This is a genomic window from Neorhizobium sp. DAR64860/K0K1 (assembly GCF_050500205.1).
In the GTDB taxonomy this organism is placed as follows: domain Bacteria; phylum Pseudomonadota; class Alphaproteobacteria; order Rhizobiales; family Rhizobiaceae; genus Neorhizobium; species Neorhizobium soli.
In genome coordinates, this window is record NZ_CP191459.1 from 1,750,547 (window position 1) to 1,807,103 (window position 56,557).

At 59.3% G+C, this 56,557-nt stretch carries 55 protein-coding genes and 6 tRNA genes; 20 read left to right on the forward strand and 41 right to left on the reverse strand.

What is annotated here, in order from left to right; translation table 11 throughout:
* Positions 1–77 precede the first annotated feature (77 nt).
* Entirely contained in the window at positions 78–1,250 is a 1,173-nt protein-coding gene (locus ACQY1J_RS13085) for an efflux RND transporter periplasmic adaptor subunit (protein WP_175487270.1), read from the reverse strand.
* Positions 1,251–1,322: 72 nt separating this feature from the next.
* Positions 1,323–2,117: an alpha/beta hydrolase gene (locus tag ACQY1J_RS13090; RefSeq protein WP_430251942.1), complete on the reverse strand. Its 795-nt coding sequence runs from the start codon at positions 2,115–2,117 to the stop codon at positions 1,323–1,325.
* Positions 2,118–2,280: 163 nt separating this feature from the next.
* On the opposite strand from ACQY1J_RS13090, the gene ACQY1J_RS13095 reads away from it, so the two are divergent.
* The gene (locus ACQY1J_RS13095; protein ID WP_192086618.1) at positions 2,281–3,219 is read left to right on the forward strand and encodes a LysR family transcriptional regulator; all 939 of its coding nucleotides are present in this window, start codon (positions 2,281–2,283) and stop codon (positions 3,217–3,219) included.
* Between the two features lie 8 nt (positions 3,220–3,227).
* Here the strand turns inward: ACQY1J_RS13095 and ACQY1J_RS13100 are convergent, their stop codons facing one another.
* Positions 3,228–3,989, reverse strand: coding sequence for a BA14K family protein (locus tag ACQY1J_RS13100; protein WP_430251855.1), 762 nt, complete (start codon positions 3,987–3,989; stop codon positions 3,228–3,230).
* A gap of 188 nt (positions 3,990–4,177) precedes the next feature.
* Between ACQY1J_RS13100 and ACQY1J_RS13105 the strand changes: the two genes are divergently transcribed.
* Positions 4,178–4,462, forward strand: coding sequence for a hypothetical protein (locus ACQY1J_RS13105; RefSeq protein WP_209900750.1), 285 nt, complete (start codon positions 4,178–4,180; stop codon positions 4,460–4,462).
* 37 nt (positions 4,463–4,499) lie between these two features.
* Here the strand turns inward: ACQY1J_RS13105 and ACQY1J_RS13110 are convergent.
* From ACQY1J_RS13110 to ACQY1J_RS13135, 6 genes are all read right to left on the reverse strand, one after another.
* Positions 4,500–4,575 (reverse strand) — tRNA-Lys (locus tag ACQY1J_RS13110).
* A gap of 183 nt (positions 4,576–4,758) precedes the next feature.
* Positions 4,759–5,673, reverse strand: a complete 915-nt coding sequence (locus tag ACQY1J_RS13115; RefSeq protein ID WP_062580433.1) for a PhzF family phenazine biosynthesis protein — start codon at positions 5,671–5,673, stop codon at positions 4,759–4,761.
* A 252-nt stretch (positions 5,674–5,925) separates the two neighbouring features.
* The gene (locus ACQY1J_RS13120) at positions 5,926–7,170 is read right to left on the reverse strand and encodes a PLP-dependent aminotransferase family protein (RefSeq protein WP_430250041.1); all 1,245 of its coding nucleotides are present in this window, start codon (positions 7,168–7,170) and stop codon (positions 5,926–5,928) included.
* Between the two features lie 170 nt (positions 7,171–7,340).
* Positions 7,341–8,615, reverse strand: a complete 1,275-nt coding sequence (gene eno / locus ACQY1J_RS13125; RefSeq protein ID WP_430250043.1) for a phosphopyruvate hydratase — start codon at positions 8,613–8,615, stop codon at positions 7,341–7,343.
* Between the two features lie 128 nt (positions 8,616–8,743).
* The gene (gene kdsA / locus ACQY1J_RS13130; protein WP_062457268.1) at positions 8,744–9,589 is read right to left on the reverse strand and encodes a 3-deoxy-8-phosphooctulonate synthase; all 846 of its coding nucleotides are present in this window, start codon (positions 9,587–9,589) and stop codon (positions 8,744–8,746) included.
* Positions 9,590–9,593: 4 nt separating this feature from the next.
* Positions 9,594–10,469, reverse strand: a complete 876-nt coding sequence (locus ACQY1J_RS13135; RefSeq protein WP_430250045.1) for a VOC family protein — start codon at positions 10,467–10,469, stop codon at positions 9,594–9,596.
* A gap of 192 nt (positions 10,470–10,661) precedes the next feature.
* On the opposite strand from ACQY1J_RS13135, the gene lexA reads away from it, so the two are divergent.
* Positions 10,662–11,381: a transcriptional repressor LexA gene (lexA, locus tag ACQY1J_RS13140; protein ID WP_184655098.1), complete on the forward strand. Its 720-nt coding sequence runs from the start codon at positions 10,662–10,664 to the stop codon at positions 11,379–11,381.
* On the opposite strand, the gene ACQY1J_RS13145 is transcribed toward lexA, so the two are convergent.
* Positions 11,362–13,911, reverse strand: coding sequence for a ComEC/Rec2 family competence protein (locus ACQY1J_RS13145; RefSeq protein ID WP_430250046.1), 2,550 nt, complete (start codon positions 13,909–13,911; stop codon positions 11,362–11,364). The genes lexA and ACQY1J_RS13145 overlap by 20 nt on opposite strands.
* Positions 13,912–14,204: 293 nt before the next feature.
* Here ACQY1J_RS13145 and gltA point away from each other — a divergent pair, with 293 nt between their 5' ends.
* Positions 14,205–15,494 (forward strand): citrate synthase, encoded by a 1,290-nt coding sequence (gltA, locus tag ACQY1J_RS13150; protein WP_062457278.1) that lies wholly within the window; start codon positions 14,205–14,207, stop codon positions 15,492–15,494.
* A 35-nt stretch (positions 15,495–15,529) separates the two neighbouring features.
* Here the strand turns inward: gltA and lpxB are convergent, their stop codons facing one another.
* The 15 genes from lpxB to ACQY1J_RS13225 form a co-directional block, all read right to left on the reverse strand.
* Complete coding sequence (lpxB, locus tag ACQY1J_RS13155; protein ID WP_092662191.1) at positions 15,530–16,708, reverse strand: lipid-A-disaccharide synthase; 1,179 nt, start codon at positions 16,706–16,708, stop codon at positions 15,530–15,532.
* Positions 16,708–17,595 carry an LpxI family protein gene (locus tag ACQY1J_RS13160; RefSeq protein ID WP_062580426.1) on the reverse strand — a complete coding sequence of 296 codons (888 nt, stop codon included), beginning with the start codon at positions 17,593–17,595 and terminating at the stop codon, positions 16,708–16,710. Before ACQY1J_RS13160 ends, lpxB begins: the two co-directional genes overlap by 1 nt.
* Positions 17,595–18,410 carry an acyl-ACP--UDP-N-acetylglucosamine O-acyltransferase gene (lpxA, locus tag ACQY1J_RS13165; protein WP_430250048.1) on the reverse strand — a complete coding sequence of 272 codons (816 nt, stop codon included), beginning with the start codon at positions 18,408–18,410 and terminating at the stop codon, positions 17,595–17,597. Before lpxA ends, ACQY1J_RS13160 begins: the two co-directional genes overlap by 1 nt.
* Positions 18,407–18,871 (reverse strand): 3-hydroxyacyl-ACP dehydratase FabZ, encoded by a 465-nt coding sequence (gene fabZ, locus ACQY1J_RS13170; protein ID WP_062457291.1) that lies wholly within the window; start codon positions 18,869–18,871, stop codon positions 18,407–18,409. Before fabZ ends, lpxA begins: the two co-directional genes overlap by 4 nt.
* Entirely contained in the window at positions 18,861–19,928 is a 1,068-nt protein-coding gene (lpxD, locus tag ACQY1J_RS13175) for a UDP-3-O-(3-hydroxymyristoyl)glucosamine N-acyltransferase (RefSeq protein WP_430250050.1), read from the reverse strand. Before lpxD ends, fabZ begins: the two co-directional genes overlap by 11 nt.
* Positions 19,929–19,979: 51 nt before the next feature.
* Positions 19,980–22,343 carry an outer membrane protein assembly factor BamA gene (gene bamA / locus ACQY1J_RS13180; RefSeq protein WP_430250052.1) on the reverse strand — a complete coding sequence of 788 codons (2,364 nt, stop codon included), beginning with the start codon at positions 22,341–22,343 and terminating at the stop codon, positions 19,980–19,982.
* A 196-nt stretch (positions 22,344–22,539) separates the two neighbouring features.
* Complete coding sequence (gene rseP, locus ACQY1J_RS13185; RefSeq protein ID WP_062457300.1) at positions 22,540–23,661, reverse strand: RIP metalloprotease RseP; 1,122 nt, start codon at positions 23,659–23,661, stop codon at positions 22,540–22,542.
* Between the two features lie 41 nt (positions 23,662–23,702).
* Positions 23,703–24,536 carry a phosphatidate cytidylyltransferase gene (locus tag ACQY1J_RS13190; RefSeq protein WP_062457303.1) on the reverse strand — a complete coding sequence of 278 codons (834 nt, stop codon included), beginning with the start codon at positions 24,534–24,536 and terminating at the stop codon, positions 23,703–23,705.
* Entirely contained in the window at positions 24,536–25,279 is a 744-nt protein-coding gene (locus ACQY1J_RS13195; RefSeq protein ID WP_062457306.1) for an isoprenyl transferase, read from the reverse strand. Before ACQY1J_RS13195 ends, ACQY1J_RS13190 begins: the two co-directional genes overlap by 1 nt.
* Before the next feature lie 51 nt (positions 25,280–25,330).
* Positions 25,331–25,888: a ribosome recycling factor gene (frr, locus tag ACQY1J_RS13200; protein ID WP_062457309.1), complete on the reverse strand. Its 558-nt coding sequence runs from the start codon at positions 25,886–25,888 to the stop codon at positions 25,331–25,333.
* Positions 25,889–25,942: 54 nt separating this feature from the next.
* Positions 25,943–26,662 carry a UMP kinase gene (gene pyrH, locus ACQY1J_RS13205; RefSeq protein WP_430250054.1) on the reverse strand — a complete coding sequence of 240 codons (720 nt, stop codon included), beginning with the start codon at positions 26,660–26,662 and terminating at the stop codon, positions 25,943–25,945.
* A 132-nt stretch (positions 26,663–26,794) separates the two neighbouring features.
* Positions 26,795–27,721, reverse strand: coding sequence for a translation elongation factor Ts (gene tsf / locus ACQY1J_RS13210; protein WP_062580415.1), 927 nt, complete (start codon positions 27,719–27,721; stop codon positions 26,795–26,797).
* A gap of 246 nt (positions 27,722–27,967) precedes the next feature.
* Complete coding sequence (gene rpsB, locus ACQY1J_RS13215) at positions 27,968–28,753, reverse strand: 30S ribosomal protein S2 (protein ID WP_062457320.1); 786 nt, start codon at positions 28,751–28,753, stop codon at positions 27,968–27,970.
* A 204-nt stretch (positions 28,754–28,957) separates the two neighbouring features.
* Positions 28,958–29,671 carry a pentapeptide repeat-containing protein gene (locus tag ACQY1J_RS13220; RefSeq protein WP_092662179.1) on the reverse strand — a complete coding sequence of 238 codons (714 nt, stop codon included), beginning with the start codon at positions 29,669–29,671 and terminating at the stop codon, positions 28,958–28,960.
* An 87-nt stretch (positions 29,672–29,758) separates the two neighbouring features.
* Positions 29,759–30,613 carry a cell envelope integrity EipB family protein gene (locus ACQY1J_RS13225; protein WP_062580412.1) on the reverse strand — a complete coding sequence of 285 codons (855 nt, stop codon included), beginning with the start codon at positions 30,611–30,613 and terminating at the stop codon, positions 29,759–29,761.
* 110 nt (positions 30,614–30,723) lie between these two features.
* On the opposite strand from ACQY1J_RS13225, the gene ACQY1J_RS13230 reads away from it, so the two are divergent.
* Genes ACQY1J_RS13230 through ACQY1J_RS13245 form a run of 4 tightly spaced genes read left to right on the forward strand, consistent with a single transcriptional unit; the run spans position 30,724 to position 33,590 of the window.
* Positions 30,724–31,194, forward strand: coding sequence for a RidA family protein (locus ACQY1J_RS13230; RefSeq protein WP_209900731.1), 471 nt, complete (start codon positions 30,724–30,726; stop codon positions 31,192–31,194).
* Positions 31,191–31,919, forward strand: coding sequence for a glycerophosphodiester phosphodiesterase (locus ACQY1J_RS13235; protein WP_113110937.1), 729 nt, complete (start codon positions 31,191–31,193; stop codon positions 31,917–31,919). The genes ACQY1J_RS13230 and ACQY1J_RS13235 overlap by 4 nt, the downstream gene beginning before the upstream one ends.
* Before the next feature lie 9 nt (positions 31,920–31,928).
* The gene (locus ACQY1J_RS13240; RefSeq protein WP_430250056.1) at positions 31,929–33,134 is read left to right on the forward strand and encodes a GNAT family N-acetyltransferase; all 1,206 of its coding nucleotides are present in this window, start codon (positions 31,929–31,931) and stop codon (positions 33,132–33,134) included.
* Positions 33,135–33,158: 24 nt separating this feature from the next.
* Positions 33,159–33,590 (forward strand): HIT family protein, encoded by a 432-nt coding sequence (locus tag ACQY1J_RS13245; RefSeq protein WP_062580407.1) that lies wholly within the window; start codon positions 33,159–33,161, stop codon positions 33,588–33,590.
* Here ACQY1J_RS13245 and ACQY1J_RS13250 read toward each other — a convergent pair whose 3' ends face one another.
* From ACQY1J_RS13250 to ACQY1J_RS13280, 7 genes are all read right to left on the reverse strand, one after another.
* On the reverse strand, positions 33,591–33,932 hold the full coding sequence (locus tag ACQY1J_RS13250; RefSeq protein WP_062457341.1) for an AzlD domain-containing protein: 342 nt from the start codon (positions 33,930–33,932) through the stop codon (positions 33,591–33,593).
* Complete coding sequence (locus tag ACQY1J_RS13255; RefSeq protein ID WP_062580406.1) at positions 33,929–34,672, reverse strand: AzlC family ABC transporter permease; 744 nt, start codon at positions 34,670–34,672, stop codon at positions 33,929–33,931. Before ACQY1J_RS13255 ends, ACQY1J_RS13250 begins: the two co-directional genes overlap by 4 nt.
* Positions 34,673–34,764: 92 nt before the next feature.
* Positions 34,765–37,302 carry an ATP-dependent Clp protease ATP-binding subunit ClpA gene (gene clpA / locus ACQY1J_RS13260; protein ID WP_062580404.1) on the reverse strand — a complete coding sequence of 846 codons (2,538 nt, stop codon included), beginning with the start codon at positions 37,300–37,302 and terminating at the stop codon, positions 34,765–34,767.
* Positions 37,303–37,312: 10 nt separating this feature from the next.
* Positions 37,313–37,666, reverse strand: a complete 354-nt coding sequence (gene clpS / locus ACQY1J_RS13265) for an ATP-dependent Clp protease adapter ClpS (RefSeq protein ID WP_062457349.1) — start codon at positions 37,664–37,666, stop codon at positions 37,313–37,315.
* A 409-nt stretch (positions 37,667–38,075) separates the two neighbouring features.
* Entirely contained in the window at positions 38,076–38,279 is a 204-nt protein-coding gene (locus ACQY1J_RS13270; RefSeq protein WP_062457352.1) for a DUF3126 family protein, read from the reverse strand.
* Positions 38,280–38,412: 133 nt separating this feature from the next.
* Positions 38,413–39,255: a serine O-acetyltransferase gene (cysE, locus tag ACQY1J_RS13275; RefSeq protein ID WP_092662168.1), complete on the reverse strand. Its 843-nt coding sequence runs from the start codon at positions 39,253–39,255 to the stop codon at positions 38,413–38,415.
* A 133-nt stretch (positions 39,256–39,388) separates the two neighbouring features.
* Entirely contained in the window at positions 39,389–40,168 is a 780-nt protein-coding gene (locus ACQY1J_RS13280; RefSeq protein WP_430250058.1) for an alpha/beta fold hydrolase, read from the reverse strand.
* A gap of 162 nt (positions 40,169–40,330) precedes the next feature.
* On the opposite strand from ACQY1J_RS13280, the gene ACQY1J_RS13285 reads away from it, so the two are divergent.
* Both ACQY1J_RS13285 and ACQY1J_RS13290 read left to right on the forward strand, forming a co-directional pair.
* Positions 40,331–40,576 carry a zinc-finger domain-containing protein gene (locus tag ACQY1J_RS13285; RefSeq protein ID WP_062580399.1) on the forward strand — a complete coding sequence of 82 codons (246 nt, stop codon included), beginning with the start codon at positions 40,331–40,333 and terminating at the stop codon, positions 40,574–40,576.
* Positions 40,577–40,589: 13 nt separating this feature from the next.
* Positions 40,590–41,753, forward strand: a complete 1,164-nt coding sequence (locus tag ACQY1J_RS13290; protein ID WP_430250059.1) for an FAD-dependent monooxygenase — start codon at positions 40,590–40,592, stop codon at positions 41,751–41,753.
* Between the two features lie 8 nt (positions 41,754–41,761).
* Here the strand turns inward: ACQY1J_RS13290 and ACQY1J_RS13295 are convergent, their stop codons facing one another.
* A complete protein-coding gene (locus tag ACQY1J_RS13295) occupies positions 41,762–42,955 on the reverse strand; it encodes a cystathionine beta-lyase (protein WP_430250061.1) in 1,194 nt (397 codons plus the stop codon).
* Positions 42,956–43,305: 350 nt separating this feature from the next.
* Between ACQY1J_RS13295 and ACQY1J_RS13300 the strand changes: the two genes are divergently transcribed.
* The 4 genes from ACQY1J_RS13300 to ACQY1J_RS13315 all read left to right on the forward strand — a co-directional run bounded on the left by ACQY1J_RS13300 (position 43,306) and on the right by ACQY1J_RS13315 (position 47,590).
* Complete coding sequence (locus ACQY1J_RS13300; protein WP_062457371.1) at positions 43,306–44,328, forward strand: amino acid ABC transporter substrate-binding protein; 1,023 nt, start codon at positions 43,306–43,308, stop codon at positions 44,326–44,328.
* A 119-nt stretch (positions 44,329–44,447) separates the two neighbouring features.
* The gene (locus tag ACQY1J_RS13305; RefSeq protein WP_062457374.1) at positions 44,448–45,641 is read left to right on the forward strand and encodes an amino acid ABC transporter permease; all 1,194 of its coding nucleotides are present in this window, start codon (positions 44,448–44,450) and stop codon (positions 45,639–45,641) included.
* A gap of 3 nt (positions 45,642–45,644) precedes the next feature.
* Positions 45,645–46,802 carry an amino acid ABC transporter permease gene (locus tag ACQY1J_RS13310; protein ID WP_062580393.1) on the forward strand — a complete coding sequence of 386 codons (1,158 nt, stop codon included), beginning with the start codon at positions 45,645–45,647 and terminating at the stop codon, positions 46,800–46,802.
* 14 nt (positions 46,803–46,816) lie between these two features.
* Positions 46,817–47,590, forward strand: a complete 774-nt coding sequence (locus tag ACQY1J_RS13315; RefSeq protein WP_062457380.1) for an amino acid ABC transporter ATP-binding protein — start codon at positions 46,817–46,819, stop codon at positions 47,588–47,590.
* A 93-nt stretch (positions 47,591–47,683) separates the two neighbouring features.
* Here the strand turns inward: ACQY1J_RS13315 and ACQY1J_RS13320 are convergent, their stop codons facing one another.
* Entirely contained in the window at positions 47,684–48,352 is a 669-nt protein-coding gene (locus tag ACQY1J_RS13320; RefSeq protein ID WP_156461832.1) for a hypothetical protein, read from the reverse strand.
* Between the two features lie 607 nt (positions 48,353–48,959).
* On the opposite strand from ACQY1J_RS13320, the gene ACQY1J_RS13325 reads away from it, so the two are divergent.
* Positions 48,960–49,145, forward strand: coding sequence for a Flp family type IVb pilin (locus tag ACQY1J_RS13325; RefSeq protein WP_062457386.1), 186 nt, complete (start codon positions 48,960–48,962; stop codon positions 49,143–49,145).
* Positions 49,146–49,460: 315 nt separating this feature from the next.
* Here ACQY1J_RS13325 and ACQY1J_RS13330 read toward each other — a convergent pair.
* The 5 genes from ACQY1J_RS13330 to ACQY1J_RS13350 form a co-directional block, all read right to left on the reverse strand.
* Positions 49,461–49,537 (reverse strand) — tRNA-Arg (locus ACQY1J_RS13330).
* A gap of 35 nt (positions 49,538–49,572) precedes the next feature.
* Complete coding sequence (locus tag ACQY1J_RS13335) at positions 49,573–49,878, reverse strand: ETC complex I subunit (protein WP_062458113.1); 306 nt, start codon at positions 49,876–49,878, stop codon at positions 49,573–49,575.
* Positions 49,879–49,950: 72 nt separating this feature from the next.
* Positions 49,951–50,027: transfer RNA gene (locus ACQY1J_RS13340), tRNA-Pro, on the reverse strand.
* Between the two features lie 115 nt (positions 50,028–50,142).
* The gene (locus ACQY1J_RS13345) at positions 50,143–50,637 is read right to left on the reverse strand and encodes a DUF192 domain-containing protein (RefSeq protein WP_430250063.1); all 495 of its coding nucleotides are present in this window, start codon (positions 50,635–50,637) and stop codon (positions 50,143–50,145) included.
* Complete coding sequence (locus ACQY1J_RS13350; RefSeq protein WP_430250066.1) at positions 50,637–51,215, reverse strand: cold-shock protein; 579 nt, start codon at positions 51,213–51,215, stop codon at positions 50,637–50,639. Before ACQY1J_RS13350 ends, ACQY1J_RS13345 begins: the two co-directional genes overlap by 1 nt.
* 214 nt (positions 51,216–51,429) lie before the next feature.
* Between ACQY1J_RS13350 and ACQY1J_RS13355 the strand changes: the two genes are divergently transcribed.
* The 5 genes from ACQY1J_RS13355 to ACQY1J_RS13375 all read left to right on the forward strand — a co-directional run bounded on the left by ACQY1J_RS13355 (position 51,430) and on the right by ACQY1J_RS13375 (position 53,248).
* On the forward strand, positions 51,430–51,870 hold the full coding sequence (locus ACQY1J_RS13355) for a VOC family protein (RefSeq protein ID WP_430250067.1): 441 nt from the start codon (positions 51,430–51,432) through the stop codon (positions 51,868–51,870).
* A gap of 211 nt (positions 51,871–52,081) precedes the next feature.
* On the forward strand, positions 52,082–52,546 hold the full coding sequence (locus ACQY1J_RS13360) for a hypothetical protein (protein ID WP_062457431.1): 465 nt from the start codon (positions 52,082–52,084) through the stop codon (positions 52,544–52,546).
* A gap of 177 nt (positions 52,547–52,723) precedes the next feature.
* Positions 52,724–52,798 (forward strand) — tRNA-Glu (locus ACQY1J_RS13365).
* 149 nt (positions 52,799–52,947) lie between these two features.
* Positions 52,948–53,022, forward strand: a tRNA-Glu gene (locus ACQY1J_RS13370).
* A 151-nt stretch (positions 53,023–53,173) separates the two neighbouring features.
* Positions 53,174–53,248 (forward strand) — tRNA-Glu (locus ACQY1J_RS13375).
* 26 nt (positions 53,249–53,274) lie between these two features.
* Here ACQY1J_RS13375 and recJ read toward each other — a convergent pair.
* A complete protein-coding gene (recJ, locus tag ACQY1J_RS13380; RefSeq protein ID WP_430250068.1) occupies positions 53,275–55,080 on the reverse strand; it encodes a single-stranded-DNA-specific exonuclease RecJ in 1,806 nt (601 codons plus the stop codon).
* Between the two features lie 153 nt (positions 55,081–55,233).
* Positions 55,234–56,553 carry a homoserine dehydrogenase gene (locus tag ACQY1J_RS13385; RefSeq protein WP_430250069.1) on the reverse strand — a complete coding sequence of 440 codons (1,320 nt, stop codon included), beginning with the start codon at positions 56,551–56,553 and terminating at the stop codon, positions 55,234–55,236.
* Between the last annotated feature and the right edge of the window lie 4 nt (positions 56,554–56,557).

Sequence of the window (56,557 nt, forward strand, 5' to 3'; positions counted from 1 at the left end):
AGTGCTTACCGTGTCTCGCAATTGTAGTTGTGGTTGCGGCCCGCCCCTCCAGTTAGGGAGAAGCAGACCGCATCAAGTCACTTGGTGGCGACTTCGTCCTGCGGCGCCACGATCGCGCCCGGGCGGATGCGCTGTAGCCCGCTGACGACGACACGATCGCCGGCAGAAAGGCCCTTTTCGACGATCCGCTGACCATCAATCACCGATCCGAGCTGAACCTGCCGGTAGCCGACCTTGTCGCCGGCTTCGACAACCAGCACGAACTTCTTGTCCTGATCGGTGCCGATCGCCTTTTCGCTGACGAGAAGGCGATCTTCGGCCTTGGGTTCACCCATGCGGACCCGCACGAACTGACCGGGGATCAAGCGCCCGCCCGGATTGTCGAAGACAGCGCGGACGCGGATCGTGCCGCTTGCCGCGTTGACCTCGTTGTCGATCAGCTGCAGCTTGCCGCGGACAGGCGTCGTTGACGCGAGCGTGCTGGCCTCAACCGGAACGTCGCCAATCGCCGGCACGCCGTCCTTGACGTCGACCTGGGCCAGTGTGCGGGCCACCAGTTCTTCGGCTGCATCAAAGCTTGCGTAGATCGGGCTGCTCGACACGAGCGTCGTCAGCACCGCCGAGGCAGAGCCTGCCGCCACGAGATTGCCGACGGTGACTTCAATGCGACCTGCACGCCCGGAGATCGGGGCACGGATCTGGGTATAATCCAGATTGATCTGCGCCGATTTCAGCGTTGCCCTCGCTGCCTGTACATTGGCGATCGCTTCGGCGCGGGCGCTCTGACGCTGCGAAAGATCGCTCTGCGATATGGTGTTGCGCGAGGCGAGCGTCTTGCCCCGTTCCAGCTCGGTGTCGGCATAATCAAGCCTTGCCTGGGCGGATGCCATCTGTCCCTCCGCCTGAGCGACGGCTGCCTTGTAGGGCTCGGGATCGATCGAGACCAGAAGATCGCCTTCCTTTACGAGACCGCCTTCACGGAAATGCACGGACAGGATTGCGCCGGCCACCCTTGGGCGAACCTCGACGCGATCAACAGCTTCCAGACGGCCGGAAAACTCTTGCCAGGTGGTGACGTTCTTCGGCTGCACGGCGGCAACCGTGACCGGCACCGCCGGCTGAGCCGCCGCTTCCGCGGGGGCCGCATGGGCGCCTGTCGGCGTATCGATAGAGAGCGAAGCGCCTGCAATGAGCGCAGCAACACTTATTCCGGCGCCCCACGGGGCCCAGTTTTTGATCTTCAACATAATCATAATCTCCTTACGGTCCTGCCCCAGGGAGGAGGAGAAAACCGTTGTCAAACGCTAGAAATCGACGTCTGCTTATTCACTCAACGTTTCGACGAAGCCTTTGAACTCGGCGGATAGACCCGCCATCCAGTTCCCCTGCCCGCCCTTGTAAACACCCGTCCAGCCTGCGCCTTTCGGGAATATTTTCTGCCTGACCGAGACGCCCGAGGCTTCGAGCCGGTCCGCATAGTTGACAACCTCGTCATGCAGCGGATCGTCTTCTGACGTGACGACCAGAGCCGGCGCAAGACCGGATAGCCGCGAACAGAGACAGGGCGCAGCATAGGGATGCTGAAACCCGCAGGCTGCACGCAGGTAATGGCTCCAACCGTCGGACCATTTTTCGCGCATGCCGATCTCATCGGCTCGACGAAACGATTTCGAGGCCATCATCGGATCGATCATCGGCGACAGAAGGATCTGTCCCCGAAGCTCGCCCGGCAATTGATCTCGCGCCTTCAAAGCCACGCCCGCCGCGACGTTGCCGCCGGCCTCATCGCCCGCAACGAAAAGCGGGGAACGGGCGGACCCGAAGCGCTTGCGGTTGCTGCTGAGATAGGTCAGCGCCGCGAAGGCGCATTCCATTGCCTGCGGAAACAGGTTGCCCGAGGCGGCACCATAATCCGCCTCGACAACGATCAAACCCGCCTCCGAGAAGACTTTTCCGATCGGCACTTCACGGTCCCGCAGGCCACCTTGCTGGAATGCGGATCCGCGCAGATAGAGTATAATCGGCGCGACTTTGGCTGCCGGCTGGCCTTCGTAACGGTGTATGGAAACGGGCAGGCCTGCCCATTCGATATCCGCGTTCTTGTTCCAGTCCGTCATCCAGTCCTCCTCGCTATGGAGCCAAAAAGCCACATTGGCGAAAGGCATCTTGCCGAATAACTTGACCCTGATATTATTGTTCCTGACAGAACTCACAAGTCGCTGATATCGGCAACACTGTTCCGGATAGGCGAATAATACAACTTTTCGAACGGGATCAACGATGGACCAGCTTTCCTCTATGCGCGTCTTCGTGCGCGTCGTCGAAACGGGCAATTTCACGCGTGCTGCCGCGACCCTCAATATTCCCAAGACCACGGCCACCAACATGGTCCAGGGTCTAGAGGCGCATCTGCGCACGAAGCTCCTCAACCGCACGACACGTCGGGTCATGGTCACGACCGATGGAGCACTCTACTACGAGCGCGCCGTACAGATCCTGTCGGAACTTGAAGAACTCGACGGCACGATGTCGAAATCGCAGAACCAGCCCACGGGCCGACTGCGTGTCGAGATGGCAGGGGCGTTCGCCGACCTCGTCGTAATCCCCAATTTGTGCGAATTCTACCAGCGCTACCCGCAGATCCAGCTGGATATCGGGGTGGGCGACCGGCTGGTCGATTACATTGCTGAAAATGTCGACTGTGCTCTTCGAGGCGGCACGCCCAAGGACCAGTCGCTGATTGCGCGCAAAGTCGGCGAGCTTCGCATGCGCAATTACCTATCCCCGAACTATCTTGAGCGATTCGGTATGCCGACCCATCCGCGAGATCTGGAGACCGACCATTTCTCTGTCGGTTACCTCAACGCGACGGCCGGCCGGATCATGACCTTCGACTTTTGCAAAGAGGACGAGACGCTGGAGATCATGCCGCGTTACGTCGTCTCGGTGAATGATGCGCGCTCCTACGTCAACGCGGCGGTCGCGGGTCTCGGGATCGCACAGGCAGCGCGGTTCATGGTCCAGGAGCACGTGAAGAGGGGCGAACTCATCGAGATCTTCGCCGAATGGGAGTGCGAACCGCTGCCGCTCTACATCGTCTACCCGCAAACCCGGCACCTTTCCAACAAGGTCCGGGTCTTCGTGGATTGGCTCGCCAAACTGGTTCAAGGCTTGAAGGAAGACGAACAGCCGACGGTCACATTGCTGAAAACGGGCTGAGTTAGGTCTCAGCCGTAGGGGGACTGACACGTGCGGCGCATGCCGCCGTAGGACGTGTAGCTGTTGTCGTTGGCGCGGTATGAACGATATCGCGACAGGCACCACTCCTCGTGCGCCGGGTTCCCCATGGATGTTGCGTCGTATGAGGCGTTTTGCGGCGAAGACGAGCGGTCAGTTTCACGCACAAGACGGCCGTCTTGACCACGCCCGATCATCGTGCTCGTGGCGCTGACCTGCTGAACCAGCCCCTGCTCTTCGATGCCGGTGTCTTCGTTGCCAGAAACAATGTTGTCCTGACCATGCGACATGGCGACCGGTGACTGGCAAGCCCGACGCTGGCCACCCCTGTAAGGCTGGTAGGTGTTGTCCTCGAGCCTGTAGGAACGGTAGCGCGCGAAGCACCAGTCGGCATGCGCCTGGTTAACCGATGCATCGGACACAGGATCTACCGACGCCTGGTCTGCCTCATCCAAGGAAGCCGTCTGGACGCCGTCCACCGCATCCGTCGCCTGGTCCTGGGCAGCTACGGGCTGCCCCTGCGCATCCGACGCTGGCAGATCGATCTTTGCGGTCACAGCAGCAATCCGCTCGTAACGCTGATCGCCGCTGCTCACGACCACGGGTGTCGAGGTCCAGAGATCAGGATGGTCAACGTTGGAAAAGCGATGAGGCGCCGGCTCGGCAATGAGATAGGCCGTAGCCGCAACGCCACTCAAGAAGACCGTGACGGCCAAGACAAGCCCGCTCAGAAGTAGAAGGATCGCTTTCACGATGAGGATGCTCCGCAGATTTTCAACATGCGGACAAAATGCATGCGCGTGCAGAGGGTTCCGAACGAATTGCAACCTCGCCCGAGACAAATGCAGGGTGGTACAAAAAAGCCGACATTTGCTCGGCAGGAAGCCCCAGAGTTGCGCTATTCAGATTGTGATAGACTATCATACGGGAGGAGATTCCGATGAGAACCCTGATCGCTGCCTTTGCGGTCACGCTCGCCGCCTTGCCGGCTGAAGCACAGCAGTTTCGCAATACCGAAATTCAGCCGGATGGGACGGGCGGATATTACGGCACCTATGGAAACGAGAATTTTGAAGGAAGGCCACAAGGCGATGGCGTCTCGGGACATATGGGTGGACGCAGACCCGGTGTCATCGAGGAACGGCCCTCACCACGACCCGGAAGCGTCGGCGCGACGCAGCGAAACTGCGTCGTCGACGGCAATGGAAACGCCATTTGCCGGTGAAACCGGCATTTGAACATTTCGATGTAAAGGATTGATTTGGTGGGTGATGTAGGGCTCGAACCTACGACCCGCTGATTAAGAGTCAGCTGCTCTACCAACTGAGCTAATCACCCGTAACCGGTTTGGCGAAGCGTCGTTTCCGCCGGTGTGAGGGCCGTATAAAGAGGAAGTTTGGGCTTGTCCAGCACCTCCCGCGAAATTTGTTGGATCAGCGCCGTCTTTTTTGCGCCAGCGAACTGCCTTTGCGAGGATATCCGGACTTATGGTAATAAAATCAGCGGGTTGAAAAATATCGCCTAGATTTCGATAACGCCTTCGGCAAGTCGGATCGCTTGTCCGCCGATCCGGGCTTTTGCAATGGCCCCTTCCTGCACATCGATATGGAGATGGATAAAGGACGGCCGTCCCATCTCGACGCCTTGCTCGATGAGAAGAGGGTGATGCCCATCCGGCAGGCCGTCGAAATGATGGATCGCGCCGGACAATGCCGCTACCGCCCCACCCGTGGCCGGGTCTTCAGCGATGCCCATATCCGGCGAGAACATCCGGGCATGAAATTTCGCCTGATGATGGACGCCGCCGCGGCAATAGACATAGGCCGAAGCGAGCGCACCCTCGACGAAGGGAGCGACCTTCTCCCAAAGCGGCGCATCGAATTCCATGTCCTGGACAGTTGCAAGATTGTGCAGCGGGATCATCAGGAAGGGCACACCGGCGCTCCAGATCGACGCGACGTGGTTTTCGAACCCGATATCCGTCAGCTCGACGCCGAGCGCGTCCGCGATGCCCTGACGGTTCAAAGCTAGGTCGATCCGCTGCGACTTCTTCGGCAGATCGAACTCGGCGAACCCCACCTCCCCCTGGCGCAAACGCACGGCGCACCGAACCGGACCGACCGCCTCTTCAAGGACGCAGACCAGATCGAGATCGCTGTCGCGCCCGTTGGTGCGCTCGGCAAGGGCGATGGCCGTCCCGACCGTCGGATGTCCCGCGAACGGAAGCTCCCGGCCCGGTGTGAAGATTCGCAGCTTTGCCGAATGGGTGGTGTTTGTCGACGACTGGACGAACACCGTCTCCGAGAGGTTCATTTCCTTGGCAATGGCCTGCATCGCGCCATCGTCGAGACCATCTGCATCGAAGATGACCGCAAGCGGGTTGCCGGAAAGCTTAGCGTCGGTGAAAACGTCATAGATGCTGTAGGGACGCGCCAATGCAAACTCCTCCTCATATACCGGGCGCAAAACTGCCCGACGGCGTCCCGTGGCGCAACCCCTGATCAACGTCACCGCCTGGTGATTTGATTGGCGTCGTTTACGGTCGGACGTGCTGGGCGCCTCGGAGAAGGCCGCGTCGGCACGATAGGCGGCGCCCCAAGCCGAGCGTCACCTGCAGGTGAACAGGTCGCCAACAGTATGTGAGAAAGGCGAGCCATCGCTGGTTCGCCTTTCTCAGTACACCGATATTCAGATGATCGGGAGCGCTTCGTGCTCGCGGGTCTCGGCATTGCCGATCAGTCTTCCGAGCCGCTTGATACCCTCGTCGATCATCTCGTCGTTGGCGCAGGAGAAGCTGATGCGCAGCGTGTTGGCATTGCTGCCGTCGGCGTAGAACGCCTTGCCGGGCACGAAGGCGACCTTTTCGGTTGCCAGCGATTTCGCCAGAAGCTCCGCACCATCCGTGCCCTCAGGCAGCGTCAGCCATACGAACATGCCGCCTTCGGGCTTTGTCCATTTCGTTCCCTTCGGCATGTATTTCGCAAGTGCCGCCAGCATGGAATCGCGGCGGCCGCTATAGACCCGCTTGATCTTGGCAACCTGTTCATCGAAACCGCGCGAAGCGACATGCTCGACGGCGATCTGGTTGATCGTCGACGAATGCAGGTCGGCCGCCTGTTTCAACAACACTAGTTTGCGGATGACCGGCATCGCTCCGATGACGAAGCCGACGCGCAGGCCTGGTGCCAGCGTCTTGGAAAAGCTGCCGCTGTAGATCGTGCGGGTCTTTTCGATACCGCCGCTGCGGGCAATATCGAGCGCGAGGATCGGCGAAACCGGTTCGCCATCGAAGCGCAGGTTCTGGTATGCGGCATCTTCGAGAATCGCGATATCGAGTTCGTCTGCCAGTGCCAGAAGCTTTTCGCGGCCTGCGAGATCGATCGTCTCGCCGGTCGGATTGGAGAAGTCGGCGGACAGATAGGCAAACTTCACCGAGCCACCGGCTTTCGACGCCGTCTCGCGATAGGCTTCCGGCGTGCGGTTGCCGTTGACCGAGAGCTGATCGTAGGTCGGCTCATAGGCATTGAACGCGGAGAGCGCACCGAGATAGGTCGGCCACGTGACGAGCGCCGTATCGTTCGGCGACAGAAACAGTTTGCCGAGGTAATCGAGCGCCTGCTGGGAGCCTGACGTGATGAAGACGTTGTCGGCGGTACAGTCGATACCGATCTTGGCGACATCGGCCACGATCCAGTCGCGCAACGGCTTGTAGCCTTCGCTGACGGAATACTGCAGCGCGGAGTTCACCTGAGCGCCTGAGAAGATATCCGCATAGGCCTTCTGGAATTCCTCGGCCGGAAACAATGCCGGATCCGGAATGCCGCCGGCGAACGAAATGATATCCGGCTGCTCCAGAAGCTTCAGCAGTTCGCGAATTTCGGAGGCTTTCATGCGGCTGGAGCGTGTCGCGAAAATATGGTCCCAATCAAGCACGGGCGTTTCCTTTTATTTCAATATTCTTGGCTTTGGTTTACATAAGTTCCGACAGGTCAACAATGCTGACCTATCGGTTTTTGGTACGGTGCGATCACGAATTGTAAAACGCAAAAGCCCGCGCAGATGGCGCGGGCTCTCGGATAGTCTGCCTCAGTCGACCGGAATGATCAGGCCTTGAGGATCGAGCGGCCCGCGTAGGCGGCCTGCGGCCCAAGCATTTCCTCGATACGGATCAGCTGGTTGTACTTGGCCAGACGATCAGAGCGCGACAGCGAACCGGTCTTGATCTGTCCGCAGTTGGTGGCGACGGCGAGATCCGCAATCGTCGAGTCTTCCGTCTCACCCGAACGGTGGGACATGACGGCCGTGTAGCTCGCCTTATGCGCTGTTTCGACAGCATCGAGCGTCTCGGTGAGCGATCCGATCTGGTTGACCTTGACGAGGATCGAGTTGGCTGTGCCCTGGCGGATACCATCGCGCAGACGGGCCGAGTTGGTCACGAACAGGTCGTCGCCGACCAGTTGCACCTTGGAGCCAATCTTGTCAGTCAGATACTTCCAGCCGGTCCAGTCGTCTTCCGACATGCCGTCTTCGATCGAGATGATCGGGTACTTGCCGGCAAGTTCTGCCAGGTAATCGGCCATTGCTTCCGGCTCGAGCGAACGGCCTTCGCCTTCCAGCTCGTACTTGCCGTTCTTGAAGAACTCGGTGGCTGCGCAATCAAGCGCCAGGTGGACGTCATCGCCCGGCCGGTAGCCGGCCTTTTCGACCGACTTCATGATGAAGTCGAGGGCTTCCGGCGCGCTCTTCAGGCCCGGCGCGAAACCGCCTTCGTCGCCGACATTGGTGTTGTGGCCCTGCGCTGCCAGTTCCTTCTTGAGGACGTGAAAGATTTCTGCACCCATGCGCACGGCATCCTTCAGCGTCTCAGCGCCGACGGGCATGATCATGAATTCCTGGAAATCGATCGGGTTGTCGGCGTGAGCGCCGCCATTGATGATGTTCATCATCGGGACCGGCAGAAGATGGGCGGAGGCGCCGCCGATATAGCGATAGAGCGGCAGGCCGGACAATTCGGCGGCGGCCTTGGCAACGGCAAGCGAAACGCCGAGAATGGCGTTTGCACCCAGGCGCGATTTGTTCGGGGTGCCGTCGAGCGCGATCAGGGTCTTGTCGATGTGGATCTGGCTTTCGGCATCGAAGCCGCCGATCGCGTCGAAGATCTCGGTGTTGACGGCTTCGACAGCCTTTTCGACGCCCTTGCCACCATAGCGCTTGCCACCATCGCGAAGTTCGACGGCTTCATGCGCGCCCGTGGAGGCGCCCGACGGAACGGCGGCGCGGCCCATCGAGCCGTCTTCCAGATAAACATCCACCTCGACGGTCGGGTTGCCACGGCTGTCCAGAATTTCGCGAGCGATGATGTCGGTAATGGCGGTCAAGGGTCTCTCCTCGGTTGATGTGCGAGCCTGAATTCGCAGGCTCAGCGAACAGGCGTGTCATCGACATTGTGCGATCGTCGATGACACGCGGATTACAATCCAGTCAATTCGGCGGTTTTTCGACGCCGTCAGCCTTTTGCGATGGCGTCGAAGGCCAGCAGCTTTTCCAGAAGCCGCGGCATGTCCTTCAGGTGGACCATATTCGGACCGTCGGACGGTGCGTTGTCAGGGTCTTCGTGGGTCTCGATAAAGACGCCAGCAACGCCGACGGCGACGGCTGCCCGCGCCAGCGTTTCGACAAATTCGCGCTGGCCGCCGGAAGAACCGCCCTGGCCGCCCGGCTGCTGAACGGAATGGGTCGCATCGAAGATGACAGGGCTTCCGAGAGACGCCATGATCGGCAGCGAACGCATGTCGGAGACAAGCGTATTATAGCCGAACGAGGCGCCGCGCTCGCACAGCATCACATTCGGATTGCCGCTTTCGAGGAACTTCGCCTGAACGTTCTTCATGTCCCAGGGCGCCAGGAACTGGCCCTTCTTCACGTTGATGGCGCAACCCGTCTTTGCGGCCGCGACGAGCAAGTCGGTCTGGCGCGACAGGAAGGCGGGGATCTGCAGGATATCGATCGTATTGGCCACGAGGCCGCACTGCTCTTCCGTGTGGATGTCGGTCAGAACCGGAAAGCCGTATTCCTTCTTGAGATCGGCAAAGATTGCCATCGCGTTGTCCAAGCCGATGCCGCGCTTGCCGGAGATCGACGTGCGGTTGGCCTTGTCGAAGGAGGATTTGTAGACGAGGCCGATGCCGAGCTTCTTGCAGAGTTCGACAAGCGTACCCGCGATCATGAAGGCGTGATCACGGCTTTCCATCTGACAGGGACCGGCAATCAGCGAGAGCTTTGCCGTGTTGGAAAAAACGACTTTCGAACTCCCCTCGCCCACGGACACTTCAGAATTGGCGGAGACTGTCATTTCACTATTCCTCGAAACCGAAAACCACACCTTGCCCCGGGGCTGCCGACACGATCACGCGGCCATCCCTGCGGATGAATGCGACGTCATTAGCAGCAAGGGTGATCTCTGTCACGGCGAGATCGGTGGTCTTAAAGATGATCCCGCGCGCAGCGAGGCGCGACGATAACAAGGGCTTCATCGAAGACCGGAACTCGTCGCTGAACGTGTCGTTGGATTGAATGCGGATGCTGGCATTGGCAGCTTCGATCCGCAGACCGTCTTTCCCTTGCTCGGGCTGAGTCTCGAACACGGTTTCGAAAAGCGGCAGAAACTCCAGCGGGTCATCTGCAGAAAAGACGATCTCTCGAAGGCCTGTAACGGCGTTTGCGTGCTCATCAAGACCACCGCGATCTGCCGGTAATGCGGCCATGCGCTGGCAGGAAAACAGCAAGATGTCATCGACCTCGGGGACTGCCGCGAACGCCAGACGGAATGAGACTTCGCTCTCCCCACCATCGGGCAACTGCATCGGGCGGGAGAACTGAAGCATCTCGCCCGCAGACATGTGCCCGTCCACAAAACGGCTATGATCGGCCGATGCATCCTGCGTCCCGACGACCACCGCCGATAGACCTTCCCTTTTCCGCTGGCCGCGAAAGCGGATGTCGCGATCGGTGAACACGTTGCCTCGTTTTGCCGCAAGCGAGGCTTGCCGACGGTTAACAATGGCCAGTGGCTCGAGGTACGAGCCATCCGCGAAGAATATGCAGGCATTGGCTGTGCCGAAAGGGTGAACACCTTCAGGTGCCACAGTAAAGCCGAGAGCGGTCAACCTCCCCCGCGCTGACGCCAGATCTGCAACGGGCAGAACCAAATGATCGACTGACTTGTTACCCACTTACACCCCCAAAGTCTTATTCCGCAGAACATTGGCTATCGCGGGAAACTCGGCAAGTGCTGCGCACGAACTGAATACGTGATCGAACGCTGAAATGAGACTATTCTTGAGCAGAAATTTGGGGCTTGCGGAACACAGATAGAACATATAGCGTCCGTTCTGCATTTGTTTCCAATTCTGAGGGTCCCGTCCATGCTGACACGCAAGCAACAGGAGTTACTTCTGTTCATCCACGAGCGGATGAAAGAATCAGGCGTGCCGCCGTCGTTTGACGAAATGAAGGACGCTCTCGACCTTGCATCGAAGTCCGGCATCCATAGGCTGATCACCGCGCTCGAGGAGCGTGGCTTTATTCGCCGTCTGCCGAACAGAGCACGCGCGCTCGAAGTGATCAAGCTGCCTGACGCCTATGTGGCGAACCTTCATCCGCGACGGGGATTTTCTCCCAGTGTCATCGAGGGAAGCCTCGGCAAAACGCAACCGGTCGTCGCTCAGAAGCCGGCGCCGGTCATGGCGGACAATCCGTTCTCGACAAACATTCCGGTCATGGGTCGAATCGCTGCCGGCGTGCCGATCTCCGCGATCCAGAACAACACCCACGACATCGCCGTTCCGATCGAGATGCTGGGTTCCGGCGATCATTACGCGCTCGAAGTGAAGGGCGATTCGATGATCGATGCCGGCATCCTCGATGGTGATACCGTCATCATCAAGAATGCCAGCACCGCAAGTCCGGGCGATATCATCGTTGCCCTGGTCGATGAGGAAGAAGCGACCCTGAAGCGGTTCCGCCGCAAGGGTGCATCGATCGCGCTGGAAGCGGCGAACCCCGCTTACGAGACCCGCATCTTCCCGCCCGACCGGGTGAAGGTCCAGGGCAAGCTTGTCGGCCTTATTCGCCGCTATCATTAAGAACGCTGTTATCCCGGAGATGCGCAGCAACAGCCTCCGGGATGCCAAAGTCGAATTGTCGCGTTCGCCAGTCATAGAACCGGTGGACGGTCCACGGACGGCTTGAGGTCTGTGCGCTGTCTCGCATCGCCGCCGTAATCTTGATGTCTGGCGCTGTCGCGTTCGGAATAATGGTGATTTCCAGTGCGCCAGTCCGGCGCAACGTCCGCCCGCTGAGAAGCAAGGCGCCGGAGCGGCAAGTATCGAAGCGTGCGCCGGGCGAGACGATGATCCGACCGAAATCGCAGGCAAGATCGGTGTATCGGTTGTCTTCGACAGTGACGATCCGGATGTCCTGAGCAGTCTGCGCCGCGCACAGGATTTTCGGCAGACAGGCAAATCGTCCGGGCGTGAATGCTTGAAGAAAGCCCCTGACATATTCGATTTCCCGGCGCGTCAAATCCGGTCGCGAATGTGGTCTAGGTCGTCTGTCATCACTTTTCGCAAGGCTGGCACCTCGCGCTGGTTCCGAAGAGGCAAGAACCGGCAAGGCGAGCGGTTGTTCTCCGGTCTCAAGCACCAGCGCTCGCCGCCATTGATCGTAGATAAATCCCGGCGGCCGGGTTCGATTGAGGGTGATCTTGTCATCCTGGATCAGTCCCACTGACGCGCCGTCTTCGGATATGACGATATCAGGCCTCGGCGCCGAGCCTGAGCGGACCGCAAAGAGCAAAGCCACCGCCATGAACAGCGCGCCTGTCAGCCTCAGCGGCGTGCGCAGCAGCGTCAGAAGCAGAAAGCCTGCCGTCGCCAGCGGCAGGAAAAGAGGGTTCTGCCGGCCGATGGCAATATCGCCGCCCCATGCGGCAACGATCTCGGCAATGCGAATGACGATCCGCAGCCCCTCGCCCATGATGAACAGAAAGGGAGCATCCAGCCCGAACGGCATCAGCAACATGCCAACAAGCCCTGCCGGCATCACCACGAAGGAAATGATCGGCATGGCCGCGAGATTGGCCGCGAGGCCGTAGGTGGTCAGATGGTGGAAATGCTCGATCGAATAGATCGACGTCGAAGTACTGCCGATCAGCGACGTCACCACGATCCCGGCAATGAAATGGAACGTCGCCGCGACACCCGTTATCCACCGGTTGCTACCTTTTGTATCCTCCTTACCTTTCGCGAAATATCGCGTCCAGAGGGCGAACCCTGCCACCAGTGCCGCGGTTGCCGCAAACGACATCTGGAAACTCGGACCCAAAATCTCCGACGGCGAGATGGCGAGGATGATGATTGCCGAAAGGGCGACGTTGCGAAGGCTGATGGAGGGTCGATCGACGAGCACGGCGACCAGCATCACCGCCATCATGATATAGGCCCGCTCGGCGGAAACCCCGAACCCGGAAATCAGGTAATAGGCGGTCGCCATGACAAGCGCACCGAACGCGGCAAACTTCTTGATCGGATAGGCCTGCGCAAAGCCTGGAAACAGCGACAGGACGGAGCGAACGCCGACGAAGAAGATACCGGCTGCCAGCGCCATGTTGAGGCCTGAGATCGCGACGATATGGGCCAGTCCGGACAGACGAAGCGCCTCGGTCGTCTCACGGGAAATTGCACGGCGCTCGTCGGTCACGATTGCGGCAGCAAAAGCGCCCGCATCCCCCTTGACCGTATCGCGGATGCGATTGCCGATTGCGCTGCGAAGCGCAAAAAGCCCTCGCTGCATGTCCGACCATAACCCGGGTTGGTCATCGATCGCCAGTTGTACGCTAGGCGCGCCGTAAAAGAAGCCAACGGCCCCGATTTGATCGAAGTAGGAGGAGAAGGCGAAATCGTTCAATCCGGGAAGCGCCGGGCCAGAGGGTGGCGACAGACGGGCACGGCCGGAAACGCGCTCTCCGATGTCTGCAGGGTCGTGTTGGCTTCTGGCAAGAACCGAGACGCGCTGTGGCGGTCGTGAAAGCGAGGGCTCAGATGTCTGCTCGATCCTGAGGATATAGCGCCAGCGGCGCTGTGCATCGGCTTCGCGTCGTTCGACAATCCCGCTGATGGTCGTCGTGACGGGCGAATCGAGCACGACCGTCGAACACCGCCAGGTTTCGAGCGCTGCCAGCGCAGAACCGGAGAGAAGCAGGCAGAGTACAAGGTTGGCACGAGACAGTGGATGCGCGCGATACCGTGTCAGCCCTGCGGTCACCATCGAGATCGCAAGCATGGTTGCGAGAATGAATGGCGATGGCGTCCAAGGAAGTGCGAACCAGGTCGCAGCGCCGGCGCCTAGCAAGACAGGCAGGAAGAGGAACACATGACCGTGGGAAAGCTCCTCGCTCAACGACGTGCACAGCCATTTGGAAACGGGCCGGTCTCTGACCACGTATCCCAGGAAAACATCCTCGGAATGATGGTCGTTTCGACCATCATTCCTGACTTCCGCGGGCATTGTCTGCGATGCCGATTCGGGCGTCCAGAGTGCGATTGCGTGGGGTGTCGAAGCAAGCATCATCGGCTTGCTGCTGGCTGCCTCAAAAATCGCTCCGCCATTCGCCATGATGGTTTATCCCGCCGGCTCCGCTGCAGAGACGGTGATTGATAAACGCAACCTGCGCGTTTATATTCTCCTCGTCAACACATTCGCCAAGCTGCGGTTTTCCTTCACGTTACGGCCTCTTACACCATGAGGTTGGGCATCTTTTAAACGTGGCCTGCCTAAATTATTTTCGCGCTGCACAAAATGTCGCAGGAGCGCTTGGCATCACCTTTAGGATCATATAGCTAACTTGCGACGCTTAACTCTTATGGCGCTTTCTGGGCGCCATGCCGCCAACAGGTTGGAGGATCAGAATGACGGAACAAAGCGCAAATCTCGTACTTGGTGATAAGACAGTCGACCTCTCGGTGCGATCGGGCACCATTGGGCCGGATGTTATCGATATCGCAGCCCTGTACAAGCAAACCGGTGCCTTCACCTACGACCCCGGCTTCACGTCGACTGCATCCTGTGAATCCAAGATCACCTATATCGACGGCGACAAGGGTGTTCTCCTGCACCGCGGCTACCCGATCGAGCAGCTTGCTGAACAGGGTGACTTTCTTGAAACCTGCTATCTGCTTCTCTATGGAGAACTGCCGACGGCTGCCCAGAAGAAGGACTTCGATCATCGCGTAACCATGCACACCATGGTCCACGAGCAGATGAGCCGCTTCTTCACCGGCTTCCGCCGCGATGCGCATCCTATGGCCGTCATGTGCGGTTGCGTGGGCGCTCTCTCGGCCTTCTATCACGATTCCACCGACATCACCGATCCGCACCAGCGGATGGTTGCGTCGCTGCGCATGATCGCCAAGATGCCGACGCTCGCCGCCATGGCGTACAAGTACCATATCGGCCAGCCCTTCGTGTATCCGCAGAACGACCTGGATTACGCCTCCAACTTCCTGCGCATGTGCTTTGCCGTGCCGTGCGAAGAATACAAGGTCAACCCGGTCCTGTCGCGCGCCATGGATCGCATCTTCATCTTGCACGCGGATCACGAACAGAACGCGTCGACCTCGACGGTTCGCCTCGCAGGTTCCTCGGGTGCAAACCCGTTCGCCTGTATCGCTGCCGGCATTGCCTGCCTCTGGGGCCCCGCTCACGGCGGCGCCAACGAAGCAGCGCTCAACATGCTGACCGAGATCGGGACCGTCGACAAGATCCCGGAATACATCGCCCGTGCCAAGGACAAGAACGATCCGTTCCGTCTGATGGGCTTTGGTCACCGCGTCTACAAGAACTACGATCCGCGCGCCAAGATCATGCAGAAGACCACGCATGAAGTGCTGGCGGAACTCGGTCACAAGGACGATCCGCTTCTGCAGGTCGCCATGGAACTCGAGAAGATTGCTCTGACGGACCCCTACTTCATCGAAAAGAAGCTGTACCCGAACATCGACTTCTATTCGGGCATCACCTTGAAGGCGATGGGCTTCCCCACGACGATGTTCACCGTTCTGTTCGCGCTTGCGCGTACCGTCGGCTGGATCGCCCAGTGGGCCGAAATGATCGAAGATCCGCAGCAGCGTATCGGTCGTCCGCGCCAGCTCTATACCGGCGAAGCGCAGCGTGACTACACGCCCGTTTCGAAGCGCTAAGCGCTGAATTAGGCTTTGCGAAAAGAAAAACCCGTTCAGCGATGAACGGGTTTTTTGTTGTCTAACAGTTCGAGTACCGCACCTGCTGCGGCCTCTCCAGGCGGAACAGGGACGTCCAGTCTCCGCCAGGCAAGTGCGAACCCGTCGAGCATCGCACGGCGCTCCGGCGTGTCGGCGGACAGACGTTCCGCCCAGCGGCTGAGGCTTCCGGGTCGCACGACCTCGTTGACATACTCGGGAACGACCGGGTAGTCGGCGATCAGGTTCGGAAGCGCGCCGGTCCAGATCTTGATGCGGCCGGCCAGAAGCTTGATCAGCCAGTCCGTCTTGTAGGCTGAGACAACGGGAACCGTCGCAAGCCCCAGTTCCAGGATAACCGTCCCTGAAGCCGCCAGCGCCACGTCCGCCTCTGCGAAGGCAGCCCATTTTCCGGCTGTATCCGTGGTAATCTCGACATGAACCGGCAGATCTGCGGCCATCTTCCGCACCAGTTCTTCCCGGCGCGGTACCGTCGGAAGCAGGAACCGGGTCTCACCATTGCGATCTGCAAACTCGCGCGCAGCCTCGCCGAACACGGGTAGGAGTGCCTTGATTTCGGCTGAACGGGAGCCCGGAAGCAAGAGGATCGTCTTCTTGTCGGCGGAGGTCTTGACCGGCCTCTCGGCGCGCGCAGCACGGACCCTCAGGAGATCCGCATCATTGGTCAGCCGGTGACCGACGAACACTGTCTGCGGACCCTCCAGCCTCCGCATCGCTTCCGGCTCGAACGGAAGGACGGCAAGAACGAGGTCGACATAGGAGAGCATCGCCTTGGCACGATATTCCTTCCAGGCCCAGACACTGGGGCAGACATAATCAACGATCGGCAGATCCGGCAGAGCCGCCCTCACCTTTCTTGCCACTCGGTGGGTAAAGTCAGGGCTGTCGACGATGACAAGCACATCGGGCTTTGCGGCGACGATCGCAGCCGCCGTCTGGTTGATGCGACGGATCAGGTTGGGAAGACGCGCGAGCACCTGGGTGATGCCCATGATCGACAATTCGGAGAAATCGAACAGCGACTGAAGGCCTTGGGCCGACAGTGCATCACCGCCCACCCCGATCAGTTCGACGGGACCGGCGTAGGACGCCTTCAGTGCTGCGATGAGGTCTGCCCCTAAGAGATCGCCCGACACTTCGCCGGCGATGATCGCAACCTTCAAACCTTGGTTCATCACAATCCTCTCGACGGAAGGGCCTGATCGATGCCGCAGACGAAAATGCCGTGGGCGTCAGCAGCTTTGATCAGCTTTGCTTCTTCCAGCACCAGCGCCCTGCCCGCTTCCACGGCGATCCCCGCCAGCCCGGCCGCGACGGCATGTTCGACGGTGGATGGCCCGATGGTGGGCAGGTCCGCGCGCATATCCTGGTGGAGCTTGCAGAGCTTGACGAGCACGCCCTTGCGACGCGTGGAGATACGTCCCTCGGCGCGCAGTTCGGCAACGCGCTGCATCATCCGGTCAGTTCCCTCGACACCTTCGAGTGCCACAACGCGGCCGCCGACGCTGACAGCGCCCTGGCCAATATCGAGATTGCCGAGCGCACTCGCAGCCTCGACACCGCGTTCGATATCGCGCAGATCGTCACCGCTTGGAGACACTTGGCCAAGCGGACCGACCTTCGCCAGCAGGCCCGGCGCGATGTCGTGGGCACCCAGAACTTCGCAACCCATGGCCTCGATCAACTTGATCACCATCTGCAGCACTGCGTCATCGCCGGCTGATAGCAATGTGCGCACGACGGAGGGCAATTTGATCAGGGTCTTGAAGGTTGGATGAATGTCGCGCCATTCAGGGCGCCTTGCGACGCCGCCCGACATCACGACGCGACGGATGCCTCTTTCTCGAAAACTCTTCTCGATCCCTGAAAGATCGCCGACGCCGAGCGACACATGGTCGAACCCGTCAAAGCGATGATCCGCCTCATCCTTCAGCTGGATGATGAACGGATCTTCGCCTGCAACACGTGCGGCATCCGCCAGGTAGGCTGGCAAAAAGCCTTTACCGGCGATAATCGCCAGCCGGCCCTCTCGCGCTTGGCCAGGGGCGCCGGCCGCGACCATCAGCCCTTCCTGCGGAAAGGCGATGAGATCGCGCGGTCACTATCGGCTGTGATGAAATCGATGATTTCCATGGCCTCCGGGCAATCGGCAAACTCGTCGCGGATCGCTGCGGCATTGGCGCGAACATTTGCCTCGCCTTCGAAGATCTTCTTGAATGCGCGACGAACGATATGGATCGTTGCGCGATCAATGCCGGCGCGGGTCATGCCGACGACGTTCAGGCCACCCAGAAGACCGGGATTGCCGTTCAGCATGCCGAACGGAATGACGTCGTAGTTGACGGCGGAAAGTCCACCGATGAAGGCTTGCCGACCGATGCGGGTAAACTGGTGAACGGCGCAGCCACCGCCCAGGATCGCACGATCGGCGACCTGCACGTGACCAGCCAGCATCACGTTGTTGGACATGATGATATGGCTGCCGAGCCGGCAATCATGCGCGACGTGCGAATTTGCAAGGAAGAGGCAATTGTCACCAACGACCGTCTTGCCACCACCGCCCGTCGTACCGGTGTTCATCGTCACGCCTTCGCGCATCGTGCAGTTGTCGCCAATGGTCAGGCTCGAATCCTCACCAGCTTCGTGAAGGCTCTGCGACACACCACCGATGACCGCCATCGGGAAGATCCGACATCCCTTGCCGATCTCGGTTTTGCCACCGACTACCGCATGCGAGATGAGCTCGACATTGTCCTTCAGCACCACGCGCGGGCCGACATGGGAGAACGGTCCAACGACGACGTTCTCGCCAATCACGGCGCCATCCTCGACCACGGCCGAAGGGTGGATGCGCGCGCTGGCCGAGATCATGCTCATTCGCTTTCCTTGCGCATCATGGCGCCGATATCGGCTTCCGCAACCAGCTGACCATCGACCTTGGCGTCACAATGAAACTTCCAGATATTGCCGCGCTGCTTCTGCTTGACGACATGAAATTCCACGCGGTCACCCGGCACGACCGGCTTGCGGAAACGCGCGTTGTCGATCGTCATGAAGTAGACGAGATTGCCAGCCCCACCCTGCTTGCGCGCACAGATCGCGCCGGCAGTCTGTGCCATGCCCTCGACGAGAAGAACGCCCGGCATAATCGGCTGCTCGGGAAAATGACCGGTGAAATGGGGCTCGTTTGCCGTCACGTTCTTGATGCCAACAGCCGAGCTGTCGCCATCGATCTCGATGATCTTGTCGACCAGGAGAAACGGGTAGCGATGCGGCAGAAGGCGCATGATTTCCTGAATGTCGGCCGCGCCGAGCTCCGGCTTGGTCTCATCCGTCATTTTTCTTATCTCCTCGGCGTTTCGCCCGGTCATCGGAACGCGACATGATCTCCGCCATGTCTCTCAAAAAGTCTTTTATCGGCCGCGCCGGAATTCCGCCATAGGTCTGCCCGGCCGGGATATCGGCGACCACGCCGCTCATTGCTGCGATCTGCACGCCATCACCGATCGAGATGTGACCGTTAACGCCGCTCGCACCACCGATCATCACGCCATTGCCGATACGGGTCGATCCGGCAATGCCGACGCCCGACACGATACCGCAATGGCGACCGATGCGGACGTTATGGCCGACCTGAACCTGATTGTCGATCTTGGTGCCCTCGCCGATCACAGTGTCATCCATCGTGCCGCGGTCGATCGTCGTATTGGCGCCGATCTCGACATGATCCTGGATGATGACGCGCCCGACCTGCACGATCTTGAGCATGCCTTTCGGGCCGGGCGCATAGCCGAAGCCGTCCTGACCGATCCGGGCGCCATTGTGGATGATGACGTTGTTGCCGATCAGTGCCGACAGCACGCTGGCGCCCGAGGCAATCGTGCAGTCGCGGCCGATCTTCACGTCAGCACCGATCACGGCGCCGGCAGCAATCCGTGTGCCGCTGCCGATTTCGACACGCGCACCGATCACCGCCATGGGCTCGATCTCGACACCAGCCTCGAGCCTCGCCGTCGGATCGACAAAGGCCGCCGGAGAAATGCCGGACTGCGATGTTACCGGTGATGGACGAAGCGCTATGGGATGCAGAAGCGCGCCGGCCTCTGCGAAAGCCGTATGCGGCTTCTTCGTCGCAAGCACCGGAATGTGATCTGGAATGATGGATTTCAGGCCCGGATCGCAAAGGATTGCCGACGCTTCGCAGGTCTCGAGATCGGCGCGGCTTTTCCTGGAGAGGATGTAGCAGATATCGCCTTTGCGCGCACGCGCGACGGGCGAGACAGACCGTACCAGTTCGTCACCGGCACGCTCGTCAAGCAGTTCAACCCCAAGATGGGCGGCCAGCTCGCGCAGGCTCACGCCATCATGAGGCGGGAAAAATTCGTTATGGTCCATGAACCCTGAGCTCCAGAACAGGTTTCCGGCCGCTTTCGCGGCCGGAGACGATCAGAACTGGTTCGCCATGCTGAAGCGGAACTGCTGCTTCTCGTCGAAGTCTTCCTTGACGACCGGCTCGGCGTAATCGACGCGCAGGTTGCCGAAAGGCGAAGCCCACATGACACCAACGCCGACCGAGGCGCGGATCGACATGTCGGTGCCGTTGACCTTGTCACCGAAAGTCTTGGTTTCATTGCCGAACAGCGAACCGGCGTCAGCAAAGACAGCGGCACGGAAACCGACATCTTCCGGGATGAGCGGCATCGGCATCGTCATTTCAGCCGAGGCATTGAAGTAGCTTGTGCCACCGAGAGCATCGCCGTGGTCGTCCGTGCGCGGACCGATACCGTCGTTCTTGAAGCCACGGATCTGACGACCGCCGATCGTGAACTGATCGAAGACGTTCAGATCATCACCGGTCTTGAACACATGACCACCACCGACGGCAATCGAACCAACCAGATCGGCTTCGGTCGAAAGAAGGTGGAAGTAACGGGCGCGGGCTGTGACCTTGTAGAAGTCGGAGTCGCCACCGAGGCCGGCATATTCATGCGTGAAGGATGCAAACAGACCTTCACGTGGAAGCGTCTGGCTGTCCAGCGAGTTGTAGACCAGCGACTGCGACACTGACGACTGCGTATACTTGCCTTCGTCGATCAGGTTCGCGTAGGTCTGCGACACCTTGTCATCAAGCGTAAACGGCAGGCCGTCACCACCAAAAGCACCGTCTTCTTCGTACTTGATCGTCTTGTAGGTGTAGCGGAACGTCGTCGCCAGCTCTTCAGTGATCGGCGCCGTTACGCGCAGGGTGATGCCCTGTTCGCTATAGTCGTAGTAATCGTTCGAAGAGGTCGTGCTCTTGAAGATGTCGAAGCCGGCAGCAAGACGGTAACCGAGGAAATAAGGCTCGGTGAACGAGATGTTGTAGCTACGAGCGTCGTCCGTACCGGCACCTGCCGCAACGCGGATGTACTGGCCACGACCGAGGAAGTTCTTTTCTTCGATGGATGCTTCGAGAAGGAAGCCGTCACCGCCAGCAGCGTAACCTGCACCGATACCGAACGAACCGGTTGGCTGATCTTCGACGTCCACGATCACGACGACACGGTCGGCAGAGCTGCCCTGCTGCGTCGTCACGTTGACGGTGGTGAAGTAGCCAAGCGCCTCAAGACGCTTCTTAGCGCGGGCAATCATCCCCTGATTGAACGCATCGCCTTCGGAGAAGTCGAACTCGCGGCGAATAACATAGTCGCGGGTGCGGGTGTTGCCGCGAACCTCGATACGCTCGACATAGGCGCGCTCGCCCTGGTCGACCATGTAGGAGACGCCGATCGTGTGGTTTTCAAAGTTGCGATCGCCGCGTGGCGTGACACGCGCAAACGGATAGCCGGCAGACGAGACGCGCTTCGAAATCGCATCCATCGTCTTCTGGATTTCACGGGCATCGTAGGTGCTGCCGGAATTGGTCTCGACGAGACCCTCCAGGTCCTGACCGGAGATGCCTTCTACCGTCGATTCAACGGCAATGTTGCCGTACTGGTAGCGAGCACCTTCCTCAACCGTGAAGGTGATGTTGTACTGGTTAGTCGACTCATCAAGAACCGCCTGCGACGACACGACCCGGAAATCCGGATAGCCGTGATTGTAGTAGAACTGGCGGAGCGTGTCTTCGTCAGCACGCAGCTTATCTTCGCTGTAGACATCCTTGCGGGTCAGGAAAGACAGAGGACCGGATTCTTTGGTGATGATCGTCGACTTCAGACGACCGTCGCCATAGGCCTGGTTTCCAACAAAGGTGATGTTGGCAATCTTGGTGCGGTCACCTTCGTTGATGACGAAGGCAAGGTTGACGCGGCCCTGGCCGACATCGGCGGTCTGCGTCGTGACTTCAACGTCGCTACGACCAATCGCGCGATACGATTCGCGGATGCGCTCGATGTCGGCGTTGATCATGGACTGGTTGTAAGGGCCAAGTGGCTGCGTCTGAACGGCGCCAGCGAGCTTGTCGTCCTTGATCTTGCGGTTGCCGTTGAAGACGACCTGGTTGATCAGCTTGTTTTCGCTGACGGTAACGACAAGCGCGCTACCGGAAACGCTGATGCGGACATCGGAGAAAAATCCGGTCGCATAGAGACGCTTCACAGACTCGTCGATGTCGCTCGCGGCGAATGCAACGCCGGGACGGATTGTAAGGTTCGAACGGACAGCTTCTTCGCCGGCGCGCTGAGCGCCGCGGACCTGTACGCTACGAATGGTAGCTGCCTCGGCAGCGGGAGCAGAGGCAAGCACCAGCACACCGGCGCCCGACGCAACAACACTAGCAGACAGCGCAACCGCCGACACTGCGTTCAAGAACTTTGAACCAGCCTTCATTTTCACTTCTTACCTTTTCCCGTTGTCCCTTGGCGGGTGAACCCGACTCCGGCCACGTGTGTCGTTTTACCTGCTTTTGCCCTACAAGCAAGATATCGCGTTAATTTCTATTTACTTCCTTTGCATGCGTGGCCATATCGCCACGCACCACATGCAAACATGGTAAATAAAGGGTTATTTCAACGATCTCACGGGGTTAACCGATGAGATTACTGATGTCGTTGAATGTCGCAAACACCATCAGGCTGAGCACCATGGCCAGTCCGATCCGGAATGCGATCTCCTGAGCACCAGACCCCAGCGGCTTGCCTCTGATGGCCTCGATTGCATAAAATACCAGATGCCCGCCGTCCAGAACAGGAACCGGCATCAGGTTCAACAATCCAATGGAAACTGACAGTACGGCTGCCAGCTGCACAACGGCGGCAAAGCCGAGGCTCGCCATCTGGCCAGATGCCTGCGCGACCCGGACAGGACCGCCCAGCTGATCAGCCTTCATGCGACCTGTCACGAGGTTGCCGATGTAGCGGAATGTGCCGGTGACGATATTTCCGGTTTCCTTGACCCCTTCCGCCACTGCCTCGAGGGGCGAGAAGGTTTCGGTCCTGAAATTGCCCAGCTGTTCGTTGGTGACGATGCCGATCAGGCCGAGCTCGACCTTGTTGCCGAACTGGTCGGTGATCTCACTGCGCTTTGGCACCATAGGCAGGTCGATGTCCTGCCCGTTGCGTTCAACGGTGACGGTGATCGGGGTTTCCGGACGCACGCTGACATAGCGGCGGACGTCGTCGAACGTCTTGATGCGACTGCCATCGAGCGCGACCAGACGGTCCCCCGTCTGCACACCGGCTTCTGCAGCGGCGCTGTCAGGCCTCACTTCGGCGACGACGGGATCGGCGATGACCTTTCCGTAAACGCTGAACAGGACGGCGAAGATCGCGATCGCCAGAATGAAATTGGCAATCGGTCCGGCAGCCACGGTCGCCGCGCGTTTCCACAGCTTGGCCCCGGCCAGCGTGTGAGCCTTGTCCGCCTCGGTCATATGCGAGACGCTTTTGGCATCGGGCATGCTCGCGACATCGTCGTCGCCAAAGAATTTCACATACCCACCAAGCGGAATCGCAGAGATCTTCCAGCGTGTGCCGCGTTTGTCCGTAAACCCGATCAGTTCCGGTCCGAAGCCGACGGAAAACGCAGTCGAGCGGATGCCGCACCAGCGGCCGACAAGATAGTGGCCCATTTCGTGCACGAAGACGAGCAGCGACAGGACGAGGATGAAGGGGATGATGTAACCCGTAACGAAGGTCAGGATGGCCATTTCAGTTTCCGGTTTCCAGCGGTCGCAAGGACCGACATTTATCAGAGGCCGAAAAGATAGGCCGCGACGCTTGCGTCAACATGGCTTGTCCAGGCGGCGTGCGCAAGTGTGAGAAGAAACGCCGCGAAACAGGCAAAAACGAGACCGTCGACGCGATCCATCACACCACCGTGGCCGGGGATGAGATGACTGGAATCCTTCACGCCGAATCGGCGCTTGATGAAGGATTCGAAGAGATCGCCGATCTGGCTCGCGACAGACAGGATGAGCGCCATGAACGCCGTCCACAGCGAGAAGTCCGAGAACACAACACCACTCAGCGCAGATCCCGCGATAACGGCGGAAACGGTACCGCCGATCGCTCCGGACCATGTCTTGCCGGGCGAGATCCGGGGCGCGAGTTTTGGCCCCTTCAGTTTGCGGCCGATGAAATAAGCGAGAATGTCCGTGGACCAGACGACGGCGAACAGAAACAGCATCGCCATCAGGCCGATCTGGTTTTCACCCCGGATCGCGGCAATGGCGATCGTACTCAAGCCTGCGTAGAGGATGCCTGATGGCAGCCACCAGCTACGCTTGCGCAGAACGACAAACAGCATGGCTGTTATCACGCCGCCGCCAAGGAGCGGCATCGACATCTGGTCGTCACCGCCGAGAACATTCAACGCGACAAGGACGACGATCAGCCAACCGAAGGCGTTGCCTTGGAAATCCACGTCCTTCAATCGAGTGATCGTGGACCATTCGTAATAGACGAGTACGCCGATCACGGCTGCGACGGCCCGGAATGGGAGACCACCTGCCCAGGTCGCGGCCAGGACCACGATGGCAAGCACGATTGCCGACAGAAGACGCTTCTTCAGTTCTCCCGACATCAACCGACGACCGCGGTGGGAGTGGCCGAGACGGCGCCGAACCGGCGGTCGCGAGAGGCGTAGACCTTAAGGGCCTGGAAGAAGAGCTGCTTGTCGAAATCCGGCCAGTATTCGGGAATGAACAGGAACTCGGAATAGGCTGCCTGCCAAAGCAGGAAGTTCGAAAGCCTCTCCTCGCCGCTGGTGCGGATGATCAGGTCCGGGTCTGGAATATCGGCGGTGTCCAGACGCCCGCAAATCATCGCCGCATCGATCGCCTCTGGATCGAGAAGGCCTGCGCGCACGTCCTTTGCAAGGCTCACCGTCGCACGGACGATCTCGTCACGCGAGCCATAATTGAACGCGATCACAAGTGTCAGCGCCGTGTTGTTGCGCGTCGTCTCCTCGGCCTCCAGAAGCAGAGGAAGAAGATCGCCGCGCAGCTTGACGCGGTCGCCGATGATGCGGATGCGAACATTGGAATGATGCAGTTCGGCGAGGTCGCGACGGATGAAGCGGCGCAGAAGCCCCATCAGGTCGTTCACCTCGGCTTCCGGACGGCTCCAGTTCTCCGACGAAAAGGCGAAAAGGGTGAGATACTCCACACCCGCCTCGCCTGCCGCCTTCACCGTTTCGCGAACGGCTTCCATCCCTTTGCTGTGACCAACGGTACGGGGAAGCCCACGCTTGTTGGCCCACCGTCCGTTGCCATCCATGATGATGGCGACATGCCGAGGGATGATCGCAAGTTCGGGGGTCGCCATAATCGATGCCGTTCCTTTCGCAGCCGCAACGTTGCGGCGTCGCGGAGCAGGTTATACCTGCATGATTTCCTTTTCCTTGTCGGCAAGCAAGCGGTCGACTTCGGAAATCGTGTCATCCGTCATCTTCTGCACTTTTTCCGACTGGGCGCGACTTTCGTCCTGGCCGATGGAACCGTCCTTCTCAGCCTTCTTCAGGCCGTCCATGCCGTCACGACGGACGTGGCGAGCCGCAACCTTGGCTTTTTCGCCGTATTCGTGGGCAAGCTTCACCAGCGATTTGCGGCGCTCTTCGTTAAGCTCCGGCAGAGGAATACGCAGGTTCTGGCCATCGACGATCGGGTTGAGGCCGAGATTCGATTCGCGGATTGCACGATCGACGGCACCCACCATTGACTTGTCCCAGATCGAGACGCCCAGCATGCGCGGCTCGGGAACCGTCACGTTTGCAACCTGGTTGAGCGGCACGCGCGAACCATAGGCTTCGACCGTGACAGGGTCGAGGATGTTTGCGGAAGCACGGCCCGTGCGCAGCGATGAGATGTCGCTCTTGAAGGCCGTGATCGCGCCGTCCATACGGCGCTTGATGTCGTTGAGATCTACTCCACTCATCAGCAGGAACTCCCTATTGTTCTTGGCGGTCGGTTCTTGGCAACGAACCGCGTGTCAGTTGTCGGATACGATGGTCTTGCGACCGCCGCCGGTCAAGATTTGTGCGAAACCGCCCTTCTCGTGGATCGAGAAGACGACGATCGGAATGGAATTTTCACGCGCCAGCGCAACGGCTGCGACGTCCATGACGGCAAGACCCTTGTCGAGCACTTCACTGTGGGTGAGCGTTTCGAAACGGGTCGCGGTCGGGTCCTTCTTCGGGTCTGCGGAATAGATGCCGTCGACCTGCGTGCCCTTGAATATCGCTTCTGCGCCGATCTCGGCAGCACGCAGCGCCGCAGCAGAATTGGTGGTGAAGAACGGGTTGCCGGTACCGCCGGCAAAGATCACCACACGGCCCTGCGCCATATGATGCAGCGTGCGACGCTGCGAGAAGCTTTCGCAGATCTCCGGCATGGCGACAGCCGACAGGACGACCGTCTCGATGTCGAGCTTGCGCAGCGAGGTTGCGAGCGCCAGTGCGTTGATGACGGTGCCGAGCATGCCCATGTGGTCGCCGGTCACCCGGTCGCCACCCTTGGAGGCTACGGCCACGCCACGAAAAATGTTGCCGCCGCCGACGACGACACCGACTTCGACGCCCATGGCGCAGGCATCCGCAATATCCGATGCGATCCGGTCTGCAACTTCGACGTCGATACCGAAGCCCTGACTTCCCATCAGTGCTTCACCGGAGGCCTTGAGCAGAACACGCTTGTAGATCGGTTGCGACATGGTGGCTCCTTGAAAGCGAAACGGACGGAGTGATCAAACGGGATGCGGATACACGAAGGGCACCGGCTTGTCACCGGTGCCCTTCAGGTTTTCAACGACTACAGCGCCTTGCGATGCGCGTGAAGGCAGCAATCAGCCCTTCGCGACTGCTGCAACTTCTGCTGCGAAATCGCTTTCTTCCTTTTCGACGCCTTCACCGAGGAGAAGACGTGCCATGCCGGTGACTTCGATCGGCGCGCCGACTTCCTTTTCGGCAGCCTTGACGGCGTCACCGACGGTGAGGTCAGGGTTGATGACGAAAGCCTGCGACAGAAGAGCAACTTCCTCGAAGAACTTGCGCATGCGGCCGTCGACCATCTTTTCGATGATGGCTTCCGGCTTGCCGGATTCGCGGGCCTGTTCGATGAAGACGTTGCGCTCGCGCTCGGCGACAGCGGCATCGACTTCTTCCGAACGGATGGCGAGCGGGTTGGTCGCAGCGATGTGCATGGCAACCTGGCGGCCGATGGCGTTCAGGGCTTCCTTGTTGCCGGTCGACTTCAGGGCAACGAGAACGCCGAGCTTTCCGAGACGGTCAGCCGCTGCGTTGTGGATGTAAGTCGCAACAACGCCGTCCTCGACGGACAGAAGCGCGGAGCGGCGCAGGTTCATGTTCTCGCCGATCGTGGCAATCGTATCCTTGATCGTGTCGGAGACCGTCTTGCCGGTAGCCGGATAGATTGCTGCGCTGACGCCGTCGACGGTACCGTCGGTGGTCAGGGCAACATCGGCAATGCCGCGAACCATGGTCTGGAACGCATCGTTGCGCGCTACGAAGTCGGTTTCGGAGTTCACTTCGACAACGACAGCCGAGGTGCCGTTGGATGCGACGCCGATCAGGCCTTCGGCAGCGGTACGGCCGGACTTCTTGTCAGCCTTGGCGATGCCCTTGGCGCGCAGCCAGTCGATCGCAGCTTCGATGTCGCCGTTGTTTTCGGCAAGCGCGCGCTTGCAATCCATCATGCCCGCGCCGGACTTTTCGCGCAGTTCCTTCACCAGTGCAGCGGTGATTTCAGCCATTTTCGTGCCTCTTGTCGGTTCAAGTTGCGTGTCGCCGGAAAACCGTCGGCGATACCAAATATTGGGACGAATGTACCCGGAAATATGACATCGTGATGAAGCCATCACGGTTGCGACCGTCTCCACGTCCACCTGACGGTAGACGGCGACGTATCGTCTTAAACGACCAAGGCCAGGGATTGATATCTCTGGCCTTGGTCGAATTCGAAAAGACGGAGCGTCTCAGAACGCTCCAGACTCAGACAATTAAGCCTGAGCTTCCGTTTCGGCTGCGCCTTCAGCTTCGAGAGCAGGCTCTTCAGGAGCCTCCATCATCGCGCCGAGGTCACGGCCCGAAGCGCCCTGCTGACGGGCAATGCCGTCGATGGCAGCGCGTGCCATCAGGTCGCAGTAGAGAGCGATGGCGCGCGAAGCGTCGTCGTTGCCGGGGATCGGGAAGTCGATCAGGTCCGGATCGCAGTTCGAGTCGATGATGGCGACGACCGGGATGCCCAGGCGCTTTGCTTCATCGATCGCGATCTTTTCCTTGTTGGTGTCGATGATGAACATCAGGTCCGGAACGCCGCCCATGTCACGGATACCGCCAAGAGCCTTGTCCAGCTTTTCGCGTTCGCGCTCGAGGTTCAGACGCTCCTTCTTGGAGTAGCCGGAAGCTTCCGAGTTCAGGATCTCGTCGAGCTTGCGCAGACGGGCGATCGAGTTCGAAATGGTCTTCCAGTTGGTCATCATGCCGCCGAGCCAGCGGGAGTTGACGTAGTACTGGGCCGAACGCTTGGCGGAGTCAGCGATAAGCTCGGAAGCCTGACGCTTGGTGCCAACGAACAGAACGCGGCCGCCACGAGCAACGGTGTCGGACACGACCTGAAGGGCGCGCGACAGCATCGGAACGGTCTGAGCCAGATCGATGATGTGGATGTTGTTACGATCGCCGAAGATGTACGGCTTCATCTTCGGGTTCCAGCGGTGTGTCTGGTGGCCGAAGTGGGTGCCTGCTTCGAGAAGCTGGCGCATAGAGAAATCGGGCAATGCCATGCCTAGTTATCCTTTTCCGGTTGAACCTCCGCAAGACGAACAGCAACCTCGTCGAGGCTGCCACCGGGCGGAACGGACCGGATTTCTCCCGGACCATCCCATGCCTTGCGTGTGGAATGCCGGTGCCCATACTAGGCATCGGCCACAAAGGCAAGCTCTTTTCGACGCTGCCTGTCTTTGGGAAGAGCGGGACTGGCCGAAGCCCTAGTCCATTTCGCGGTCGCCGCAGGGCCAGCTTTCCGGCAGTGTCAGGCCGGCCGGCAGTTTCGTGCGCCGGTCGCCGCAGGCGACGTTCAGCTGGTGCTGATCGAGCCCGATCGAAGACGACAGGTCCACTCCTTCGATACGCGTCAGAAAGAAGAAGGCGCTCTGGAAGTTGAGTGGACCTTTGAATTCGGCCTTCGTCAGGTCGGCGCGTGCCAGGTTTGCGAAGGCGAAACTTGCGCCTGTCAGGATGGCCCCGTCGAAGTTCGACCTGCCGAGTTCGGCTTTCTCGAAGCGTGCGTTGTTCAACTCCGCTTTCGAGAAATTGGACCTCTCCAACTCCGCGCTCGTGAAGTTCGCGTCGTTGGCGCGAACTTTCTGGAAGTCGGACCGATACGCTTCGACCTTTGAAAAATTTGCCCCCTCGGCGTTGCTGCCTGCCATCCAGGTGCGGATGAGCTTCGCCTTGGTGAGATTGGTACCTGCAAAATTCGAATCGCGCAGATCGGTAAAGCTTAAGTCCGCCTCCGCAAGACTACCCTTGGAGAAATCGGATCCGCTCAGCATCAGATTGCGCTTGGCGCAACTCGACCAGTTGATCCCGGGATAGGGATCGGTACGGCACTCCTGCGCCGAGACCCTCGTCGGCGCGAGTGTCAGCGCGGCGGCTCCTGTCAGGATCGCGACAGAAAGAATGGTACCAATCGAACTCATAGACACCGCTCCTCTCCACGCCTCGGTGGACGTGCATACTCGACTACCGCTTATATAGAGAAGGACGGCAGCAAATTCATCCCGTCGTCACCTGGTAACGGGTCGTTGATCTGCCTGGCAGTCGCTCTTTTGCAAAAGCTCAAGCTTGCTCAGGCTTCCGCTAAGCACGAAGTCGCCGTAGTCCATGGTCAGGTCGCGCGTGATGCCGTTCTCATAGAGCTTGAACGACATGTTGTAGACGGGCGTCGGATCGCCCGCGGCTGCCTCGTTGAAATAGGCAATGGTCACAGGCCAATACGCGGCCTTGGAGAACTCGCCGGCTTTGGCTGCATCAAGATCTTCCTTCTGCGGGTCCTGCTGCTTTCCGATGACTGTCGTCGTCAGAAGCGACTTGTCGCCATCCTCGGAACCGTCGAACACGCGTGCCTCGAAAAACCGGTTGCCATCCTTCGCATTCTTGATCACTTCAAGCATGTGATTGGTAGGGAACGCGCTGGCTGGAAGGTCGACTTCGCGCCCCTCGGGACCGGTCAGGTCCACTTTGACGCCGGTTTCGCCGGTTGTCGCGTCACCGGCGACCTCCTTGTCCAACTGTTCGTCGGTAAACGACTTGGTCTCGAAGTGAAACTGCTGCGCCGATACATCCTCGAACGTGTTGGTCTGCTGGTCGCTGACGCGGGTTTGCTCGCCGGTATCTATCTTTGTGACGAGACGGAAGTTGGTCGTGAACCCCGTGCAGGCCGAGCCGGTAAACTCGTAGACCATTCGTCCGACCATCCCTTCGATTCCGGACCGCTCGGACGCATCCTTGAGTTTCAGGTCGTAGACGGCGCGATGCGGAATGAGCAGGCGGGCCGCCGTATCGGCGCTCATCGGGGCAGCGGAGGCCGCTGGCACGCTCATCACGCCGGCAAGGAACATCCCAAGGCTCGTGCGCAGCATTCACATTCTCCTATTGGACTCAATGCATGATGTTGTAAGAACGCCATCAGCCGAGGTTATGACCTTGATGCAGGATTTTTGGGCAATTTACAATAAAACCGGAGACCGAAATGTCGAACCCGATCGAGACGCGCCTGCAGGAACTGGACATCGTTCTGCCTGAGGCAGCAGCGCCTGCCGCCAACTATGTGTCCTACGTGATCAGCGGCAACATGCTCTATATCTCCGGTCAGTTGCCGACCGAAAACGGCAAGATTGCGGTCAGTGGCCTGGTCGGTGCCGATGTCGACGTCCCGGCAGCGCAGCGCGCCGCAGAACTCTGCGCCATCAACATTCTGTCGCAGGCGAAGGCTGCTCTTGGCGGAGATCTCACCAGGATCAAGCGCGTCGTCAAGCTGTCGAGCTTCGTTGCGTCTGCACCGGGCTTCGCGGAACAGCACATCGTCACCAATGGCGCTTCGAACCTGATTGCGAACGTGCTCGGGGAAGCCGGCAAGCACGCCCGCGCTGCCGTCGGCATGGCAGCACTTCCACTCAACGCCGCGGTCGAGATCGAGGCTATCATCGAGATCTCCGCATGACATCTGCAGACTGGATCAAGGACGTACCGGTGGCGCATCGCGGCTATCACGACATGAACAAGACGGTCTGGGAAAATACGCTGTCAGCGTTTTCCCGGGCCATTGATGCGGGTTTCGCGATCGAATGCGACATACAGCTGTCCGCAGACAGCGTCCCGGTCGTGTTCCACGACAACAAGCTGGAGCGCCTTTGCGGCATCAAGGGCGACGTTCGCGAACGGACCGCGGCCGAACTCGGAATGCTTTCGATTGGTGGCACCGCGGACAAGATACCGACGCTCAAGCAGATGCTCACGCTCGTCGCCGGTCGCGTTCCTCTTGTCATCGAGATCAAGGGTCGCCAAGCGGATGAGGACGACGGCTTCGTTGACGACGTTCTCGACGTGCTGGAAGGGTATGAGGGCAAGGTTGCCCTGATGAGCTTCGACTACCACATCCTGCGTGCACTGAAGCAGGCCGAGGCGCCCTACCCGCTTGGCCTCACCGCCGAAGGCTCAAAGCCGGAAGAGTTCTTCAATCACGACGAAGCGATGCAGCTCGGCCTCGATTTCATCTCCTATCACTGGGCGCATCTGCCCAACTCGTTCGTCACCGCGCAGGCCGATGCCGGAATTCCGATCATTACCTGGACCGTGAGGGATGCAAAGGCCGTCGAACATACCTATAAATATGCAAAGCAGATGACCTTCGAAGGGTTCGACCCACGGGAGAACCCTGCCGCATAATTGGATCCAATGACCGGCAACCTGACAATCCGCATCGAAAAATCCATTGCCGCGATCAGCCCACAAAGCTGGTCGCGGCTTTCCGGCGCCTCCAAGGAGGCCGATCCCTTAGGGACGTCTTCCGTTCCCTACAATCCGTTCCTGTCACATGCCTTCCTGTCCGCACTGGAGGAATCCGGTTCGGCAACGGCAAAAACAGGCTGGCACGGCCAACATCTCCTGCTGGAAGATGACAAGGGTAAACTGATCGGCGCCGTGCCGGGCTATCTCAAGAGCCATAGTCAGGGCGAATACGTGTTCGACCATGGCTGGGCCGACGCCTTCGAGCGCGCCGGCGGCCGTTACTACCCTAAACTGCAGTGTGCGGTCCCATTTACGCCCGCAACCGGTCCGCGCCTTCTCGTTGCCTCGGGCTTTGATCGCGACATGGTGCAGACCACGCTTGCGGAAGGTCTCCAGGAGGTGACACGGCAGCTCGGCATATCGTCCGCCCATGTCACCTTCGTGCCGGATGATGAAGTCATCGCTTTCGAAGACGCTGAATATCTGCACCGAACCGACAAGCAGTTCCACTTCATCAACGACGGTTATGCCGATCACGATGCGTTTCTGGAAACGCTCGCCTCGCGCAAGCGCAAGGCGTTGAAGAAGGAACGGCGAGCCGCGCTCGAGAACGGCATCACGATCGACTGGCTGACAGGCAAGGACCTGACCGAGGACATCTGGGACCAGTTCTACACGTTCTACATGGATACGGGCGGGCGCAAATGGGGCCGGCCGTATCTTACCCGGGCCTTCTATTCGCTGATCGGCGAACGCATGGCAGACGACATTCTTCTGGTCATGGCCAAGCGCGAGGGGCGGTACGTCGCCGGTGCGATCAACTTCATTGGCGGCGACGCGCTTTACGGTCGCCACTGGGGCTGTATCGAAGACCATCCCTTCCTGCATTTCGAGGTGTGCTACCATCAGGCGATCGACTATGCGCTTGCGCATGGGCTGAAGCGGGTCGAGGCGGGCGCACAGGGCGAGCACAAGCTTGCGCGCGGTTACCTGCCCGTCACCACCCATTCGATGCATTACATCGCCCATCCCGGCCTTCGTAGCGCGATTGCTGACTACCTGAAGCGAGAGCGGGAGGATGTGGAATACATGAACGAGTACCTTTCCGAGCACAGCCCTTTCCGCAAGGGTGAACGGCAAGAACAGGACTGAGCAGCAGAAAGGGAGACGCCACCGATGACCGGTCACGACTACGATCCGAACAACATCTTCGCCAAGATCCTCAAAGGCGAAATTCCCTGCCACCGCGTCTACGAGGACGACGACACGCTCGCTTTCATGGATGTGATGCCGCAGACGCCGGGTCACGTTCTGGTGGTTCCGAAAGCGCCCTCACGCAACCTGCTGGATGCGGATGCGGCGGTGCTTTCGAAGGTCATTCCGGTGGTTCAGAAGCTCGCACGCGCCGTCAAGGATGCGTTTGATGCTGATGGAATTACCATCACGCAGTTTAACGAAGCGCCGGCCGGACAGACCGTCTTTCACCTGCATTTCCACGTCATCCCGCGCTACGAGAATCAGCCGTTGAAGCCGCATACGGGCAAGATGGAGGACAAGGAAGTCCTCGCTGCCAATGCCGAGAAGATCATCGGCGAACTTGGGTTCTGATCAGGGTTGAAGCAGGAGTAGTCCTGCGACGAGAATGGCGATCGGTGTCAGCACGCCGATCGCGACCCGCTTGCCGGTCAGGAGAAACACGGCAAAGCCGATACCAGCCGCCGCAAGCCTGAGCCAGAGGGGCGAGAGCGCCAGTGTTCCCGTCGGGAATACGATCAGCTTTGCCGTCACCGCCATGACCAATGCCGTGGCAACCGCCCTCACCCAGTAGAGCGTCTCGGAATCCTCTTTCAGCCGGTGGCCTGCGATCACACCGAGCCAGCGCCAGATATCGGTTGCGAGAAAACCCGCGACAGCGATGACGATATAGGTCCAGTACCCATCGAACATCATGCGGCACCCCGATCAGATCCGCGCTTGCGGCGATAGCGGTCGATCAGATAGGCCACGGTGCCGCCGCCGATCCCAGCCAGAAGCACGTCGAACTGCGGCGCTACCAGCGCCAGGGCCGGTCCCAGAACGATCCCGATCACGAAGGCGATCCGGACGACCGGCTGGGCTGCACTCGCCCAGATCGAGGATATGAAATAGACCGGGGTCAGCATGAACAAGGCACCCGCCACAACAGGCGGAAACTGAGACACGACACCAAAGCTGACGCCGACGATCAGCGCATTGGTGCAGGTCAGCGTGATGCCAAAACCTGCAAAGAAGGCAACCCGGCGCTCTCTCGGCACATGGCGGAGATTGAGGCTCGCAAAGACCCAGGACGTGATGGCGATGAAATGCGAGAGAAACAGGAGAACCGGCAGCGGTGTCTTCTTCGTGCGCATCTCCGGCATGATCGACGCCACCATCGGCATCATCCGGATCGACGACAGCGTCACGGCGAGGAAGGACGCGGCGATGTTGGCGCCGCCCAACATCGAACCCACCAGGATCATCTGGGCCGGCAGGGCCCAGATACCGAGCGTCATCGCGACAGCCTGACCTCGTGTCAGGCCGGCTTCGACCGCAAAGGCGCTGAAACCGACATAGGACGTCATCAGGATCAAAGCCGGCAAGGAGAAGATGCCGCGCATGCCCTTAAGAAACCACGCAAGGCCGCTGCGCTCGGAGCTTTCGGTGGTCATTGGCATGCCCGTAAATGATTGACGTTACGGGACCTACAAAAACGACGATGCCGGGACAAGCCCGGCATCGATTTCTCGGATGGAAAAGAGCGCTACTTGCTCTTTGGAACGCGTGGCACGGTGCTACCCTTGCGGGGCGCGGACTTTGCCGGCGCTTCCTCGGCAATCACGTCGCCGTCGTCGACGACATTTGCCTTGGCGGAACCGCCGTCCTTGTCCTTGGCCTTCGGCGCAGACTTCTTCGAAGGCTTTGACTTTGTCGTCTTCGCCTTAATCTCGTCGGCAGCCTCTTCCACTTCCGCTTCAGGCTTCGGCTTTACCCGGGCCGTTTCCGAAATGGACTCCAGAAGAAGACCGTCGGTGCCATCTTCCTTTTTGCCGGCCGTGACACGGACGATGCCACCCTTGCGAAGCTTGCCAAAGAGGATCTCATTGGCGAGCGGCTTCTTGATGTATTCCTGGATCACGCGAGACAGAGGTCTTGCGCCCATCTTCTCGTCATAACCCTTTTCCGCCAGCCAGGCGATCGCGTCCTCATGCAGATCGAACGTCACGTTACGCTCCGACAGCTGGCTTTCCAGCTGCATCACGAACTTCTGGACGACCTGGTGGATAACCGTGGTCGGCAGCGGTGCGAACGGAATGATCGCATCGAGACGATTGCGGAATTCCGGTGTGAACAGGCGATTGATCGCCTCCTCATCTTCGCCGGTGCGTCTTGATGATCCAAAGCCGATCGCAGACTTGGCCATCTCGGATGCACCCGCATTCGTCGTCATGATCAAGATGACGTTGCGGAAGTCGATTTTCTTGCCGTTGTGATCGGTCAGCGATCCGTGGTCCATCACCTGCAACAGGATGTTGTAGATATCCGGATGCGCCTTCTCGATTTCGTCGAGCAGAACCACGCTGTGCGGGTGCTGATCAACGCCATCGGTCAGGAGACCGCCCTGGTCGAAGCCGACATAGCCGGGAGGTGCGCCAAGCAGTCGCGAGACCGTGTGGCGTTCCATGTATTCCGACATGTCGAAACGCAGCATCTCGACGCCGAGCGAGGCGGCAAGCTGCTTTGCGACTTCGGTCTTGCCGACGCCGGTTGGACCGGAGAAGACATAGGAGCCGATCGGCTTGTTCGGCTCGCGCAGACCTGCACGTGCCAGCTTGATCGCGGTCGACAGTGCGTCGATCGCGACGTCCTGGCCGTACACGACAGAACGCAGTTCCTTCTCAAGGTTGGCGAGAACCATCTCGTCATCCTTGGAAACCGTTTTCGCCGGGATGCGGGCCATCGTGGCGATTGTCGCCTCGATTTCCTTTTCCGTGATCAGCTTGCGACGCTTGGAAGCGGGCAGCAGCATCTGGGCTGCACCGGTCTCGTCGATCACGTCGATCGCCTTGTCCGGCAGCTTGCGGTCCGAGATATAGCGGGCCGACAGTTCCACCGCCGACTTGATCGCGTCGTTGGTGTAGCGCAGCTTGTGATACTCTTCGAAATAAGGCTTCAAGCCCTTCATGATTTCGATCGCATCATCGATCGACGGCTCATTGACGTCGATTTTCTGGAAGCGTCGAACCAGAGCCCGGTCCTTTTCGAAGAACTGGCGGTATTCCTTGTAGGTCGTCGAACCGATGCAGCGGATCTGGCCAGAGGACAGAGCCGGCTTCAGCAGGTTGGACGCATCCATGGCACCGCCCGACGTTGCACCCGCACCAATCACGGTGTGGATTTCGTCGATGAACAGGACAGCACCTGGAAAATCTTCCAGTTCCTTGACGACCTGCTTCAGACGTTCCTCGAAGTCGCCGCGATAGCGGGTGCCTGCAAGCAGGGTGCCCATATCGAGCGAGAAGATCGTGGCATCGGCCAGCGCTTCCGGCACCTTGCCCTCGACGATGCGCTTTGCCAGTCCCTCGGCGATCGCAGTTTTGCCAACGCCCGGATCGCCCACGTAAAGCGGGTTGTTCTTGGAGCGGCGGCACAGGACCTGGATCGTGCGGTTGACCTCGGAATGACGACCGATCAACGGATCGATACGGCCATTCTTGGCCTTTTCGTTCAGATTGACACAGTATGCCTTGAGGGCATCCTGCTGCTTCTTGCCGGGACCTTCCTCCTCGTTGCGCGAAACAGGCTTGGCGTCTGAATCGGGCTCATCAGCACCACGCGGGGTCCGGGCCTGGGAGGAACCCGGACGCTTGCCGATGCCGTGAGAGATATAGTTGACCGCGTCGTAGCGGGTCATTTCCTGCTCCTGCAGGAAGAAGGCTGCGTGGCTCTCACGTTCTGCGAAGATTGCGACGAGCACGTTTGCTCCGGTCACTTCTTCACGACCGGAGGATTGGACGTGGATCACAGCGCGCTGGATGACGCGTTGAAAGCCGGATGTCGGTTTGGAGTCCTCGTCATAGCCTGTCACCAGGTTTGCGAGTTCATTGTCGACATATTCAGACACGGTTTTGCGGAGCGTATCCAGGTTGACGCTGCATGCTCCCATGACCGCCGCCGCATCCGCGTCGTCGATCAACGCCAGAAGCAGATGTTCGAGTGTGGCATATTCGTGATGCCGCTCGTTCGCGAAGGTCAGTGCCTGGTGCAGAGCCTTTTCAAGACTAGGCGAAAATGTTGGCACGTCGGGTTCCTCACTTCTTTTCCATGACACATTGCAGCGGATGCTGGTGTTGCCGGGCGAAGTCCATGACCTGGGACACCTTGGTTTCCGCTACTTCATAGGTGAAAATTCCGCATTCTCCGACGCCGTGGTTATGGACGTGGAGCATGATAATCGTTGCCGCATCGCGGTCCTTCTGGAAAAAACGCTCCAGAATATGGATGACGAACTCCATTGGCGTGTAGTCGTCATTCAGAAGGAGAACGCGGTACAGGTTAGGCCGTTTGGTTTTCGGTTTCGTTCGCGTGATGACGGAGGTTCCGCGGCCCGCGTTGTCTCCGTCGCCGTTCTTTTCATTTTCCATCAAGATCGGCAGTGCGATCATCGTCTTTCATTCCCTAGTCATCCAGCGGCGGTATAGCGAACAACCGGTCGACAGGACTTCAGTCTTGCTAAAGGTAGTTCTTTGGGAAAGGATTTTAAGCCCCCTTTCCCGCTGTGCAATCACTATTCCGCCGAGAGGGGCTCGCGACGAGCCAAAAGTACCACATTCGGCAACTCAAATTCTGCCGCCATACTGACCCAAAAGGCGGGCGGCATCATGGCCATAGCCTCAGACGCTGCAGCTTCATGCGTACGGATCCGACGCGCGAACGGCGATCGCCTGTCGCTCAAAATTCCGTCGAAGAGTAGATGCTAATGAAGCTTGCATGCTCGAGGCTTACGTCCAAAACAAAAGAGGCCCACGGAGGGCCTCTCGACAACTTTTGTTAAAAACCAGTCGGATCCTGCGATCAAAGATCGACGTCGAGGATCGCCATGGAGAAATTGTAGGAACGCTCTCCATCTTCGTCATCCAGATAGACGACGCCGAGAAATTCATCACCAAGATAGACTTCGGCAGAATCGTTCTTGCGGGGACGCGCCTTGACGACGATCTGGGGGTTCAGAAGGCGCTTGAAATAGTCGTCGATCTTCTTGATTTCGTCGGGGTTCACGATCTTCTCCGTCAGATTTTGCGATCAAATCGATGCGCTTTTGGCACGGGAGAAAGGCGAAAGTAAAGCCGCCGTTCTCTCCACCGCACGACCCTGCCCCGAGTTTCCTGGAACAAGTATGTCCGGGCGCGGACTAGTCCTCGGCGCGCAGAAGCTGGTCCATCAGGCGTGCCGGCTCGGAGCAACCCGCGGTCCCGACGACCTTTGCCGGAACACCGGCGACGGTGGATTTCTCCGGAACAGCTTTGAGGACGACGGAGCCCGCCGCCACACGCGAGCAGGCACCAACCTCGATATTGCCGAGGATCTTTGCGCCGGCGCCGATCAGCACGCCGTTGCCGATCTTCGGATGACGATCTGCGCCCTCCTTACCGGTTCCACCGAGAGTGACCCCATGCAGGATGGAGACATTGTCCCCGATGATCGCGGTTTCGCCGACGACAAGCCCGGTCGCGTGGTCGAGGAAGATCCCCTTGCCGATCTGAGCCGCCGGATTGATGTCTGTCTGGAAGACACTTGAGGCGCGGCTTTGCAGATAGAGCGCGAAGTCGCGACGGCCGCGGTAAAACAGCCAGTGCGCCAAGCGATGCGTCTGGATGGCGTGAAAACCCTTGAAGTAGAGGACTGGCTCGACGAACCGCAGGCAGGCAGGGTCGCGGTCGTAGACGGCCTGGATATCGACGCGCAGAATAGCGCCCCAATCCGGCCATTCGTCCAGCATTTCCATGAATGTCTGCCGCAGCAGGACGGCCTGAAGATCGGGATGATCGAGCCGTTCGCAGATCCGATGAACGACGCATTCTTCGAGCGAACGGTGGTTCAGGACGGTTGAATAGAGGAAGGCGGCCAGCAACGGGTCCTGGTCGATTGCGACGCGTGCTTCCTGCCGCAGCGTGTCCCATATGGGGTCGACGCTAGCGACACTATCGGTCTGGCGAATGTCCTCGGTCTGGCGAACTTCGGTTCTCGCGGCCATGGCCGTCTCCTCTTTGGCGTAAGCCACGATATATAGATTAGATTTACGACAACACCAACGCCGGCGAAATCGCATTTCGTTGATCGTTAATTCAAGGAAACCTGAAGTCTTGCCAATCCGTGGCTGAGCCGGCTCAGGCCTGCGCCGCGTAAAACTCCAGTACCGCTTTCTTGAAAACCCTGTCGCCGACGGCCAGCATGTGGTCACGACCGGGAATATAGAACGCTGTCGCATTCGGCATCAGATCGGCCAGATCCTGCGGTGAACCCGCGATATCGTCCTTCGTCCCAACGCCGATCAGCGTGGGAACTTCGATCTTGCCCATATCGCTGCGTTCGACCAAATCGCGCGAACCGCGGATACAGGCGGCGAGTGCCTGCTTGTCGCTTTTTGTCTGGTCGGCAAAGGCGCGGAACATACGGCCGCGATCATGGCTGACGCTCTCAAGCGAGGGCGCCAAGAGCGCATCCGCGATCGGATCCCAGTCACCGACCCCGTCCGTCATGCCGATACCGAGACCGCCGAGCACCAGCGACCGGACCCTGTCCGGATCGTTGAGTGCTGCAAACACCGAGATGCGCGCGCCCATCGAATAGCCGAACAGATGCGCTGCCGGGATGCGCAGGTGATCGAGCAGAGCAACCGAATCCGCTGCCATCACCCAAGGGCGATAGGCGTCCGGATCGGTCGGCTTGTCACTGCCGCCATGGCCGCGGTTGTCCATGGCGATCACCCTGTAACCGGCATCGCCGAGCGTCTTCACCCATCCCGGATGCACCCAGTTCACCGTCGCGCTGGAAGCGAAACCGTGGATGAGCAGGACAGGATCGCCTGCCGGATTCCCCTCATCCAAATAGGAGAGGCTCAGTCCGTCATGGCTGAAGGTGGAAAAGGCCGGGGCATTGAGGTTCATCTGGGATATCCTGTTTTGGCGGCGGACCATAAGATATCGGTGCTTGCGATTGAACCCTGAAAGACACCTCGCATCGCGGTTTTTGCACTACACTTTTGAATGCGGCGGCGGTAATGTCCGCGCCAAATCAGACGTGCCCTATTGTACGCATTGGAGACGACCATGGCCGGCCACAGCATTCCCCATTTCCAGAACGATGGCGGTTTCCCGTCGATCCAGATCGGCGTGAAGGAATTCATGTGCACTGGTGCATCCGTTCCTTACGATCATCCGCACATCTTTATCGACATGGGCGACGAAGTCGAAAAAGTCTGCTCCTACTGTTCCACTCTGTACAAATACAACCCGACCCTGAAGGCCGAACAGACCGACCCTCCGGGCTGCGTCTTCAACGTCAAGGCCGCCTGATCGGCAGCCAGAAATGGCTGTCGAGACAGTAGCGATCGTGGGTGCGGGCATGGCGGGTCTCACCGCTGCGCTCGCGTTTGCGCGCCATGGCATCACCTGCGACATCTTCGAGCAGGCGGCTTCCCTTCAGGAAGTCGGCGCTGGGCTCCAGCTGTCGCCGAACGCTTCGCGCGTGCTGAGCAAGCTTGGCGTACTCGGCGATCTGGAACGGTTGTGGACCGAGCCGGATGAAGTGCAGCTCGTGTCGGGTCGTTCCCTTCATCGGCTGGCTTATGTGCCATCCGGCAGGTTCGCCCGGCAGCGATGGGGAGCACCTTATGGCGTAATTCACCGGGCAACGCTGCAAGACGCGCTTCTCCACGCCGTGAACGCCAACCCGCTCTGCACGCTTCGGCTGGGCTCGAAGATTGGGAGCGCCGTTCGAGACGAACTGGCGGAGATCTCCGGACGCCACCATGACCTGATCGTCGCCGCAGATGGAGTCTGGTCTGGCATTCGCTCCGCAATTCCCAAAAATCCGGAAGCCGTTTTTTCCAACAGTGTCGCCTGGCGCTTCATGGTTTCCAAGAGCGAGGCACCTTCCTGGCTGAAGCCGAATGCCGTCAGTGCATTTCTCGGACCTTCGGCACACATTGTGGCCTATCCGCTCAAGGAGAAGGATAGTTTCAACATCGTCGCCATCGCGTCCGGCGGCAACACCGGCAATCGCTGGAATACGGAGGCGAGCGCCGCCCAGAAAGACCTGCTTCTGCGTCATTTCAGGGGATGGCATCCGAGCATAGCCGAAACACTGGCCGCATCCGAAAAGCCGACCTTCTGGCCACTCTATCAGGTGACCCCGGGCCGTTGGCACAATGGCCGCGATCTTGTTCTGATCGGCGACGCCGCCCATGCGATGCTGCCCTTTGCGGCCCAAGGCGCGGCGATGGCGATCGAAGACGCGTTCATCCTGGCAAACCGCGTGGCCGCCCTGCCCTCGCTCGCGCAGGCGCTATCGGCCTACGAGACCGAACGGGCCGGTCGTGTCGCCAAGGTGCGAGCACGCGGGGAATTCAACCGCTTTGCCTATCATGCGCGCGGTCCGCTGAAGCTCGGTCGCAACTTCGTTCTCTCAATGCGTCCGCCGCAATCGCTCGCGGCGGATCTGGATTGGCTCTACGGTTTCGACGCCGAGTAGCGACGCGATCAGACCGCGGCCGCCGCGGCAAACCCCGCTTCAAGATCTTTCTTGAGATCAGGCACGTCTTCGAGACCGATCTGAAGCCTGATGACTGCACCCTCGATGGGCTGCTTGCGGATGGTGCGGTCGGAAAGATTTACGACCAGAGCAAGGCTTTCGTATCCTCCCCAGGAGTAACCGAGGCCGAAAAAGCTCAGGGCATCGAGGAAGGCGTGCGCCTTGGCCTTCGCCCTCTCAGGCTCGGCCTGCAGCACGAAGGAGAAGATCCCGCTCGATCCCTTGAAGTCACGCTTCCAGATCTCGTGGCCAGGAAAGCTTGGCAATGCCGGATGCAGGACGCGCGCAACGCCGTCGCGACCGTCCAGCCACTCGGCGATTTCAAGGGCGCTTTTTTGATGCTGGTCCAGCCGCAGACCCATCGTTCTCAGGCCACGCAGGATCAGGTAGGAATCTTCCGGCGCACCGCAGATGCCCATTGCAATCCGCGCCGCCTCGAGTGCCGGAAAATGCTTCGCATTGGCCGACACCGAGCCCATCACGATATCTGAATGTCCCGACGGGTACTTCGTGGTCGCATGGATCGAGACGTCGACGCCGAAGTCGAGCGGACGAAAATAAAGCGGTGTCGCCCAGGTGTTGTCCAGCGTCACCACGACGTCTGCGGAATAGGCGTGTACAGCGTCCGTGATTGCGCGGATGTCCTGCATCTCGAACGTATTCGAGCCGGGCGCTTCCGTATGAATGAGTTTGGTGTTCGGCCTCATCAGCTTGGTGATGTCTGCCCCGATCTCCGGATCATAGTACTCGACGTCGATCCCCAGTCTCGTGAGCATCGTGTCACAGAAAGTCCGGCATGGCGTGTAGACTGAGTCGACGATCAGCGCGTGATCGCCCGATGACAGGTAAGCCAGGAAAGGGATTGAGATCGCAGCCAGTCCCGATGGAACGAGGATCGTACCCGCAGAACCCTCGAGTTGGTCGAACGCAGCGCACAGGGCGTCCGTCGTCGGGGTCGCGCGGGTTCCATAGGTGTATGGCTGGCTGCGCTTTTCCATCGCTTCGGCATTCGGGAAAAGGACCGTGGAACCTTTGACGACAGGCGGGTTGACGAAGCCATGATACGCGCGTGGATCGTTTCCGATATGCGCAAGGCGCGTATTCTGACCCGCTTCTTCGATCAGTTTATCTTTCTGGGACATGTCCGGAATGCACTTTCGTTGACAATGGCGCCAGTTTTGCCGCCGCCCTCCAGGCTGGTCAACCCCGCTGCCCAATTCCAAGTACCGGTGCAATATTAGCATGCTCGTTCGGTATAAAAACCGCCACAACTCGCACACGACTTGAGCATTTGCCCAGCGCGTAGGCGGTAAAGTCTAATACACCGTAATTTGGACGCAATTTGAACGGGTGGCCCTTGACCCTGCCTTCGTTTCCGAATGAGATATAAACACCCGCGCCGGGAGGTCAGCGGGGGACCGGTCGTATTCATAAAATCAGGGGAACGGCCTGTGTCGAGAGATCACACAAAACAACAGATAAGGTTGGGAAAATGAAAAAGACGCTTTTGTCTGCCGCGTTTGGCGCAGCGGTCCTTGGCTTTGCCTCGGCAGCTTCCGCGGCCACGCTTGATGATGTCAAGGCGAAGGGCTTCGTTCAGTGCGGCGTCAACACCGGTCTGGCCGGCTTCGCGCAGCCGGATTCGGCCGGCGCTTGGAAAGGCTTCGACGTCGATTTCTGCAAGGCCGTCGCAGCTGCGGTTTTCGGTGATGCAACGAAGGTGAAGTACACGCCGACCACGGCCCAGAGCCGCTTCACGGCACTGCAGTCGGGTGAAGTCGACGTGCTCGCACGTAACACCACCTGGACCATCAGCCGCGATACCGCGCTCGGTTTCAACTTCCGCTACGTCAACTACTACGACGGCCAGGGCTTCATGGTTCCGAAGAGCCTGAACGTGAAGTCGGCGCTTGAACTGTCCGGCGCTGCCGTCTGCGTTCAGTCGGGCACGACAACCGAACTCAACCTCGCCGACTACTTCAAGTCCAACAACCTCCAGTACAACCCGGTCGTCTTCGAAAAGCTCGAAGAAGTAAACGCCGCCTACCAGGCCGGCCGTTGCGACGTCTACACGACGGACCAGTCGGGCCTTTATGCAACGCGTCTCGCGCTGTCGAACCCTGACGAACACGTCATTCTTCCGGAAATCATCTCCAAGGAGCCGCTTGGCCCAGCCGTTCGCCAGGGCGACGACAAGTGGTTCGATATCGTTTCGTGGACAGGCTACGCCCTGGTTCAGGCCGAAGAATTCGGCATCACCCAGGCCAATATCGACGAGATGAAGAACTCGACCAACCCGGATATCCGCCGCTTCCTCGGCACCGAGAAGGACACCAAGGTCGGTACCGATCTCGGCCTGACCAACGAATGGGCCTACAACATCGTCAAGGGCGTCGGCAACTACGGCGACGTCTTCGAGCGCAATATCGGTTCCGGCAGCCCGCTGAAGATCGCACGTGGCCTGAATGCTCTGTGGAGCAAGGGTGGCCTGCAGTTCGCACCGCCGATCCGTTAATCGACTGATAGACTGACGTCTCGCAGGGTGGCTCCGTCCGCCCTGCGAGACATTCTCCACGATCAATAAGAATCAAAAACAATAAGGGCCCACAACGGGCCACAGGGGATTGGCAAAGCATGACGGACAACTCGATCCGTGCGCCTGCGACTAAGCGCGCGTCCACGTCACTCATTTACGATCCAAAAGCGCGGAGCATCTTCTTCCAGGTGCTGACGCTGGTCATTCTCGTTGCGCTCGTCTGGTCGATCGCACACAATGTCAGTGTCAACCTTGCCCGCAGCAACACCGCCACCGGGTTTGGCTTCCTCGCTGGTCGCTCAGGCTTCGATATCGGGCAATCCCTGATCGCCTACACGAGCGACTCGACCTATGGCAGGGCGATCCTGGTCGGTTTCCTGAACACGATGATGGTCGCTGTCACGGGCATCATCACGGCAACCATCGTCGGCTTCATCATCGGTATCGGTCGCCTGTCGAAAAACTGGCTGATCGCCAAGCTCTGCACCGTCTATGTCGAGGTGTTCAGAAACATTCCGCCGCTGCTGGTCATTTTCTTTTGGTATTCCGGCGTTCTCGCCATTCTGCCGCAGCCGCGTGATGCTATCCAGGGCCCGCTCTCGACCTTTCTCAGCAACCGTGGCCTCACCTTTCCGGCAACGATCTGGGGCGAAGGCGCGTGGATCCTTCCGGTTGCCATTCTCGTCGGCATCGTTGTCGCGTTCGTCTTCCGCACGTGGTCGGTCAAGCGCCAGATGGCAACCGGGCAGCAATTGCCCAACGGCTGGATCTCCGCCGCCATCATCATCGGTCTGCCGCTTCTCGGATTCATCGCCATGGGTTCGCCGCTGACCTTCGACTATCCCGTCGAAGGTCGTTTCAATCTTTCCGGCGGCGCCAATATCCGTCCGGAATTCGTGGCTCTATATCTGGCGCTTTCGCTCTACACGGCAGCGTTTATCGCGGAAATCATCCGAGCCGGCATCAAGGGCGTCGGCAAGGGACAGACGGAAGCCGCCGCTGCACTCGGCGTCCAGCCGGGCAAGATCACCAGACTGGTTGTCGTACCGCAGGCTTTCCGCATCATCATTCCACCGCTGACAAGCCAGTATCTCAACCTGACCAAAAACTCGTCTCTCGGCGTTGCAATCGGTTTTCCCGAACTGTTTTCGACCGGGAGCACCTCGCTCAACCAGACAGGTCAGGCTGTCGAAATGATCACGATCATGCTCACCATCTATCTGAGCATCAGCATCGCGACATCGCTGTTCATGAACTGGTTCAACGCCAAGATGGCTCTGGTGGAGAGATAAGACATGTCTACACACAAGCTCTCTTACGTTCGCAATGACATGATCGCGCCGGAACCGCCGCCGGTCAGCGCCAGTTCGGCAAGCGGCTGGATCCGGACCAATCTCTTGGCAACGCCAAAGGATGTGGTGCTGACCATCGTCGCCATCGCATTGCTGGCTTTCGCCCTGCCCGGCATCATCAACTGGCTGTTCATCAATGCAAGCTGGGTCGGTGCCGATCGCTCGGTCTGCGCCACCGTCGTCCAGGGCGGCACCCAGCCGGATGGCTGGAAAGGCGCATGCTGGGCGTTTGTCGGTGACCGGTTCCAGCAGTTCATGTTCGGCCGCTACCCGATCGAGGAGCGCTGGCGCGTCATGCTGGTCGGGTTCATGCTGATCGTGCTGCTCGTGCCTCTCCTCATTCCGAAACTGCCGTACAAGGCGCTGAACGCCGTTCTGCTGTTTCTCGTCTACCCGGTCGTCTCGTTCTTCCTCATGCATGGCAATGTTCTTGGCCTGCAGCGGGTCGAGACCCCGCTCTGGGGCGGCATGATGGTGACGCTGATCCTCTCCTTCGTCGGCATCGCGGTCTCTTTCCCCGTCGGCATCCTTTTGGCGCTCGGACGGCGTTCCAACATGCGCGTATTGAAGACGCTCTGCGTCGTCTTCATCGAGGTGATCCGCGGCGTACCGCTTGTCATGGTTCTCTTCATGGCAAACGTGATGCTGCCGCTGTTCCTGCCCACCGGCTGGAGCATCGACAACTTCCTGCGCGCCGTGATCGGTGTGTCGCTGTTTGCCTCCGCCTATATGGCAGAAGTCATTCGTGGCGGCCTGCAGGCTATTCCGAAAGGTCAGGGCGAAGGTGCCGATTCGCTCGGCCTCAGCTACTGGCAGAAAACCCGCCTGATCGTCCTTCCACAGGCGATCAAGCTCGTGATCCCTGGCATCGTCAACACCTTCATCGGCCTGTTCAAGGATACGTCGCTCGTTGCCATCATCGGCATGTTCGACCTCTTGAACATCATCAGGCTCAACTTTACGGATACGACCTGGATCACGCCCATGACGCCGCTTACCGGCCTCGTGTTCGCTGGTCTTATCTACTGGATTTTCTGCTTCGGCATGTCACGCTATTCCGCCTTTATGGAACGGCATCTCGATACCGGCCACAAGCGATAACAAGGGGAAAAACAATGGCTGACGCCCAACCCAAAAACCTCACCGTCTCCTCCACGGATGTCGCTGTCGAGATCATCGGCATGAACAAGTGGTATGGCGATTTTCACGTGCTGCGCGACATCAATCTCAAGGTGATGAAAGGCGAACGCATCGTCATCGCCGGGCCGTCAGGCTCCGGAAAATCGACGATGATCCGCTGTATCAACCGCCTCGAGGAACATCAGTCGGGCAGCATTGTCGTCGACAATATCGAACTCACCAACGATCTGAAAAAGATCGACGAAGTGCGGCGAGAAGTCGGCATGGTGTTCCAGCACTTCAACCTCTTCCCGCACCTGACGATCCTTGAGAACTGCACGCTTGCACCGATCTGGGTTCGCAAGATGCCGAAGAAGGAAGCCGAGGAAGTGGCGATGCACTACCTCAAGCGTGTCAAGATTCCGGAACAGGCCCATAAGTATCCGGGCCAGCTCTCCGGCGGTCAGCAGCAGCGCGTGGCGATTGCCCGCTCGCTGTGCATGAAGCCGAAGATCATGCTGTTCGACGAACCGACCTCGGCTCTCGATCCTGAAATGGTCAAGGAAGTGCTCGATACGATGGTTGGCCTTGCCGAAGAAGGCATGACCATGATGTGCGTCACCCATGAAATGGGCTTTGCCCGCCAGGTCGCCAACCGGGTGATCTTCATGGACCAGGGACAGATCGTCGAAGAGAATTCACCGGCGGAGTTCTTCGACAATCCGCAGCACGAGCGCACCAGACTGTTCCTTAGCCAGATCCTGCACTAGGCAGACTGCGCCAACGGGAATGACCTGCAAAAGAAAAGGGGCGCCGCGAGCGCCGCTTTTCCGTTTCCCGTCGAAACAATCGTCAGGGCGCCATCACCACTGGAATGAATAGCGGGCATTGACGCTGGTTACTGCTGCGGTCGCGTCCGAATAGCGATCGACGGAGCCGCTGAGTGTCAGGCTGTCACCCAGTTTCTGCTCGAGTCCCAGCCCCGCGCCGCCGATGCGAAACGTATCGATCGCCGTTGCGCGGACGACCACGGCTGTGCCGGTGTTTGCCCGGGACAGCCTGAGGGTCTGGTTGGCGTCGAGGCCACTCCAGTCCTGATTGAGCCCGTCGTAGCGCATGACATAGCTCGCATTGCGCTCGACATCGATCGTCGACGTGACGATCTGCGTTTGGTGGTAGTTCATGCTGACGGCGGCCGTTTCGGCCAATCCGTCGTAATCGATCCCGATCTTGCGTTCGACCTCGTAAGCGGGCCTCTGGATCGACTTCATCTTCATGCTGCCCCACAGCCGAAGCGGCGTGTTCATCGACCCGTCCTTCTTCGCATCGACACCGACGTTAAAGCCCGCCTCGGGCTCCAGCTCCGTCGGCAACCTGAAGCCGAGCTTGACGGAATAGCTTCTGTCCGAATTCTTGACGGGCTGCCAGATCAGCGGCCTGTCCGCCGCATAAGCGCTCAATGCCGAAAACGGGCCAACCGCAAAGATTGCCGCAAACAGCGCGACGCCGCCGGCCAATAGACTTCTGTTCATTTGATCCCCACTCGAAGGCTCAAGACAATGTTGAGGCGCAAGCAACCGCGAGGTCACCTGGAAAACCCGTTTCAATGCGATGGAGGCGAGTTTGTCAGACCCAATGGTCCGTTTTCGCCACGTGCCTTCCCCTGCCGATGCAACGGAACTGACCGCCGCGAATATACGCTCGAATGAGGCAGCTTCGAATCGATTTTGCGGCTGAAATGCGATTGCGGGATCACGATCGGTTTCCCGAAGATGTGAACCCCCGCTGTTGCTGCATCGCAACATGACGTGGTTAGGCTGGGTACGCGGAGGAGTGAATGGTAGGTCCTACCCCACTGCAACGCTCTGGCACCACGAGTACCGGTGGCAGCATTCTAGGCCCGGTTTGGTCATGAGCATGCGTTATCCTACAATGAAAGGATCCAGTTCGACCGGGTCGCCGGCGGGCGATGAGCACAAGTCACGGAACCGCGAAAACAACTTCTTAACCATTCAGAACTCACATTAGCCAATAGGAACATATTAACCGATCCTGTTAACGCAACACTCTTTTGACTTTCAGTAAAAGAACAACACGTCGGGACGACTTGTCCCACGGCACGAATCAAGGAGGATTTGCATGTCGGTTTTTGCACGCTTTATGAAGGATGAGTCTGGCGCCACTGCCATCGAATACGGGCTTATCGCCGCTCTTATCTCTGTCGCGCTGATCGCTGGTGCACAGACGCTCGGCGGTGCACTAAGCACGCAATTCACGAACCTCAGCAAGAAGTTGAATTGCGGCGGCGCTGCTACCACTTGCTGATCGCTGGCATTGCGAGATGCAACCAAGTCGGGTCATGAGTTAACGTCGTTGCACGATTGGCCGGCAGGTAGTCTCACTCAAGTATTCGCCTGAGGTCTTCACCCCAGGTTAACATCCAGATCGTACCCAAAAGCTCGGACGCCATCTCTTGGTTCCAGCACTCAACTCGCCGAACAATGGGACCTCCATTGTTCGGTTTTTTGTTGCCGTCACGCCAGAGATTCTTGGTCTCTATATCCAGCTCCGAAGCAGCGCTTTGCTCAAGGCGATATTCCTCCGCTCAAGCGGCAGTCGCAATTTTTTGGGAGATGGTTTTGGCGACCCCTGCAGGATTCGAACCTGCGACCACCTGCTTAGAAGGCAGGTGCTCTATCCAGCTGAGCTAAGGGGCCTGCTAAGACGCTTCTAACAGAACGCAGACAGGAAGTCAGTGCGTCCAGGGCTGCGAGCGATTGAAGCGGAAATTGTCGGTGTAGGAAGCAGCTTGACGCGCAGGTTCTTTCGGCTGGACGACGCGGTATTCGATGCCTTCACGCTTGGCGTAGGCTTCGGCAAGTTCCTGACTTTCAAAGGTCAGGCGCACCTGCTGCTTCATGTCTCCGGAAGATGTATAGCCAAGGATCGGATCGATCCGGCGTGGCTCTTCCTGGTCGAATTCGAGGAGCCAGAGATGCGTCTTGGCTTTGCCAGATTGCATTGCAGTTTTTGCGGGACGATAGATCTTGGCCGTCATGAACTGAAACATCCGACTTTTGCTAGCGTGACGCTTCGGCAACTGCTGAGCGCGACGCTCTTTTGAAGGCAATGGTCGGAGTGGAGAGATTCGAACTCCCGACCCTCTGGTCCCAAACCAGATGCGCTACCAGACTGCGCTACACTCCGTTCCTTACAAGAATGCGAGATACACGGTTCCCTACCAGCCCGCAACTGCAAAAAGTGGATTTTCCCAATTGTTCGAACTGTCTAGCGAACTAACTGTGGGAAAGCGGCCAAACACCTATCCTGCGTTGCCGATCCGTTTGGAAACCACCTTGTCACCAACCTTGATTCCGAGCGCTTTCGTCCGACCGGCATTCAGTTCGAGGACAAATTTTACCGGTCCCCGCGAATCGATCACGTCACGAGAGTAAGGAACCGCATTTTCGCGGATATGAGAGACCGTCCCATCGCCTTCGATGAACAGCATATCGAGCGGCAGGATGGTGTTTTCCATCCACATGGAAACACGGCGTGTCTCGCCGAAGTCGAACAGCATGCCGTGATTGTCAGGCATTTCCTTGCGGTACATCAGGCCCTGCGAGCGCTGCTGGTCCGTCAGAGCCAGCTCGATCACAAAGGCATGGGTCTTGCCCGCTGCCGTGCGGATCGACAGCTCATCTTTTGGAAAGATGACCTGCTGGGCTGCGGCAGCGTAGGCGACAAACAGAAAAAGCGCCGCAAGGGCGCCTTTTGCAAAGGGCGTGATCCGCCCGAATGACTGCATTCTCAACATCAATGTGACCGGCTTACAGGGTTGGGATTGTCGGGATGAATTTCGGCTGCCATCAAGCCCTTGTCGCCAGGTCCGAACCGGACCAGCACGGTCTGGCCGGGACGGAGCTCTGTCAGTCCGTAGCGGCGCAGCGTTTCCATGTGGACAAAAATATCTTCGGTCCCCTCACCGCGGCTCAGGAATCCAAAGCCCTTGGTGCGGTTGAACCATTTCACCAGTGCCCGTTCGAGGCCGCTCGTTGGCGTGACCTGAACATGGGTGCGAACCGGCGGCAACTGGGAGGGATGAACTGCGGTCGACTGATCCATGGAAAGAATGCGGAAGGCCTGATAGCCGCGGTCGCGCTTCTGGATCATCGCGACGATACGGGTTCCTTCAAGGATGGTCTGGTATCCATCGCGCCTCAGGCAGGTCACATGCAGAAGCACATCCTGCATACGGTTGTCGGGCACAATGAAGCCGAACCCCTTCGCAACATCGAACCACTTGACCACACCCGTAATTTCGATGAGCTCGACCGGATCGCCCGCGAATTCCTCGTATTCGGCTACGCCTTTCAACGATATCCTGTCTGCCATATCCTATCGGCCCCTCGATTACGCGTTACGACATGACGGTGGAAGTGATTCTTCGCGCCTAGATTAACATCCCGTTAACCCTCTAGTGCAAGTCCCCGTCTGGACTTTATCAGCATCTTTCTACGGCTGACGGCTTGCCCCAGGCTTGCTGACCTCCTGCAATGCACCATATCCGCTCGACAGTTTGCCAACGACATCGCGGAGCTTGCGACACATGCGCTATCTACACACAATGGTTCGGGTCAAGGATCTCGACGCGTCTCTCCAATTCTACAAGACATTGATGGGTTTGGAGGAGATCCGCCGCATCGAAAATGACAAGGGCCGCTTCACGCTGGTCTTTCTGGCTGCACGCGACGACGTTTCGCAGGCTAAGGAGAACATGGCGCCGTGCATCGAGCTTACCTACAACTGGGACAGCGAGGATTACACGGGCGGACGCAATTTCGGCCACCTCGCCTATGAGGTCGACGACGTCTATGCGTTCTGCCAGCACATGCAGGACAATGGCATCGTGATCAACCGTCCGCCTCGCGAAGGTCGGATGGCCTTCGTACTTTCGCCGGACGGCATTTCTTTCGAGATCTTGCAGAAGGGCGACAACCTGCCGGTCGCCGAGCCGTGGGCATCGATGCCGAATACCGGCAGTTGGTAATTGAGGCTTGCGTCGGCCTGACCAAGGCCGACGCCCCTCTCTTGCCGAGTGAAACAGGACACGTGATGCTCATCTCCATGATTCGCGACAGAGTGTCCGCGACGCACATGAAGGGCATCACGTGCCGGTTTCGCCAGCAAGATCGATCTCAAGGCCGAGTTTTCCGCTCCTCGCAGTGGCGATCGCAGCCTTAATGATGAGCAGTTGCTCGATGACCCGCAAGGTTGCCGACGCCGATCCGGTCTCCGCAGAGGCGGTGGCCGCGGAGCAACCAGATGGCGCGGCAAAACCGCTTGCCAAAGCCGGCACGAGCGGCGCCGGCCTCTATGTCGATCCCCTCGTCTCCACAAAGGCGCACCAGGCCAAATCAGCGGCAGTTGCAACGACTACGGCGCCGGGCGCCAACGCCGCCCCCGGCGCCTTTCCTCCGGCGCCGGAGCAGCCGTCGAACTCCATCGCCGGGCTCGTCACGCAACCGACTGGCGTGCGCGCGAGCAGCTACAGCATCTTTTCGTCCAACGCATCGCCATTCCCATCGGCGACGACGGCACCTGCTGCTGCCCCTGACGGGCAGACAGCCGTCGCCGCTCCGGCCGGCGGCATCAATGCAGCACATGGCAGCGTCTTCACTCCCCGCCAGCCGCTGCCGGACCCGTCACAACAGGCGCAGCTCTAACCATCAGCCTTGAGCGGGGGCGAAAAGAGCGCGCTGGTCAAATCGGATAAGCCGCTGATTTCGCATGGCTTTACGCTCACTGAAGCCACATTTTCCGCGCATCTAATTTTTCGCAAAAAACATCGTTTTTGCGCTTGCGGTAACGAAATCACGCCTCTATAAGGGCGCTCACTGTACGCGCCCTTCGTCTATCGGTTAGGACGTCAGATTTTCATTCTGAAAAGAGGGGTTCGACTCCCCTAGGGCGTACCAGTTCTTTCCTTCAAACTGTTGATTTTGCACAAGAACCTCTAAGTTCTCTTGGAGCATCCAGCCGCGCAATTTTCTCTGTTTATCTTCCGAAAAATACCGTTTTTTGGCTTGTCTGTTTGAAAAAGCGTCCCTATAAGACGCTCCTGTACGCGCCCTTCGTCTATCGGTTAGGACGTCAGATTTTCATTCTGAAAAGAGGGGTTCGACTCCCCTAGGGCGTACCACTTCCCCCTTCTTCCATATCTTCAGGCTTGTTCGCTCGCGCGTTTTCCCGCGGCATGCCTTGGCTTGGATTATTTCATTTAAAAACAGAGAAATATCGATTTTCCTACTTGCCGGATCGGGCAAGCCTGACTATACGAGCGCTCACTGTACGCGCCCTTCGTCTATCGGTTAGGACGTCAGATTTTCATTCTGAAAAGAGGGGTTCGACTCCCCTAGGGCGTACCAGTTTCCCCTTTTGATTAAGCCGTAATTTATCGCGACTCGACCGCGTCGAGAAGCCTGAGCTGGATGCGCCGGTTTCCCTGCCACTGGTCGGCCGTGAGGCATCCCGCGGCATGGATCTGCTTTCCGCGGGAGTTGAGCAGCATCTGGCCGAGCGGCGTTTCGGCCGCCCTGAAGGCGATCCCCTCCAGACGCGTGCCATCGAGTGATTCCAGCGTGATCTTCACATGCGCCGTACCGACCAGCCGCACATCTCTCAGACGATGGGCGGGAACGGCAAAGACGGGCTGCGCATGGCCAGAGCCGTAGGGGCCCGCCTGTTCCAGCTGGTCGAATAGCGCGATCGTGGCTCCTGATGCCGAAAGCGCGCCATCGATCTTCAGCACATGGTTGGCAACGAGAGCCGGAACGCCCTCAGCCGCCACTTCCTCGAAATAGGCGCGCAGCTTGCCGAGGTTGGCGCGCTCGACGGTCAGTCCCGCCGCCATGGCGTGACCGCCACCTTTTAGCAGAAGCCCTGATTCGACTGCGCCGCGAACCATCCGGCCCATGTCGAAACCGTTGATCGAACGGCCGGAACCGGTGCCCTTGCCGGACGGGTCGAAAGCGATCGCGAAGGCAGGCCGCCGGAATTTCTCCTTCAGTCTTGCAGCGAGAAGACCGACGATGCCCGGATGCCATTTCTCATGCGCGGTGACGATGACGGACGCGCCCTCGGCGTCACCGTATTCGCCAAGAACTTCGGCTTCTGCTTCCGCCAGCATGGCGGCTTCCATGGCCTGCCGCTCGCGGTTCAGATCGTCCAGCCGGCCGGCGATCTCCTCCGCCTTGATATCGTCTTCCAATGTCAGCAAGCGGCTGCCGAGTGCTGCATCGCCGATTCGCCCGCCGGCATTGATACGTGGGCCGATCATGAAGCCGAAATGATAGGGCGTCACCGGTCCGCCAAGACCCGCCTTTCGAAACAACGCCGTGAGTCCCGGATTGACCATGTGACGGGCGGCGATCAGCCCCTTCACCACATAGGCACGGTTCAGCCCCTTTAGTGGCACGACATCGCAAACGGTTGCCAGCGCCACCAGATCCAGCAGACCGAGGAGATCGAGCGACTGGGCGCGGCTATCGCCACCTTCGCGCAGCTGCTTCAGGGTGGCGACCATGACCAGAAACACGACGCCTGCCGCGCAGAGATGCCCCTGCCCCGAGAGATCGTCCTGGCGGTTCGGATTGACGAGCGCCACACAGGGCGGCAGCACATGACCGACCTGGTGGTGGTCGATGACAACCACATCGCAGCCCTCGTCCTTGGCCGCCGTCAGCGCGTCCTGGCTCGTCGAGCCACAGTCGACCGTGACGATCAGCTGCGCGCCGTTCGCCACCAGTTGGCGGATCGCGTTCGGGTTAGGGCCGTAGCCTTCGAAGATCCGATCCGGAATATAGATCTCCGCCTCGACACCGAAATGCGTCAGGAAACGGTAGAGCAACGCGGAAGAGGCCGCGCCATCCACGTCGTAATCGCCGAAGATCGCAACCCGCTCGCGCCGGTTGATCGCCGCAACCAGTCTTGCTGCAGCCTTGCCGCAATCCGTCAGCGTCAACGGATCGGGCATCAGTGACCGGATGGTCGGATCAAGGAAGGCCGGGGCATCGTCGAGCGTCACGCCGCGGCCGGCAAGCACGCGAGCGACCAGTTCGGGAATGCCATGGATCTGGCTGATGGCAAGCGCGCGGTTCTGCGCCGCCTGGTCGAGCCGCGACACCCAGCGCTGGCCACTCACCGATTGCTCTACGTTCAGGAACGCGCGCGGTACCGGATCGACCGGTGACGTTGTCATGGAGAGGCTGCTGGCGATTGAGGTGGTCGATTGGGTGGTCATTCAGCCGTTTTAGCGCATCGGCGCATCAACAGTAATCTGTTTTCGGCAGCGGACGTGGCCTCGGCGAAAAAACACTGGGGCCAGTCTAGTGCGGCTCGACGGCTGCGTGGGTCACATGTCCTTGGGGCGTTCGATCCGGATGACCTGCGGCTCGCCGACCAGATAGCTCTCGGCCTTGATGGCATCGACGGCCTTGCGGACCGAATTCTCCATCGTCGCATGCGTGACGAGGATGATCGTCTTCGACATCACGGACGAATCGGGCTTTGAGCGCTGGACGATCGATTCGAGCGAGATGGCGTTCTCAGCCATGCGGGCAGCGATCGAGGCGAAGACGCCGGTCCGGTCGGCAACGGTCAGCCGGATGAAATAACCACCTTCGTGGCTCTGCATCTGGGCGCGCTTGTAAGGTGCCAGCGAAGCCGCCGGTGTGCCGAGAACCGGAACCTGCTGCGCGCCCGGGCGGCTCTTGGCGATGTCGGCGATGTCACCGAGCACGGAAGATGCCGTTGCATTGCCACCGGCGCCTGGGCCGACCATCAGCAGTTCGCCGAGGATGTCGGATTCGATCGCCACGGCATTCGTCACGCCATCGACCTGCGCGATAACCGAATCACGGGGCACCATGGTCGGGTGAACGCGCTGCTCGATGCCTGTTTCGGTGCGCTGCGCGACGCCGAGAAGCTTGATGCGGTAGCCGAGATCGGCGGCCGCGTGGATATCGTCGATCGAGATATTGGTGATGCCTTCGAGATAGATCTCGTCGGGCGCGATCTGGGTCCCGAACGCAAGCGTCGTCAGGATTGCCAGCTTGTGTGCCGTGTCGTTGCCCTCGATATCGAAGGCCGGATCGGCTTCGGCATAGCCCAGCCGCTGCGCTTCCTTGAGGCAGTCGGCAAAGGACAGGCCCTCCTTCTCCATCCGGGTCAGGATGTAATTGCAGGTGCCGTTCATGATGCCGTAGACACGCGAAATCGTGTTGCCGGTCAGGGACTCGCGAAGGGCCTTGATGACCGGGATACCACCGGCAACGGCCGCCTCGAAATTGAGGAGTGCGCCGTTTTCTTCGGCGATCCTTGCGAGTTCGACGCCGGATGCGGCGAGCAGCGCCTTGTTGGCTGTCACCACGTGGAGACCGCGCCGCAAGGCTGCGCGCACGGAGTCAGCAGCCGCCCCTTCGGCACCGCCCATCAGTTCCACGAACACGTCGATCTCAGCGTTTGCTGCCAGTTCTTCGGCGCTGTCGAACCAGGTCACGGCAGAGATATCGATCCCGCGGTCGCGGGTGCGGTCTCTCGCCGTCACGGCGGCAATCTCGATCGGGCGTCCGCAGGTGACCGCGAGTTCGTTGGCACGGGTCTGGATGATGCGAACGAGCGAGGCACCAACAGTGCCAAGACCCGCAATGCCGACTCTGAGGGCATCTGCCATGATA

Coding starts and splice junctions, on each gene's coding strand:
- ACQY1J_RS13280 (WP_430250058.1), bottom strand. CDS start 40,168: ATGAACCTCAATGCCCCGGCCTTTTCCACCTTCAGCCATGACGGACTG.
- ACQY1J_RS13090 (WP_430251942.1), bottom strand. CDS start 2,117: ATGACGGACTGGAACAAGAACGCGGATATCGAATGGGCAGGCCTGCCC.
- ACQY1J_RS13285 (WP_062580399.1), top strand. CDS start 40,331: ATGGCCGGCCACAGCATTCCCCATTTCCAGAACGATGGCGGTTTCCCG.
- ACQY1J_RS13310 (WP_062580393.1), top strand. CDS start 45,645: ATGTCTACACACAAGCTCTCTTACGTTCGCAATGACATGATCGCGCCG.
- ACQY1J_RS13355 (WP_430250067.1), top strand. CDS start 51,430: ATGCGCTATCTACACACAATGGTTCGGGTCAAGGATCTCGACGCGTCT.
- ACQY1J_RS13105 (WP_209900750.1), top strand. CDS start 4,178: ATGAGAACCCTGATCGCTGCCTTTGCGGTCACGCTCGCCGCCTTGCCG.
- ACQY1J_RS13240 (WP_430250056.1), top strand. CDS start 31,929: ATGACCGGCAACCTGACAATCCGCATCGAAAAATCCATTGCCGCGATC.
- ACQY1J_RS13300 (WP_062457371.1), top strand. CDS start 43,306: ATGAAAAAGACGCTTTTGTCTGCCGCGTTTGGCGCAGCGGTCCTTGGC.
- ACQY1J_RS13250 (WP_062457341.1), bottom strand. CDS start 33,932: ATGATGTTCGATGGGTACTGGACCTATATCGTCATCGCTGTCGCGGGT.
- ACQY1J_RS13320 (WP_156461832.1), bottom strand. CDS start 48,352: ATGAACAGAAGTCTATTGGCCGGCGGCGTCGCGCTGTTTGCGGCAATC.
- gltA (WP_062457278.1), top strand. CDS start 14,205: ATGACGGAACAAAGCGCAAATCTCGTACTTGGTGATAAGACAGTCGAC.
- clpS (WP_062457349.1), bottom strand. CDS start 37,666: ATGATCGCACTGCCGATCTTGATGGAAAATGAAAAGAACGGCGACGGA.
- ACQY1J_RS13225 (WP_062580412.1), bottom strand. CDS start 30,613: ATGCTGCGCACGAGCCTTGGGATGTTCCTTGCCGGCGTGATGAGCGTG.
- ACQY1J_RS13345 (WP_430250063.1), bottom strand. CDS start 50,637: ATGTTGAGAATGCAGTCATTCGGGCGGATCACGCCCTTTGCAAAAGGC.
- ACQY1J_RS13325 (WP_062457386.1), top strand. CDS start 48,960: ATGTCGGTTTTTGCACGCTTTATGAAGGATGAGTCTGGCGCCACTGCC.
- frr (WP_062457309.1), bottom strand. CDS start 25,888: ATGAGTGGAGTAGATCTCAACGACATCAAGCGCCGTATGGACGGCGCG.
- rpsB (WP_062457320.1), bottom strand. CDS start 28,753: ATGGCATTGCCCGATTTCTCTATGCGCCAGCTTCTCGAAGCAGGCACC.
- ACQY1J_RS13095 (WP_192086618.1), top strand. CDS start 2,281: ATGGACCAGCTTTCCTCTATGCGCGTCTTCGTGCGCGTCGTCGAAACG.
- ACQY1J_RS13360 (WP_062457431.1), top strand. CDS start 52,082: ATGACCCGCAAGGTTGCCGACGCCGATCCGGTCTCCGCAGAGGCGGTG.
- ACQY1J_RS13255 (WP_062580406.1), bottom strand. CDS start 34,672: ATGACCACCGAAAGCTCCGAGCGCAGCGGCCTTGCGTGGTTTCTTAAG.
- fabZ (WP_062457291.1), bottom strand. CDS start 18,871: ATGACGGATGAGACCAAGCCGGAGCTCGGCGCGGCCGACATTCAGGAA.
- ACQY1J_RS13335 (WP_062458113.1), bottom strand. CDS start 49,878: ATGACGGCCAAGATCTATCGTCCCGCAAAAACTGCAATGCAATCTGGC.
- ACQY1J_RS13220 (WP_092662179.1), bottom strand. CDS start 29,671: ATGAGTTCGATTGGTACCATTCTTTCTGTCGCGATCCTGACAGGAGCC.
- ACQY1J_RS13160 (WP_062580426.1), bottom strand. CDS start 17,595: ATGGTCGCGGCCGGCGCCCCTGGCCAAGCGCGAGAGGGCCGGCTGGCG.
- ACQY1J_RS13190 (WP_062457303.1), bottom strand. CDS start 24,536: ATGTCGGGAGAACTGAAGAAGCGTCTTCTGTCGGCAATCGTGCTTGCC.
- lpxD (WP_430250050.1), bottom strand. CDS start 19,928: ATGGACCATAACGAATTTTTCCCGCCTCATGATGGCGTGAGCCTGCGC.
- ACQY1J_RS13350 (WP_430250066.1), bottom strand. CDS start 51,215: ATGGCAGACAGGATATCGTTGAAAGGCGTAGCCGAATACGAGGAATTC.
- ACQY1J_RS13195 (WP_062457306.1), bottom strand. CDS start 25,279: ATGGCGACCCCCGAACTTGCGATCATCCCTCGGCATGTCGCCATCATC.
- ACQY1J_RS13245 (WP_062580407.1), top strand. CDS start 33,159: ATGACCGGTCACGACTACGATCCGAACAACATCTTCGCCAAGATCCTC.
- rseP (WP_062457300.1), bottom strand. CDS start 23,661: ATGGCCATCCTGACCTTCGTTACGGGTTACATCATCCCCTTCATCCTC.
- lexA (WP_184655098.1), top strand. CDS start 10,662: ATGCTGACACGCAAGCAACAGGAGTTACTTCTGTTCATCCACGAGCGG.
- ACQY1J_RS13230 (WP_209900731.1), top strand. CDS start 30,724: ATGTCGAACCCGATCGAGACGCGCCTGCAGGAACTGGACATCGTTCTG.
- ACQY1J_RS13315 (WP_062457380.1), top strand. CDS start 46,817: ATGGCTGACGCCCAACCCAAAAACCTCACCGTCTCCTCCACGGATGTC.
- tsf (WP_062580415.1), bottom strand. CDS start 27,721: ATGGCTGAAATCACCGCTGCACTGGTGAAGGAACTGCGCGAAAAGTCC.
- recJ (WP_430250068.1), bottom strand. CDS start 55,080: ATGACAACGTCACCGGTCGATCCGGTACCGCGCGCGTTCCTGAACGTA.
- ACQY1J_RS13295 (WP_430250061.1), bottom strand. CDS start 42,955: ATGTCCCAGAAAGATAAACTGATCGAAGAAGCGGGTCAGAATACGCGC.
- ACQY1J_RS13385 (WP_430250069.1), bottom strand. CDS start 56,553: ATGGCAGATGCCCTCAGAGTCGGCATTGCGGGTCTTGGCACTGTTGGT.
- bamA (WP_430250052.1), bottom strand. CDS start 22,343: ATGAAGGCTGGTTCAAAGTTCTTGAACGCAGTGTCGGCGGTTGCGCTG.
- ACQY1J_RS13235 (WP_113110937.1), top strand. CDS start 31,191: ATGACATCTGCAGACTGGATCAAGGACGTACCGGTGGCGCATCGCGGC.
- ACQY1J_RS13145 (WP_430250046.1), bottom strand. CDS start 13,911: ATGGCGAATGGCGGAGCGATTTTTGAGGCAGCCAGCAGCAAGCCGATG.
- lpxA (WP_430250048.1), bottom strand. CDS start 18,410: ATGAGCATGATCTCGGCCAGCGCGCGCATCCACCCTTCGGCCGTGGTC.
- ACQY1J_RS13290 (WP_430250059.1), top strand. CDS start 40,590: ATGGCTGTCGAGACAGTAGCGATCGTGGGTGCGGGCATGGCGGGTCTC.
- cysE (WP_092662168.1), bottom strand. CDS start 39,255: ATGGCCGCGAGAACCGAAGTTCGCCAGACCGAGGACATTCGCCAGACC.
- pyrH (WP_430250054.1), bottom strand. CDS start 26,662: ATGTCGCAACCGATCTACAAGCGTGTTCTGCTCAAGGCCTCCGGTGAA.
- lpxB (WP_092662191.1), bottom strand. CDS start 16,708: ATGAACCAAGGTTTGAAGGTTGCGATCATCGCCGGCGAAGTGTCGGGC.
- ACQY1J_RS13305 (WP_062457374.1), top strand. CDS start 44,448: ATGACGGACAACTCGATCCGTGCGCCTGCGACTAAGCGCGCGTCCACG.
- kdsA (WP_062457268.1), bottom strand. CDS start 9,589: ATGACAGTCTCCGCCAATTCTGAAGTGTCCGTGGGCGAGGGGAGTTCG.